Origin of the sequence: Yersinia sp. 2541 StPb PI (genome assembly GCF_052217145.1) — a bacterium.
GTDB classification, from domain to species: Bacteria; Pseudomonadota; Gammaproteobacteria; order Enterobacterales; family Enterobacteriaceae; genus Yersinia; species Yersinia enterocolitica_E.
On the sequence record NZ_JAZGQB010000001.1, the window covers coordinates 4,324,243 to 4,381,913 of the forward strand.

Genomic DNA, 57,671 nt, shown 5'->3' on the forward strand with positions numbered 1-57,671 from the left:
CCGCCAGCAAGCATTCCGCGCCGTCGGGGATGATCTCGCCTATCGTGTTGATAACAGTTCACTGACACAACTACTGAATATCGCCCAGCAGGATCAGAACGAAATCATGATTTTTGTGGGTAACCGCGGCTGCGTGCAAATTTTCACCGGTTTAATTGAGAAAGTGGCCCCGCATCAAGACTGGATTAACGTTTTCAATAAACGCTTTACGCTGCATCTGATTGAAACTGCTATTGCTGAAAGCTGGATCACCCGTAAACCAACCAAAGATGGGTTTGTCACCAGTTTGGAACTGTTTGCCGCCGATGGTACCCAACTTGCTCAACTTTATGGTCAACGCACCGAAGGGCAACCAGAACAAAATCAATGGCGTGAGCAGATTGCCCGCCTGATCAATAAGGATATCGCTGCATGAGACTAAGGCTGCTGTCACTCCCTTTCATTCTGTCACTGAGCGCCGGTATTCTGCCGCTAAATACATTCGCCGCAGAACGTATTGTCACCATTGGTGGTGATGTAACAGAAATCGCCTATGCACTCGGTGCTGGTGGCGAGATTGTGGCTCGTGACAGTACCAGTCTACAACCGCAGGCAGTGCAGAAGCTGCCTGACGTGGGGTACATGCGAATGCTCAATGCCGAAGGGATTTTGGCGATGAAGCCGACCATGCTGTTGGTCAGCGAACTGGCTCAACCCTCATTGGTACTCAAACAGGTTGCCGACAGCGGGGTTAACGTGGTTACCGTACCGGGACAAATCACGCCGGAAAGTGTAACGGCGAAGATTAGTGCGGTCGCCACAGCGCTTCATCAGCCAGAACAAGGCCAAAAACTGATTAAAGACTACCAACAACGTTTAGCTGCGGTGAGCAGTACGCCACTGCCGGTAAAAGTGCTGTTTGTTATGAGTCACGGTGGCCTGACACCGATGGCTGCCGGTCAGAATACTGCCGCAGATGCCATGATCCGTGCCGCCGGTGGTAGCAATGCCATGCAAGGCTTTAGCCGCTACCGCCCACTGTCACAAGAGGGGGTTATCGCTAGTGCACCGGACTTATTGCTGATTACCAGTGCCGGTGTGAAAGCACTGGGTGGCAATGAGGGGGTCTGGAAATTACCCGGTATAGCCCTGACACCCGCGGGTCAACATAAGCGCCTGTTAGTGGTGGATGACATGGCATTACTTGGCTTTGGCTTGGAAACGCCGCAAGTGCTGGCGCTGCTGCGCAAAGGCATGGAACAAGCGCAATGAATTGCCGTATCCATCCACGCCTGATGCTGAGCATCTTACTGATGGTTCTAATCTTATTAGCACTCGGCTCGGCCAATATGGGGGCTTTGACACTCTCGTTCCGTACCTTGTGGCATGCATCATTAGATGATGCTATGTGGCATATCTGGTTGAATATCCGCCTGCCGCGCGTGTTGTTGGCGGTGGTTGTCGGCTGCGCGCTGGCGGTTTCCGGTGCCATCATGCAAGGGTTATTCCGTAATCCGCTGGCTGATCCCGGCCTATTGGGTATCAGTAGTGGTGCCGCTTTGTGTGTCGGGCTAATTATTGTCATGCCATTCAGCCTGCCGCCACTATTAGCCCTTTATAGCCATATGGTCGGCGCGTTTATTGGCAGCCTGGCCATCTCAGCCATTATTTTTACCCTCAGCCGCTGGGGCCATGGCAACTTATCCCGCCTGCTACTGGCTGGTATCGCCATTAATGCGCTGTGCGGTGCGGCGGTCGGGGTGCTGACTTATATCAGTGATGACCAGCAATTACGCCAGTTCTCACTCTGGAGTATGGGGAGCTTAGGCCAGGCTCAATGGTCAACACTGATGGTGGCGGCTTCTCTGATCCTACCCGCCTGTGTTCTTGGATTATTACAGGCGCGTCAGTTGAATCTGTTGCAGCTAGGAGATGAAGAGGCACACTACCTCGGTGTTAATGTACGCCAAGCCAAGCTGCGTTTGCTATTACTGAGCGCCATCTTGATCGGTGCCGCGGTGGCTGTCAGTGGAGTTATCGGTTTTATCGGGCTGGTCGTGCCACATCTTATCCGCATGCGTATCGGTGCTGACCACCGCTGGTTGCTGCCCGGTGCCGCACTGGGTGGGGCTTGTCTATTATTGACCGCCGATACTCTGGCCCGTACCTTAGTCGCCCCGGCTGAAATGCCGGTCGGGTTGATAACCAGCCTACTGGGTGGCCCTTATTTTCTATGGTTGATTTTACGTCAGCGGGAGCAACTCAGTGGTTGATATAGCAGGGATTAATATAGCTGGAGTTAATCAGGCAGTAACACCGCCGGCGTTATTAGAGGCTAATCAGCTCGCCTATCATGTGCAGGGCCAGAGGCTAATCAAGAATGTTTCGCTACAAATTGCCAGCGGCGAAATGGTAGCCATTATCGGGCCGAATGGCGCGGGGAAATCAACCCTGCTGCGCTTGTTAACCGGCTACCTCACCCCTTCTGATGGCGAATGCCAATTGCTCGGCAAAGATCTGAAGAGCTGGCAGCCGCAGGAATTGGCCCGTACCCGTGCAGTCATGCGGCAATACAGCAGTCTGGCTTTTCCATTTAGTGTTAGCGAAGTGATTCAGATGGGCCGAGCCCCTTATGGCACGGCACAAAATAGGCAAGCTTTAGAAGAGGTGATGGCTCAAACGGACTGTTTGTCACTGGCACAGCGTGACTATCGCGCACTGTCTGGTGGTGAGCAACAACGGGTACAATTAGCCCGCGTATTAGCACAATTGTGGCAACCACAACCGACACCACGCTGGTTGTTCCTTGACGAACCGACCTCCGCATTAGATTTGTATCATCAACAGCATACCCTGCGCCTATTGCGCCAGCTCACCCACCAAGAACCCTTGGCGGTGTGCTGTGTGTTGCATGATTTGAATCTGGCCGCACTCTATGCCGATCGTATTTTGCTGCTAGCACAGGGCGAACTGGTGGCCTGTGGCACACCAGCGGAAGTGCTCAATGCCGAGACGCTGACTCGCTGGTATCAGGCAGATTTGGGGATTTCACGCCACCCTGAAACCGCACTACCACAGATCTATCTGCGCCAGTAAATGATACACATTGCGAGGCTCAAAGCGAGCGGCCAGTCAGACTGACGACAAATCACGATGATGCGATCTGAAGCCGTGAGAATAGGAAAAAGAGTAAAACGTCGCGCCTGGGATGGCGCAGCTCGAACCACCAAGGGCGATGTTACCATCTGCCTATTCTCTGCGCCGCCGGCACTTTGCCATTAACCTCACCCGTCTAAGGCTAGCTTTGCTTTTCTAACGCCACCTTCGGTTCTGCATCAGCCAACAATTCATAAATTGCCTTACCCACAATTTGCACTGCTCGTTCGATTTCTGCGGTCATTGGTTTGCTGTAGCTGAGCCGCAGGCAATTGCGGTATTTCCCTGAAGCTGAACTAATAAACCCTGCGGCAACCTGTACCCCCTGTGGTAATAAGCAGCGATTAAGCCGCAAGCTATCAAATCCATGAGGCAACTCGACCCAGAGCATAAAGCTGCCCTGCGGCCTGCTCAGACAGGTACTCGGTGGAAAGTATTTCATTACCCAACTGGTCATAATATCGCGGTTACGTTGATATTGGCGGCGCATCCGGCGCAAGTGCTGCATGTAATGCCCTTGCTTGATAAACTCAGCCATCGCCAGTTGTGGCAACGACGCCACCCGCCCAGCAGAAATATATTTCATGTGCAGCGCTTTCTCTAAATAGCGCCCCGGTGCAATCCAACCAATGCGTAAACCAGGTGCCACCGTTTTAGAAAAAGAACTGCACAGCAGTACCCGACCATCATCATCAAATGAGGCAATGGTCGGTGGGCGCGGGTATTGATAAGCCAACCCGCCATATACATCATCTTCAATAATCGCCACATCATAGCGCTGAGCTAAGGTCAGTAAAGCCTTCTTGCGTTCGTCCGGCATATTGTAGCCCAGAGGGTTATTGCAGGTTGGAGTAAGCTGAATCACTTTGATCGGCCATTGATCCAGTGCCATTTCCAATGCCTCCAGACTGATCCCCACCACCGGATCGGTCGGGATCTCAATCACCTTCATTCCCATCCCTTTCAGGGTTTGCATCGCACCGTGAAAACTGGGGGAATCGATAGCAACAATATCACCGGCCTGACAAACCGCCCCCAATGCGATAGCCAATGCGCCATGGCAGCCAGAAGTAATAATGATATTTTCAGCCGACTGATGATTACCGCTATCCAGCATCAGCCGGGCAATTTGCTCACGCAAAGCCGGGGTACCATAAATATTGTCGTACTCCAGCACTTCCTCGCTTTGGTGTAGGCTAATCCGGCTAAGCAATCGACTGAGTATTTTTAGTCCCGGCCCAGACAGGTCGGGCGAACCGACGCCCAAATGGATAACATTCGCTTGATCGCCCCTGGTCAAAAATGCCAGCGTATTTTCCCACTGTGATACCTCTACCGGCCGCTGGGCATGGGTGCATGTCGCCGGTAAGGAAGGCAGGTTTGAACTGCAACGCACGAAATAGCCCGATTTCGCGCGCGCTTCAATTAGCAGGCACTCTTCCAACTGCCGATAAGCCTGCTGGACGGTACTGATACTGACACCATGCTCGTCACTCAATACTCTGACAGAAGGCAGCCGCTCCCCTGCAATATACAGCCCCTCTTTAATCCGTTGACTAAGAATATCAGCCAGTTGTTGGTAACGAGTCATTGATATCACCTGATAAATTGAGTGGGACCAGTACAGATGGCGCTTATTTGTACCATTCAGTTTATATATCGCATATCTGTATGGAAATAATAGTCCCCATTTGCATCTGTAATGTTTTTCGCCAAAGTTTCATGCTAGTGGCTCACCTAATGACGGGGAGTCGATGATGAATAATATAATTGAAGATCAGATAGATGAATGTTGTTCGTCGGCTGCTCGAGCAACGAAAAGCCGCCACAATATTTTTATTCAAGTGTGGCTGAAAGCATACAGATACCTATACCAGTGCAATGAACGACGTAAAACCGCGAATACACTGTCAAGATTGAATTCAGATCAATTAAAGGATATTGGCCTAAGCCGGGATGATATCAAACGGGATTACAGCCGCCCGTTCTGGCGCTGAGTTAGGGTTCTCATGGCAGTAAATAAGCTTAAAGCTGAATAGACTGGCTTCGGTGTAATACCGTACCGAAGCCAGTATTATTAGTTAGAAATCATAACCGACGGTTGCCAGCACTGAGCGCTCAGCACCCCAGTAGCAATAAGAGGTGTTGTAACAGGCTGCGACGTATTTTTTGTCGGCGATATTATTCACATTCAATTGAACAAATGCCCCTTTCAACGACGCAGCCCAAGTGCCTAAATCAGCACGGACAGAGGCATCGCCCAGTGTATAAGAGGGTACGCGCAAAGTATTAGCATCATCAGCCCACTGCTTGCCAATATAGCGGATACCCGCACCAATATTGATGCCGTAACCTGCCTCATATTGCGCCCACAGTGATGCCATATTTGACGGTGCTAACACCGGTGTATTGCCATCATTACCATCAATAGCATCTTTGAATTTCACCCGATTATAGGTATAGCCCGCAATCACACTTAACCGGTCATTAACCTGGCTTCTGGCCTCCAATTCCAACCCCTGTGAATTAACTTTACCGGCTGGTACAAAATAGGTCGCCGGCACGGCACGGTTTGCCACATCATTTTGTGTCAGGTCATATAAAGCGGCGGAATAGAGTGAAGTGCTGCCCGGCGGCTGATATTTGATACCGACTTCATACTGCTCGCTGGTCATCGGTTTCAATAAGTTTTGTTGTGCATCTGGGAACAGACTTGGCGTGATGGCCTGACTGTAGCTGACATAGGGTGAAATGCCGCTGTCGAAGCTATACAGTAATGACGCGCGCCCACTGGCATGTTTATCGGTGCGTTCATCGGTACTATTGGCAGTCTTATTAATGTTTTCAGTTTTCATCCGGTCATAACGACCTGATAGATTCAGGTGCCAATTATCCAGCGTCATTTCATCTTGCAAATAGATGCCACTCTGTTCATAACGGCGGTTTAAATAGGAGGTGTTGATGCCCGGAGTGGTCAGCAGATAATCGCTATAAAGCGTGCTCCCCGCCGAAATACCGGTGTAAGGGTTCAGTGTGGTCGCAAAAGCGCTGTCGCTGCGCAGATTATTGCTGAACTTCTGGAAATCAAAGCCCAGCATCACTTTATGTTCAACTGCGGCGGTAGCAAAATCAGCACCCAGTTGGTTATCAATAGCAAACGCGTTGAGCGAGGAGTCCTCACCGGAATAATAGCGATTCATCAGAGTGCGATCGCTATTCCATCCTCCCTGATAAACCTGTTCTAACTGAGTATTGGAATGGGTGTAACTGGCATTCTGGCGGAATGACCAAACATCATCAAATTTATGTGAAAATTCATAGCTATAGATTTGCTGCCAACGTTTAAATACATTGTGGTTACTTTCGCCATCAAAGAAGCCACGGCTTAATTTCTGCCCATAGATGCTACCATCAGCCGGCACCGAACTGTGGTAACCACCAGAAGGGTCTTTTTGCAAATTAGCCCGCAATAACAAAGAGGTATTCTCATCCGGCTGCCACAATAATGAGGGTGCGATGGCATAGCGTTCTTCACGCTGATGGTCGTACATGGTGTCACTGTTACGGGTAATCCCGGTGAGGCGAAACGCCCAATGCTCGGATATAGCATCGGTATAATCAAAGGCAACCGCTTGTGTATTGTTATTACCGGCCGTCAGGCGGAAATGGCCTTCAGAAGTAAACTGTGGGCGTTTAGATGTCATCATCACCACACCACCGGGGATACTCTGACCATACAGTGCCGAAGAGGGGCCTTTGATGACATCAATGCGCTCCAGGAACCACGGGTCTACTTGCAACACGTTAAAGCTGCCGCCGTCACTGAGTAAGCGCAGACCATCGAGGAAGGTATTGTTCACATCACCGCCATGGAAACCCCGCAGTGCGATGGTGTCATAGCGGTTGGCTCCGCCGGAAAAACCGGTGAACACGCCAGGAGTGTAATTCAGCGCCTGATTAATCGTAGCGACATTTTGGTCATCCATCTGCTGACGCGTCACCACCGATACCGCCTGGGCGGTAAGAATTAAGGGTTGATCAGTTTTAGTCGCCCCTTTGGTGGTTATCGCGGTGTAGCCCGAGGTCGGGAGATCAGCAGCATTACCTGCTTTGGCCGTGACTTCTATCGTATCTTCAGCCAGCGAAGCGAAAGGAATACACATCGCCAATGAACATAAAATAGCAGAACGCTTTATGACAAAAACCGAAAACATAGTTATCTTCCCCAGATAATTAGGCATATAAAATAGATGGTTATAATCAGCATCCATTGCTATTTCACAGCGCAATAATATTGCCTGCGTGCCACATATCGTGGGTCCATAAGTTCAGCGCACAATCTATTAAATGAGAGTGTTAATTTCAATGATAATTATTATCTTTATCATTTGAGTGAGAGGAGTAATTATCGGAGTAAGATTATTCCGTAAGGTGCAGAATGTGCCACAATGGCCGTCAGGCTGGCTTTAACAGCACACCTATCGGATTTTTGGGTTAATTGTGGCACTCACTTTCAGGCTGATCGGTTTTATGAAAAAGATTGGGTACGTTGTTGCACGTAGAAATTATCCGCTGCTGTGGCTGCTGCTAACGCTTATTTTTGCGTCAATATCAGGTACCAGCGTTGCCGCCATAGCATCAGATGCTACGGCTGAAAACAGTGAGGTGCCAGTAAAACCGGCAGTATCAGTACAACTGATTAGCCTACAAAAACAGTTGGATAAGCTGAAACAGAGTGTCTCTGCCAGTACCTCCGATAACCAGTTGAGTGTGCTAAACGAGACCGCACTGGCACTGGCGCGTGATGCTGATATCTTGATAGCCGACCTGAAGCCCAAGCGGGAACAACTGCAAACACAGTTGGAGGTTTTAGGCCCGTTACCTGCCGCCGGAGCATTGGCAGAGACCCCAGTAGTCGCCCAGCAGCGGCGGATATTGAATACCCGTAAAATCCAGTTAGATGGCCAGAATGATCAGGCCCAAGCTATCAAAACCAACGCGGAAAACCTGGCAACACAGATCATCGCGTTACGGCGCACCGCGTTGAAATCACAAATTGCCTTAAATTCTGGCAGCATTTTGGGTGCGAACTTCTGGGCACCGATCGTCAATCCCAATGTTGACGATGACCGCCGACTGAAAGATTTTACCCAAGAGCTGGCCGATGCCTGGAGCGCCGCCTGGGAACCCGAATGGCGTTTCGGCACCACGATGTATCTGCTGCTAGCACTCTTAATCAGCATATTTGGTTTTAAATTTCTCGATGTGCTGACCGCCTGGTTTTGTACCAAATGCTTACCACCAGGCCCGCTACGCCGCAGCTTTATGGCCTCAGCCACCACGCTTTGTACGGTGTTGATCACCGTCACAGTGGCGCAATGTATCACTCAAACCTTTACTCGCACGCCGGATGTCTCACAGGTAGTGATGGATTTTGCGCTGGCATTTGTTCAGCTCATGTTCTTCTCCGCTTTAATCGCGGGCCTTGGGCGGGCATTTTTATCCAACCAACGCCCCTCATGGCGGTTACCTGCCATCGCTGATGAAGTGGCCACATCACTGAGACTATTCCCCCCTCTGCTAGCCAGTTGCATCATGATTTTTGGTGCCCTTGATCAGATGAACAATATGATCAATATCAGTGTGTCTGGGGCAATTTTTAGTAATGGTATTTCGGCGCTGCTGGTGGCGCTTACTGCGGCGATTATTCCGTTACGTGCTAATCGGGTACGGCGTAATCTGGTGGTAAATGGCGAAAAACCTGAAGCCTATTCCACGCTAGCGGGATTGATTCATTTCGCCATCGGCATTACGGCAATAGCCATATTACTGTCATTGTTAGTCGGTTATATCGCACTGGCGAAATTCTTAAGTTACAAGTTGGTGTGGAGCTGTCTGGTCATCGCCTGTTTATATTTATTAGTTCATCTGTGTGTTGATTTGGCGGAAAGCATTTTCTCGCCCACCAGCAGCGCCGGTAAAGCCATTAAGCAATCACTGAATATTGATGACCGCCATTTAGCCCAGGCCGCAACGTTACTCTCCGCCTCCAGCAAAGTACTGCTGATATTGTTGGCTATTATCGCATTACTTAATGGCACCTTTGGTTCCACTACCCCGATTTCACTACTGCAAAAAGCGGTAGAGTTATTAAGTGGCGAAGGTCTGGAAAAATTAAATATTGTTCCCACTAACTTATTTAATGCGCTGGTTTGCTTACTGGTCGGTTTATACGTGCTCAAAGCCGCACGGCGTTGGCTGAATAATGAGTTCTTGCCACAAACCCAGATGGATTCCGGTATAAAGACCTCGGCGGTAACGCTTTTCAGTAACATCGGTTACGTGCTGGTGATTCTACTGACCTTATCGGTACTGGGTATCCAATGGAATAAATTAGCCTGGATTGTCAGTGCATTGTCGGTGGGTATCGGCTTTGGCTTGCAGGAGATTGTGAAGAACTTTATTTCTGGCATTATTTTGCTGACCGAGCGGCCAGTCAAAGTGGGGGATTTGATCAGTATCAGTGGGGTTGAAGGGGACATTCGCCGCATCAATGTTCGCGCTACTGAGATCCAACTCAGTGACCGCTCAACAGTTATTGTCCCGAACTCCCAATTGATTTCGCAGAATGTGCGTAACGCCACCATGGCTAATGCTCAAGGGGTGGTGACCATTGCCCTGACCTTCCCGCTGGATTTGGATGTTGAACTGGCACAGGCACTGTTGATAGAAGCTTATGAAGAACACGAGTCGATACTTGATACCCCGGCTCCATCAGTGAAATTCAGTCAGTTAAGCCCGGACGGTATTGTCCTCAGTGTGACCGGTCTAGTCCCCAGTCCACGAATGGTCAGTAATACCAAAAGCTCTTTGTTATTCAGCATATTAAAACGGCTTAGGGCCGCAGGCGTGTCTCTTGCGGTGGCAACACCCAGCAAAAACGCAACTGAGTTGAACTAATCGGGTAGACCATGAGTATTATTAATAACAATAATGCTCATGGCCACCTAATCACTTATTTCGCCTCACTCAAACTAAACACTTTCAGATTACGCCCCGGCCACTGAGCAGATAAGGCATTAACCCCAAAGGAAAAATCAGAGCCATAGACTTACTTATCTCAGCGCTGAATCAAATAACGAATCGTAGGGCCGTCCTGCTGAATATCCAGCACGGTATAGCCGTAGTTTCGCGCATCCAATGGGATATTATTAATCGATTGCGGACAGTCGCTGATCACTTCCAGAATTTCGCCCGGCTTCAGTTGCGGCATGGCTTCTAGCGTCGCCACCGCAGGATATGGGCACGGTTCACCCACCATATCTAAGCGGTAATCAGGTACGATGACGGTCGTTGTCGATGAGGAATGACTCATAGTAGCTCCTTAGCCAGAACGGATGTGGCCGCTTTCTGTTTACGGAAGAAACGTTTTTCCCACCACAGCATGGCAGCAAAGGCAATGGCTAACATCAGGTAAGTCACCAACAATCCGCCTATTGGCCCGAAGGTCTGCAACAAGTTCACCTTGTCATAATTGGTCGCCAAAGCAGGGGCGAAATCATCCCAATAATAGGCCAAAATGGTCGCGCCGATAATGTTACCCAGCCCCACCCACCAATAATGAATCTGCCCTTCGACCGCGCGATACATCCAGCCGGTTTCACAGCCTCCGGCCAGCACGATACCAAAGCCAAACAGCAAACCGCCAATCACCGCATTCGGCCCGGCCCACAAAATCTTAGGTGCTACCCCCAGTTGGACATAACTGAAAATACCAATCGCACTGACCGCCATCCCAAGAATAATGGCCTTTGCCATGTGAGTACGCCCGGTTATCCACAAGTCACGGAACGCAGAGGTAAAACAAATTTGCGCACGTTCAATCAGCAAGCCAAAACCAATACCGCACAACATGGCGATGCCCAGTTTTGGGTGACGGAACAGCTCAATCAACGACCAGCTTAGTGCCAGAACAAACACCACCATACCAAGACGAAAACGGCGTGCGGCGCGGGCCGGATGCTGCGTCAAGGGCGATGCAGCCGTCACTTTTTGTAACTTTACCGGAATGCGAAACAGAGGTAACAGCGTAAATTTGGCACCAAAGTAGGAGCCGGCCGCCGTCGCAAGGGCAAAGAACCAGGCATGTAGTGAAAACTGTGGAATCCCGGTAAAGAAAGCCGCCAAATTGCAGCCCATCGCCAGACGCGCACCAAAACCCGCAATAATGCCGCCAACCAGCGCTTGTGCGATGCGAATACCGTGTTGAGGCTTGCGCAACTTAACGTTGTTAGCCCACAGAGCCGCCGCGATACATCCGGCAAACATGCCGATAATCATCATGCCATCAATACGATCTAACGGCGTCCCCTCCAATCCGATAACTTTAAAGTAACCCCACTCTTGCGGATGCGCGCCAAACAACTGCATGAGGTGGCCTCCCCAGCGGGTAAACTCGCCAGTCACCGCCCAGAAGGTGCCAGTTAAGCCGAAGTAATAAGTCGATAAGATACCAGCAGCAATGACCGCCGGTAGTGGCGCCCAAAAGCGCACCAGATATTGAGATTTAAATACTTGCCAGCTCACACTGACACCTCCAAATAGATACAGTCACTTGCGATATCAAGACTATTCGCGGCGACGATAAAATAGACCTAGATATAATAAGCCAATTATCCATTCAATGAAGTATGTTGCGACGTAAGTTAGATGTTAATCAAAGGTTACGTCAGTAACAGTGCCGGAGAGGCAGGAAACATCCACGATCAGCTATTTTCACCCGCTGGCAGTTGATAATCCAAGGCCAAGGCCAAGCGCAGGATAGCCGCCACCGGCTCGAAGAATTGCTCTGGTATGGTATCGCCACAGGCTACATCGCGGTGTAATGCCCGTGCCAGCGCAATATTTTCCACCACCGGGATACCCTGCTCCTCTGCTAATGCAATGATCAGCCCGGCCTGTTCGCCATGACCCTTTTCAATCACTACGGGCAAGGGTGCATCATCAGCGTGATAAAACAGGCAAACCGCAAAATGGGTGGGATTACGGACCACTGCTGTAGAGCGTCTGACGTTTTTTGCGAAACTGCCACTTTGCACTTCATGCTGTAACTGTCGGCGTTTCTGCTTGATGTGTGGGTCTCCGTTGCTGTCTTTATGTTCCCGTTTGATCTCCTCCAGAGACATTTTGAGTTGTTTCATGGTGTTATAGCGTTGAAAGGCATAGTCCATCAAAGAGAAAATCACATAACAAGCAACCAGAGCACCCAGTAGCCAGCTCATTAATGTGGCAAAGACGGGGATCGCACAGCGACTTCCGCAGTAAGCCAGATAACCAAAAGAAACCGCATAGTGCAGCAATAAATAGCCGAAAATCAGTGTGAGCACCCCTACTTTCAATAATGATTTGATTAACTCGAACACACTGCGCAGTGAGAATAATTGTTTGGCATTATTGATTGGATTGATATGTTCGCCTTTAAACTCTACCGCTTTGGTTGCTAATAACGGCCCGACTTGCGCGATACCGGCCAGAATGGTGACTAAAATCAGCGCACCGCCTAATATCCCCATAATATGAATAAGTACTGCCATGCACTCCGTACCAATGCGGGCCAGTGCCATGGTCAACGGTTGTTGTAATTGGCTGATTGAACTACGGATAAGTACGATGGCCTGATCGACCAACGTGTAGCCTGTCAGGAGAAAGTAAACCACCAGCACCACTAACTGGGCGCCGGAGGTTATCTCAACACTTTTAATCACCTGCCCTTTCTCCCGAGCTTCCTTCAGGCGTTTCGCGGTAGGTTTTTCGTTCTTTTCACTGCTCTCACCCCCCATCAGCAGCCCCATTTATCAACGGGATAAGTGTGTTTATCTTCTGTTCGGTCTGGTTAATACCCACCAGATAGTGATGTAGGGCATAAGGCAGGCTAATCAGTAACAAAAGCAGAGCCAATGCGCTTTTAATCGGCATCGCCAGAAAGAAAACATTCAGTTGTTGTGCCGAGCGATTGATTAATCCTAAAGATAAATCAGCTAATACCATCACCAGCATCGCGGGTAACGCAAAGCTCAGACAGAGTTCCTGCATCAGTAGCCACTCACTTTGTAGGAAGTGCAGCATCGCTGATGAGGGGCGAATACCACTGCCAGCAGGCAGAATCTCATAGGAGCCATAGAGTGCTGCCAATACCAGATTGAAACCGCCAGATAATAAAAACAGTACGGTTAATATTTGCGTAAACAACACACCAAAAATAGACGATTCCATGCCCATACTGGGGTTAAACAAAGTGGACATGGTGGCACCACGCAGAGTATCAATCAGGAACCCCGCCATATCGATGGCCCAGAAAGGCAGCGCCGCGACAAAGCCAATCATCACCCCAATCAATAGCTCAACACACAGCGCCCCAAACCAACCGATGAGGCTATCGTGGGTTATCAGTGGCAGGGAGAAAAACAGTGGTGTGACCGGCAAAGCGATGGCAAAAACCAGGCCGTTACGCAATAAGCTACTGCCCAGACTGCGCGCAGTAAACAGGGGTAATATCAGCAACATGCCGTAAGGGCGCATCATCGCCAACCCCAGCGCCTCGAGCCAGTACAGAGAGTCTGGCATCTCAGGACCGCATACTGGTGATTTGCAAAAAGGTCTGCTGGGTATAATTCAGCAGTGTCGACCCCATCCAATGGTAGGTAATCAATAACGTGGCTGACACCGCCAGTAATTTAATCAAAAACTGTAATGTCTGATCCTGGATTTGGGTGAGTGCCTGCAACAAACTGACAATTAACCCGACCACGGAGGCCACCACCACCACCGGCATCGAGAGCAGTAAAACTATCCATAACAGTTGGGTCGCCAGATGAACAACAATGGCATTACTCATTGATAAATCCCTCGGTCGAGAGTCATAAATACGACCCCACCAACTGACCCAGTAGCAATCCCCAGCCATCAATAAGAATAAAAATCAATAGCTTGAATGGTAGTGAAATGGTAATGGGTGACACCATCATCATGCCCATGGCCAACAGAATATTGGACACAATTAAGTCGATCGCCACAAACGGCAAATAGAGCAACAACCCAATTTTGAATGCTTCAGTCAGTTGGGTTAGCGTAAATGCGGGCATTAATATCAGCAGTGAATTGGGTTTTACACTATTACGATAGCGTTCGGGCCATTTGGTTTGGACGATATCGTTAAAAAAAGTGACTTGTTCTGTATCGGTATTACGTTGTAAAAAATCGCGGTATGGCGCCAGAGCATGCTCATCAATTTGCTGTAGCAAAGCGCCAATGTCGTTGGGGAGCGGCTCATCTTGCAGTCGGGCATGCACATCTAAGCCAACCGGTGCCATGATGAAAATGGTTAACACCAAGGCCAGTCCATAAATAGCGATATTAGGGGGCACCTGCTGAACACCCAGCGCATTACGTAACAAAGAAAAAACTATCGATAGTTTGAGGAATGAGGTGCCCATCACCATCAGCAGTGGCAGCACCGACAGCAAAAAAAGTAGGACCATCAATTGAGAGGACGAATTCAGTAGCTCCATAATCGGTTCCGCAAAAGGCTGGCCTGTTGAGTAAAAACAATACCCACAGTATTTGCCCAGCCCGCCTTAGCCGGAATCAGGTCATGACCTGAATAACCTCAGTACCTCAGCCCAACAGCGCTGCATTATCAAGGGCTAGAGGTGAGAAACCATTGCTCAATCCGCACAATCAACTGCTCATCACAACACAACAGGCTGCCACTGCCCACCGATTGCCCATGCAAACGAATATTCACTTCACCGTAGAAGGCGGTTTTACAGTCCAGTGTTTGCCCGACGGCTAACTGCTTGATATCACTCAGCGGCAGTGTCAACCGCCCTATTTCCATGACGAGTGTCTGCGGTAATTGCTCTAGCGCCACCGCCGGTGGCTCTTGGGTCACCGTGGCAATATCCAGCGCCAGCAACCGGTCAATATCGTCATTAACCTGTTGAATTGTCACTTTGTTTCCATCCTCTAATTTGATATAAATCTGCGCGGATGCCATCGGCCATAACCAACAATTCCGCTGTTCCAGTTCAGCGGCCGCCAGTATCCGAACCCCATCTCCAGGCCTGATTTGTTGCAACTGGTGTAAGGATAAATGACTCCAACCAACCACTAAGCCAGCTTGCCAGACAGCATCTTGTTGAGCGGGTAGCGCCTCACTCTGCCAGTGAGATAACCTTGCTATTAATGCCACCGGCGGCCAGTTACACAGCACGACACTGAGTTGCTGCCCTTCCAGTTCGAAAGTCAGCCCCACCGCCCACTGCGTTAGCAGTGTCATCGCCTGAGGAGTAATGTCATGAAGGACCAACTCGGGTAGCGACGCAAGCAGTGGACTGACGGCCCAATGCGCCATTGCATTCACCAATTCTGCCGCCAAAAGAGGGGCATCATCCGTTGCCAGCGCATAGGCCAGCCAGTGCTGCCAACATGACTGCGATAACCACAAACCACATTCCTGCCCGTTAAATTGCAGTGGCAGATAAACCCCCTCTCCCCCAGCTTTGATGAAGGTTGCAGACACCCCAGCCGAATGCCGTCCATGACCAATAACGGCGCTGAGTTGGCGTAATTCAGCCGTCAGACTCTCGAACATGGATGACCTCCAACCAGCAGGGGAAGCCTAACAAGTACAGTTGCCGTTGCCAGCGCGACTGTATACGTTGCAAACGTTCAACCAATTCACCATTGGTGTGACTGAGCACAATATTTAACCCCTGAACGGCCAGGCTGACACTGACCCTTGTCCCACGCAACGGCCCACTGGCAATGCAGTAATCAGTGGATATCAAGCCACGGTCTCTCACCGTGGTAATTGCATCGGCCATCTCCGCCATGGGAAGAACGCGCGGAGAGAGATAACGGGCAAATTGCTGTTTTTGTCTCTCATTACCGACTAGCCGCTGCGAATAACCGTCCAAATAATGCTCACTGAGCAGAGGTAATGCACCTTCAATATCGATTCGACTCATCTTTTATTAACATCCGTAATTTTTCCTGTTCACGCTGATTACTCCGTATCAGCGCCTGTTGTGCTGCTATAGCGCTCCGTTGTTGCAGCCCCAGAGCATGCAACGCGCTAATTTGCTTTTGCTGCTGCCGCTCCGCCTGATACACCTGATGTTGTAAAACTCTCTGCTGATCCGCTTGCGCGGGGAGCAACCTACCGCGCCATTGCACAAGTTGTTGTAACTGCTGACATAACTGGTAGCGTTCGCGACGGCACTGTATCAATTGCAGTTCCTGCTGCTGTTGTTCTTGCTGCCAACGGAACAGTTGTTGGCGTAACCGGCGCTCCTTGCGTTGCCGTAAACAGAGCAAGCGCTGCAAAATATCCAGCGCGGGGTGGTTCAATTGATTATTTGGCCGAGTTGTTCCAAGGTGTGGTTGAGGCTGACGGCGTCGGAATGGCACGATAAGGCGTTCTCCTGTTGCAAAAAGGCGCAGACCTTCGGGTAACGTTGCAGTGCGTCATCAGCCTGCGGGTCTTGCCCCGCCTGATATTCACCCACGCGAACCAACAGTTCGATCTCTTGATAGCAGGCTTGTATTTGGCGCAATTTCTGTGCCAGCGCCAGATGTTCTACCGTGACGATTTGCGGCATGATACGGCTAACACTGGCGGCGATATCGATAGCCGGATAGTGCCCGGCACCGGCCAGTCGGCGGGATAGCACAATGTGCCCATCCAACAGCGAACGCACCTCATCAGCCACCGGCTCATTCATATCGTCCCCTTCCACCAGTACGGTGTAAAAAGCGGTGATACTGCCGCATTCACTGTTACCGGCCCGTTCCAATAAGCGGGGTAATGCCGCAAAGACGCTGGGAGGGAAGCTGCCCGCCGCAGGCAGTTCACCGGCCGCCAGCCCTATTTCTCGAGCCGCTCTGGCATAGCGGGTTAGCGAATCCACCATTAACAACACTTTCAACCCGCGCTCACGGAAGTATTCGGCCACGGTAGTAGCAGTATAAATACCCTTCAGCCGCTCCAGAGCCGGACGATCAGAGGTTGCGACTACCACTACGGTGCGAGCACGGGTTTCAGGAGTGAGCACCTGGTCAAGAAACTCCCGCACTTCACGACCACGTTCACCAATGAGTGCTAACACCATGACATCCGCATTGCTGCCTGCACAGAGCATACTCAGCAAGCTACTTTTCCCGACCCCTGCCGCCGCAAAAATACCGACTCGCTGCCCCTCACCGCAGCTCAATACGCCATCAATGGCCCGGATCCCGGTAGTCAGTATTTGCCGAATCGGCTGACGGGTTAGTGGCTCCGGGGGTTGGCAATCCAACTCACGCCAATGCCCGATAACCGGAGGGCCGCCATCCATGGCGACCCCCAAACCATCCAAAACCCGCCCAACCAGTGATGGCCCCACCTTGACACGGTGGGTATGCCCAAGTGGTGACACCCACTGACCGCTGCGCAAACCGGCTGAAGAGGCGAATGGCGATAGCAACGCGGTCTGTTGTTCAATAGCTACCACTTCGGCCAGCATGTCCGGTGACGCAATACGGCATAACTCCCCCAGCGCCACACCGGGCAGATTGGCGCGTAATAGGGTTGGGCCAACATCCAGTATTGGCCCGCGATAGGCCATACCATCCGGCGGCAGAGACGATAAGCGCAATTGCTGATGCAACTGAGCACTTAGTGTTGGACTATCAGGCAGCTTCATCAAGTTCATCACCAATCAACTCAATAGTGCCTGCCACCTTGATATTCATCTCATCACCCAATTCCTGCCAGGAAAGTACCGGCAGCGTGAAAATATCCCGCTCAACTATTTTGCGCAGAAAACGCCGTACATCGATGGCGGTCAGCAGGACAACATCACTGTTTTGTGCAACAGCGGCTTTTATCTTGTCGAGGATCAAGCGTGAGTGTTTATCGGCTAACGCCGAGTAAGCACCCGCAGAGGTTTGGCGAATAGATTCACGAATCAAGTTCTCAGCCCCCTCTCCCAGCCGCAATACCGGTAACCAGACGCTGTTTTTACTGAACCGGCGACACACATGGCGGCGTAAGGCGATGCGCACGTACTCGGTTAACATGACACTGTCTTTCTCTTTCGGTGCCCAAACCACCAGCGCGCCGAAAATGGTGCGCAAATCCCGGATCGATACATCTTCCTCCACTAGCCGTTGCAGTATCTCTGCAACTTTGCCCAGCGGCATCTGGCGCTGTAGCTCTTTCACTAATTCTCCGTAGCGCCCTTCCATCGCATCCATCAGATAACGGGTTTCCTGCACACCAATAAATTCAGCCGTATGTCGCTCAAATACCCGTGTCAGGCAAGAGATAATACGTTTATGCCCTTGTACATATGGGATGCCCAAGATGCTGGCATGGCTGCCCTGATCTGCAGCTAACCACTCAAAAGTGCCCATTCTGCTGCCTAACCTTTGGCTGCGCGTCTCTAGCTGGGCACTGGGCTGAGTCAGTAGCAAATCATCTGATGGTAGTGTCAGTTCCAGCACTTGCTCCTGATAGACCCGGATCGATAGGCTGTTCTCAATCAAGGTAGGATCACTGCGGATCTCCACCTCCGGCAATGGCACGCCAAGATGCTCAAACCAGCGCCAACGCAAGCTATCAATATCTCGGGCCAACTCGGGATAATCCAGGTTGGTCGCACAATGCAACATCAAAGGTATCGCACCTGGTGTCATTGCATGGTCCGCAGATAAGCCACTGTCACCAGCCCCCGTTACCGTACCTCTGTGCCGTATTGACTGATTCTTGCGATAGAGTAAAAAGGCAGGCGCGGCCACCAGCGCCGCCAGTATGATAAAGATCAGGAATGGAAAACCGGGTAACAAAGCAAAAACAGTCAGGATGGCGGCGGCTAACCATAAAGCATCTGGCTGACGTCCCACTTGTACCGCCAGATCTTTAGCCAAACTCTGCTTATCGCCGCCAGGAACGCGGGTCACGATAATCCCAGCAGTAATGGAGATAAGTAACGATGGGATTTGGGCACATAGCCCATCGCCAACCGAGAGCACCGCATAGGTGATCATCGCCTGTTCCGCCGACATATTATGTTGCAGCACACCGATGGTGATGCCGCCAATAATATTCACCAGAATGACAATAATCCCGGCAATAGCATCGCCTTTAACGAACTTCATCGCGCCGTCCATCGCCCCAAACAACCGGCTCTCTCTTTGCACCCTCTCCCTTAGCCGCCCAGCCTCGGCCGCATCAATCACGCCCGCCCGCATATCACCATCAATACTCATTTGCTTACCGGGCATGCCATCAAGCGAGAAACGGGCGCTGACCTCTGCCACTCGCTCTGAGCCTTTGGTAATCACGATAAACTGGACCACGGTGATAATAGTAAAAATGATCAACCCCACAGCCAGATTACCGCCAACCACAAACTGACCGAATGCCTCGACAATTTCACCGGCATCATGCTGGAGCAGCACTAAGCGCGTAGTACTGATAGTCAGCGCCAAGCGATAGAGCGTGGTAATCAGCAATAACGACGGGAAAACCGAAAATTCGAGCGGATCGCGCAGGTAAATCGAGATCATTAGCAGGATGACTGAGAAAGCCAGATTGATCGCAATCAGCAGATCTACCAACACGGTTGGCAGCGGCAGGATCATCATAAAGATTGCTACCAACAGCATGATCGCCAGAAAAATATCCTGCCGCGCAGTTATCATCAGCAAGCCACGTATCAACGCCGATTGCCTCATGGGCATGCTCCCGACAGGCGGCACAGCAAGGCACACTGCTGCCGGTAGAGCTGATACCAAAACTCAGCATCGGACAATGCTGGCGGGGAGCAACTGACCATAATACCCATTTTCAGTAAGTAGATACGCTGTGGCACGCCATTAAATCGCTCAAGCCGCCAGCATTGCTGAAGCCGCAGCAGATCGTCATGGTTGTAGTGCCGTTGTTGTAAACCGCAAGTGAGCAGTAACCTTGATGCTCGCCACTCAAGGAAAATAATCCGTTTTTCTATCTGCCACTGCATGCGAGAGGTGATTGCCGAGCAGGGCAATTCCGCCATGCGGATAAACAATTGAAGGTTACGGGTAACAACTAAATCCATCTCCATAACCAATGTCCTTTTGATGCAACTTTTCGCTATACATAATAGATTTCAAAATTCAGGCCGGCGGCAAGCAAGAGACAAATCGGTTGTGGCCGGGTCGGGTCGTGAGCGCAGCCAGCACACCTGCAAGTTGAAAAATGACGAGAGTAAACAATGAAAAGAATAAGCAGCTAATGCCTTATCAACCATCGGGGGTTCGCCTGAAACGAAAAGTCATATCTCCAGCAAGGTGGCTAAAATTTGTGCTTGTTGTTCCTGATCATTGAAACAATCCACTGGCATCAATTTAAACAACTCATAAAACCGACGAATGAATCCTCGCTGTGCTTTGGCATCCGAACCGGTAATCGCTTCAATTCGTGGCTGCAACCAGCTACTGAATAACCAGGGTTGCCCCACCACTGCCAGTACCTCGTTCAGAATCATATCTCCTGCCACGCCACAGACATTCCCCACCTGGCTGCAATGGTCTTCCAACCCGAGAAACATCAGCAAACGGCGCAACTGGTGGAGTGTCGCGGACAAACGCTCACCGTATTGAGCGAACGGCCGACAGGACAAATCAAACGCGACGGCACGCATGAGTACCCGAACACGTTGCTGGCGCTGTGGCCAACGACTCACCTGGGTAAACCACTCCGCCAGCGACAATTCACTTTGATGAATACTTTGCTGAAACAACTGTTTGACGGCTCCCAGCGAGCGGCTACCCTCTGCGCCTAGCTCCAACAGACCAAATAGCTCAACCTCCCAGCCTTCACGCTCAAGTAGTGGGCCAAGTAGTTGCGATAAGCTGCGGCGGCGTAATGGATTATTTTTGCTGTGTGCCAGCATGGCGGCCAACAGTAACACTTGCTGCCCTGCCGATAGCTCACCCTGTCGAAGCTTATTGGCAAGCGAAACAATATCCACATCAAGCGGAATGTTCTGTGAAAACAGCATGTCGTTGCTACCGGAGAGCTGGGTTATCAACTTCACCAATAGCTGTTGGCGGCGCAGATTACGCTCCTCAGCCTCAATGGATTTTTGATCTTTCAAACGGGAGCCGAGACTCAGCCCGATCTCTTCCATCGTCTCTTCCAGCGCGGTTTGTCTCACTTCAGATAATTCAATGCTGGCCAATTCCATGACTGAGTGTGCGGGGGTTACTTCGCCATGAGCCTTCCCCACATGTTGCTCAGAGCCGTGAACTGCCAAGGTCTCTGACACATTATTGGCACTAATCATGAGCTGGCTCCTGTAGCCAAAGGATAAGTTGCGCCAAATGGCTACGCAGAGAAAGGCTGACTTGCAGCATTGGCGAACCTAAGCGGGCGGTATCTTCAGGCATGCTCTCATCCCCCACACACTGCACCCGTTCACCCAGAGCAGAGACCACGGCAGGCAGATGCTGCGGGTGAACCTGTAAGAGCAACTTTTCATCGTGCGCCATTTTCTCCACTTGCGCCCCCAGCCGATGAATCAAAATCTGTTCCACAGATTGCTGACCGGCCCAGGCAGTTACCACCGACGCAATCGCTGCCAGAATCTGCTGACGGGCTTGTGTAATCAAGGATGCCTCCAATTGCTCCGCCGCCACTAGCCAGCCAACATGTTGCGCCACCACCTCAGCTTCTATTTGACTCCGCACTTGAACCATCAGCATGTCTGCTTGTTGCTGTGCTTGCGCCAACAACACGCGGCTCTCATCCTGCGCTGCTTGCACAATCTCGGCTGCCTGCACCCGAGCAGCAGACAAAATATCGCGACTCTGCGCCATTTCCTGTAACTGAACCGCCGCAATGACTCGCCCCGCTGGCAGCGAATAATCAAACTTCTCTATCCTGAGATGAAAAGGGTTCACAGCAAACGCTCCAGTCGGGTTAACCAACCGTCAACCGCAAAAGAGAAGGCCTGGGACAAAAATAACGCACGGGGCTGAGGAGGTAATGAGATAGAGATTGCACGCCAAACCACATCATCGTGGCGTACCTGATGTGCCAGGCTATGCCCCAGACGTAAGGCAACCGTGGGCAGATGCTGTGGGCTTAAGCTGGCAGGCAGGTGACCCTGATATCCCATACCAATGAGTTGTTGAATATCAGCTTCATCCAACAGCGGCGAAAGCCTCTCGCGATAACGCCGTAGGCGCAAATAATCACCACATTGTAAATGAACCAACCCCAGCGCCAGACAGTGGGCAGATAAGCGCGGATAGCTTGCCATTCGCTCTTGCTGCGGCTTGCTCAGCACCGCAGGCAGGGCTTGCTGTGGGAATTTTCGTTGCTGAATTAGCGCATTATTCAACACTCTGTCCAGCACGTTACTGCGGCCATAACAGTAGTTCTCTGTTTTAATTCCCATCGCTGCCAACCATAGAGGATGGGCAAACTGTGCGGGTCGCCAGGCTAACTGATGCAAATGCCGGATATCAGCGGTTAACGGTAATATCATCCCTTTTCCCCTTCCATTAGCGATTTATCGGCGCAAATAGCGTAATAAACACACCGTTGACAACCCAGCCAGCAGCACTAACACCAGCCCTAACGCTATCTGTATCGCACCGGCGTGGCGTAATAGCCATTGCAAGCTCAGTTGTGCCTCAGCGTGCTGGTGTGGCTCAGCGGCGATAAACCGATAATTGGCAGGCTGCATCACCACACTAATCTGTGAGTAATCGATACCGGGGATACCATCGCGGATCAGATTTTTAATTTGTGGCTGATAGCTTTGTAAATTGACCTCGGGGGAATACTTGATAAACACTGAGGCGGCGTGGGGAACACTGCTTTTCCCGTCGGTCGGCGCTGGCATGGCAATGGTCACATCGGCATGAATCACCCCATCCATATGGCTCAACATGCTTTCCAACTGCTGTTCTTTCAAATAGACCATCTTGGCCTGCTCTTGGCCAGGTGATGTCACGAGCTGGTTCGACGGAAACAACGTATCCACGGTCGTAAATTTCTGGCGCGGAAAACCATTTTGTCGTAGCAGTTCCACTGCATTAATAAACTGACTTTTATCGACACTCAGCCCTACCGTCCCGCCTTTCTCGGACTGCTTTTCGGCTTTAATCTGGTGCAACATCAGCAACGCCAGCATCTGGTTGGCCTCCCCCTCAGAAAGCCCGCTATATAGCTCCATACCACAGCCTGAAAGGGAGATAACCACCAGCAAGAGCGCTATCGCACGCCGCAGGTGCTTCATTGCATATTGACCAGTTTATTGATGTTCTGCCCGAGAACACCGGCCACTTTAGCCGTTAAATCTACTGCTAATGTGGCGTACATCCATTGCGACTGAACGCCCAATAATTGGGATGGCGACATCATTGCCGTGCCAGGTTCCGCCTGTTGCATTAACTGCGTAAATTTGGCGATTTGTTGCGGCTCACCGGCCGCTGGCTGAAGGGGGGTATTCAACATTGAAGCAGCCTGAATGGCATCAATTTCCATCTGATGATCTCCTTGTTGATAAGCAATTTTATACCGTTGCGGTGTTATGCCTTTAGTACCAGAGGCTGCCGCGTTGTTATCGGCAACGCCAATGACGTTGAGTCAGCAGCAGAGATCCCTTGTTGTAGCAACGCCAACATGGCCTGCGCATCTTCGGATTTGGATGTTGCCAGTAACGCCAGTGCTGCCACTCGGTCATTAAGTCCGAATAACAGCATTGCCTCACAGACCAAGCGAACTTGTGGATCCGGTATCAGTTGGGGTAACACATTAAGGATATTTTGGGCTTCAGCCTGTAGGCTGTGATTCACCCCGGCCAAGGCAGCTTCAACCACCAACTGGCGACATTGTGCTGAAAGTAAGATCATATTTTGGCAATAATCCCACTGGTCATATCTTTAATATTCTTCATCAGCGCACTGCTAAAGTTGATGTAAGACGAATACTGCTGCATGGCAAATTGCATCTTGAGCATATGTTCAGGATCAGAGGGATTACCGGCCGCCATCTGGTTTTGAAAGTCCTGACTTATCTTATTAATGCTATTCGTCATTTCGTTCATTAATGCGTTTATATCCATCAAACCTCCCTATTCCATAAGTGACCGCATATGCGATGGGCACTGCTGAAAACGGCGACGGAAGCTATCAGAAAAATGTGCGTGATTGCTAAAACCGCATTCCATGGCGATATCTGCCACGCGTAGCTGTGTAGATAACAGCAATTCACAGCCTTTTTTCAAACGCTGATCCAGTAACCACTGCTTTGCAGACATACCGAATTTTTCGTAAAACAGAAAATTCAATTTACGGGTGGAAATACCTAATTCATCGGCATAGCGCGATACCGTCCAGGGATTGAGGCGATTTTGTTCAAAAAACTCCAGTAACTCATTATTGGTACCCACAATTGATTCCAACAATCTGGAGAAATAAACTGAATCCAGACCTAAACAATACAGGTAAAGAAAGCGTAATGATGCTGAGCGCTCAATATCAATTAACTGTTCAGTTGCGTGAATAACATCTTTATTTGCTGGCAATATTTTGTAGTGATCAGATATTTTATGGGGTAAGCGAAATTTATTCGACTGCACCATTTTACTGGCTAAGTTTTGATATATAGGTAAAAGATCTATCGAATGACACAATATTGAAATAAAAGTGCTCTGTGAGAAAGAAGATACCGTAGCCAACTCGTGGGTAACAACCAAATTCCCCGCAGGTACGGTATAACATTCTCCGTTGCTACGTAATGTTCCCTCTTGCCGAAATAAAATAAACTGTATTGATTTCATCATATCCCTTAGAGAGTAATTAACCTTATACAAGGTTAACAAATAACACTAAAGAGACTATCCGGCATTCACCCTAAGCGAAATTTGTTTGTACATTATCCTTGATTATACCGATTTTTCGATATGCAGCCCCCTCAGCATGAGTTGTTATTAGTATTTCATTTGCTTCCAGCTCATTACTCCTTAAAATACCCTCTATTTCTTTTTTCTGATCATGATCATTACTTATCCACACACCTAGCGCACCGGCAGTAATAATACTGGTTATAGAGGCCACTATTGGATTATAGTTTTTAGCAAGTAAACATAAACTGTTGGTAACGACCGGGTGCGTTAGTAGCCCTATACCTGCTAAAGAGGCCACGATACCAACACGAATAAAGAACGATGTGTAGCGCGCGATTTTTTTGCAATTATCGGATGAAACACCACAGGATTTAGCGAGCATAAAGGCAGCTTGCTGAATTGCATCACTGCCCATGGTTAGCCCCTCTTTATTTTTACTGGCACAATTCCAGTTATGGTAGGCGCATGCCAGGTTAGACAGTGATAACATTAAGTTCACCCCAGTAATTATGGCAACCGGGGTCGCCGCCCCGCCACTGCAAATACTCATGCCAACACTGACAACAAATGAAGCCAGAGAAACCGTCAACTCAATCACATTGATGAAAAACTGTTTTTTGGCTAACTTAACGCTGATTTCATGCTCTTTAATAACAATATCTTTTTGAGTCACAAAAATTTCAATTATTTTGTCCTTAGCATTCGGAACAGTGTTGTTCAGAAAGTCATTTGCTAATGCTTCAGGGGGGCTAATAGAGGGTCTCCCCTCGATATTCGGTTTAACTACCGCATTAGGCTCAGATAAATCATTAACACAATTAATATTGTCTATGCCATCCATCGCTATCCCCTTTTAAATATTGGCCATAACATTCGTATTATTTCATTTATATTTCATTCAATAATCGATTGGCTTTCGTTGCTGTAGACGCATACTCAGGGTTCAGATAACTCATTTCAATGGCGGTTTGTAATGCTTCTCTGGCATCAGCCCCTTTATCCAGCGCGCGTAAACAAACCGCCATTTGATATACCGGTTCAGGATCATTTGCATCCAGTAATAGCGCGGCGGCATAAGCACTCAGCGCCAGAGCATATTCTTGCTGCATTTGCAGAGCTGCGGCCAAAGCCAGATGAAACCGTGACACTAAGGGGCAACAGAGTGTAAGCCAAGAAAAATCGCTAATCGCAGCAGTATAGTCATCTGCCAGCCAGGCCTGATAACCCCGTGTATAGCGCGTTTCTACTTCCTGCGGATCAGGTTGCTGCTTAAAATCACTCATTGGGTACTGAATAATATTCTGTTCTTTCAATACACTATTTATCTTTACACACAGGGACTGGAAATCATCGGCAGAAAAATCGTCCATTGGGCCTCCTTAATTCTATTTCCCCGTACTGACATCAAATAGTAGCCAATCATTACCATCGATATTTTTACTGAATGCTCCTTTAACTATTAATATTCGAATAAGTCTACTGCGGATCAACCGCAACGGCTGATTAGCGACATTATTAATAATCAGCATCCTGACTATCGATATATCAGTAATTTCCTCACCTAAATGGAGCAGGAAATTAAATAATGCCAAAAAATTCCCCGTCGTATTTTTTTCAGTGGAAATCTCCAAAGAACAAATAATTAATTCATGCTGTTCAATACGGTAGATTACCCGATATGCATCAAATAAAAACTCACGCCCTAATTTTATAGGGCTATTTTCGAAAAAGGCTGCTTGAGTCACACAGCCTTTACTGAGTAAGTATTGCTCAATGCACTGAGAGTTAAATTTCATATATCATAATTTCACCGCCATGGAAATATGGTTTATTAGGTTAGTCAAGGTATTGCCAAATTCCTTGAATGCTTGCCTTAGCTCTACTATTTTATCCTGTATTTCATTGGAATTTTTTGAATAACTATCAGAGCTAGAGCTTTGCAGAATACTCGCCATGCGCAAGGTTTCCGCAGCACGGGCTTTATCACCCTCGGCCAGTTTCCCAATACCGATAATAGATTGCCCAGTAGCATTACTAATATGCCCACCAATACCGCCCCACCGGTCGCCTGCTCCAGCACCGACGCCGCTAAATATACCGGATAGCATGGAGCAAACTCCGCTGGCGATGGCCGCTGATGCTGTTTTATCGATAGCTTCGCGTTGATTTTTCATAGCAGTAGCTTTGATATTAAATAGAAGTTCGAATTGTTTCCCACCATAGGCACTCAGTAAATCACGCATTTTTTTAAATAATGCATACATTTGGGAAATAATATCGGAGATATCACTAATGATATTGCCAATATTATTATCTAATTTCCCATCATCATCGACAGCCTGTAGGGCTTTGTCGTTTATTTTTATGTCCTGGCTGATAGGTGTATTCATTATAACCTCATTATATTAATGAACCTGCCACTCTCGTTTGTAGCATGCCGCTTTGATGGATGTTATCGCTTAATTTCTCCAATGTGTCTTGTGCGCTCTGAGAGATATCTTTGAGTTGTTTACTTTGCTGCTGTTTATTCCGCTCAACCCATTGATCCATAAACTGCGTGAAGTCTTGATCAAGCATCAATTTTTCAATTTCTTTTTGCAGCCCTCCATTTTGAATCGCCAACTGGCCACTATTAACCTGCACTAACCCTTGAGTAACTTTTTGCATTATATTTAATGGTGAGAGGCTGATATCTTTTATTATTTTCTTAACCATCTCCTTCATAATTTTCTTGGTACATTGGCGAGTAAATTGTTCCGCAGTGAGCGTAGTGCCTTTCTTAATCGCGGTTTTAACCAGATCTTTCGTCACATCGCCCACCAGTTTTTCAACGCCAGCGTGGGTAAAAGAGTTGCTGATATTGTGCATCAAGGCCATTTCCGTTTCAGTTATCTGCTTACAGGCATTCTTGGCGAACTGTTCAGTTAACTGTTGCACTTTTTGTTGACTTAGATTCTTCATCGCTTCGGTCAACGCATCAGCTCCGCCCGCTTTTAGCACATCACCCGCCCCTTTGGTCACCGCTCGAGCGGCATTAATCGCGCGGGCGGCTTGAAACAGGTCGATTGCCATAGCAAAGCATTCACAACCGAGTTGAACTTTACCTGCAACATCAATAACTTCCTGACATTTCTCTTTTGAGGCTCCAGCCAGCATCGCCGTTTCGGCGGCGGCTTTAACCAAACCGGCGGTCCCCGCCGCCAAATATGCGACCCCGGAAGCCATTGCCACCGGATCCCCGGTTAATACCCCGGCAGAGACCTTAATCGCACCGTAAACTATCTCGGCTAAGCCGATGGCCCAATCAAGCACCATGTTGAAAATACCAGCCTTGTGAGCTTTATCCGCTTGCTGAACTGCTTTATCAATCTGTTGCTGATACTCATTAACTCGTTTATCGCGTAAAAAAGTCTGCACATCCGTCGCCCGCTCCATCTGCTGGCGGATTGACTTACAGGAATCAGAAAAAAAAACCAGGCTCAGGTTGCCAGCCATCGAGAGGATAAGCTGCATATCTGTACTGCCCAATTGATCAAGGGAAAGCCGGCCACTGTCCCCTGCTTTGGCGCCGGAACGGGGTAAGGCGACCAGCAGGCGATCCAAGGCGGCCTGGGCTTTTTGCTGCGTCACCTTGGGTGACGTCATATTCATATCCGCCGAGGGTGACAACCCGGAAATTGCCCACCAATCTGGCATTTTCGCCGGTGCCAAAGGTGTGCTTTTACCTGCGGCAGCCAGTGCCCAATCAGTCTGTGTGTCGGCTTTAAATGCAATACTATTAGGCATGTCTCACCTCCAGTAATAATGCCGCCAGTCCCCGTTCAGCTTGCTGGCGGACTTGAGCCTGCTCAGGGTGAGCATGGCACCAGTTCAATGCGGCACGGAATGCTTTTTCAGCATAAATAGTATTGCCGCAAGCGGAATAACATTCCCCAGCGAAACAAGATGGACGAGGGTCATCGACCTGAATTTGCCCCGCGCGGCTGAAGCAATAAATCGCCTGATGGCAATCCCCGGTTTGTTGATAACACGAACCTAATGTTAACCAATAAGCAAAATTCCAATGGTCGAAACGAATCAATATATTTAACAGTTTTTTTGCGCTGTCATATTCTCCGCCGTGACAAAGTTGTACGCTATATTCATATATTAACGTCAAGTCTTGCTCTGACATATTTGCCAACATACGCAGAGAACCGCCACGTCGCATAAAATTAATAAGTTGATCAGTAGGTTCAATATTCATATCGAATCATCCTTACGGCCATAACTTGGTTAACAAAGATTGCGGGCAATCGTCGTTAATATATCTTTTAAACCTGTCTGCAATGTACTGATGTTATTAACATTAACGTTATAACTTTGCATAAACTTCTGTAACTGTAATTGTTCTTGAGTCATGGTATCTGACGCGCGGGTCTTTTCATTATCTAATGCCGCTTTTACTGCCTGTAATTGTCCTTTATCCAGTTCTGGCCCATTCTTCTTTAAATACTCATCAATACTCATCTTATCAACTTTGATGCCATGCTCCCGCATAAACTCGATAACTGAATCCGGTAGCGGCTTGGTTGTTTTATCGTCACCTTTAGCCGCTTCGGCAATTACGGAATCAACCTGATTAGCGTTATCCTGTATATCATTGGCATATTTTGATCGGGTGTGCATAGCGTCATAGGCACTTCTGGCAAGTGATTCAAGTACGTCCAGGTACTCATAAAAGGCACTCAATCCCATACTGAAAATATCAGCATGCTCACTTAGATTATTACTCAGATTACTGCCAACATTATTAATATTGTTGTGAATACTATTAAATTTATTTTCCAAAACGGAAAAATTAAATTCATTATTGGAAGATTGGTTAACATACGAGGAAGTGTTGTCTGATTTATTTACACCAGTGTTCGCGACCATAGAAATACTCCTTAACTCAAGATAATAATGATATTTCAGGAAGAGATTAACTACATTGCCTCACCTGAACTTATATTTCTGAGCTGCGTCTCCAGTTGTTTAAACTGTACTTTTATGTTTGCAATAGATACCACCATTTGTGCTTTTTCTTGATTTAAACCATTCGGAAAGGCTTCATTCAAGCGAATTAACCTCTCTCTTGCTTTACTGTCATTTTTGGCTTTTTCTTTCAGTAATTCGATTTGTTGCTGGAATCCTTTCAACTTCCCTAGATCAGACAGTAATTTACTATACCGACTGTGTAGGTCCCCTAACATGCTCTGAATAGAATCATTATCATTCATATTGAATTTCCTGATGCACTGATAAATATATAATATTATTTTGTCTCACTAAAAAGCATCTGTCTTTTATATTTATTCCATTTTTTCCATAAAATGGCATGATGATTGTTTTTTAATTTCCATAGCGAGTTGACAGTGTTGCTATTATTTTCCCCGCACTACTTAGGGCCAGCATCATATTGTTAAGAGTTTTATAATTATCAGGTGTTTGCTGTAGAGACAATTGTTGTGAAATTAATAACCTCCCATTTTCCAACAACGCATTCTTCTGTTGTGTTTTTTTCTCGTCATATTTAATAGCATCTTCCAGTTCAGTAATATGCGACACTCGTTGATCTCCTAATCCTTAAAAATTCATGGGTATATGGATTAAATTGTTAGATTTTAGTAATGATATGCCTTGCTCTCCAATAAAAATAACTTTATAGCCATTCGCCAGTACCGTCCCTTGCTGTAAGCGTAATCCATTAGCTAATTGCACGAATCCTGAAAATTTATTTCCGCCATAGCTGACAATTGCAGCGGGAAGAAGCTGAGCAGTTTGATCTGACGTGGGAATATTCTGATACCTCACCGCCAGAAAGTCCGGTTGTTGCCGGGCCAATGCTGTCAACATTTCCATCAGTTGTTGTTGTTGGCTGAGCGACAATATACCGCTGATAATGATTTCCTTATTACTTTGCGCCATACTGAGATAGCCTAATAACCCCAGTTCCCTCAAGCGCTCAACTAATTGCGCAATTTGCCCATCATGGCTATTAATAACCGCCCAGCCCTTTAACCCAGCCACTGTCGCCAGTGTTTCCTGAACTTTTAACCATTGCCCCCCCATTTCAATAGCACCATGGATCGTGATATGCCCTGGATGTTTCCCCGTGTCGACCTCTATATCCTGATAGCCATACTGGTGTAATACATCCTTGACGCTACTGAGCAGATGGTCATCACAGACTAATTGATTACGAAAAACAATACGGTTAAGAACCAGGAAATTCTGCAACTTAATCACTGCGGGTGATGAGCTACAGTGACCACTCAAAACAACACTGCCATCTAATAACCAGTTTTCTTTTATCCCCTGTAAAGCGGGTTGCTTTAACTGCTCTGAGAGTTGTGTTGGAATATCAGGAGGAAGATAAGCCAGTAGCGCTTTTGGCTGCTGTATAAACCAGAATATAACTACCGATAGCAGTAACAATAGGATAAATGCCAGTACAGATAAGCAGAGTAATAAGCGTGGCCGAGCGCGAGGGATATAATGAATATCACTTAAATTATCGCCCGCCTCACCAACAACCAAGATTAATCCCCCGGTTTCAATCGCCTGTCCGAGTGGGAGTTTCTGTTGTAAATCATACCGCTCCCCCTTAACCCAGACATCCCCAGATGTCTGCAAAGTTATGTGCTCATCACTTATTCTCAAGGTCAATATTTGCCCCTGAAGTAAGGGTAATAATACGTCGCACTGCTGACCCCCTAGCGTAAACTCCCCCTCAGGTAACATCAGCTCACGCCCATTAAGTTCACCATTTAACAGGCGGAGTTTAAACCGTACTGCCATGCTATTCCCCTGTATTAACCGGTACAGCTTTGATCAGAAATAACCTGACAACACTGTGAGATTGCTTATCAGTGCTGCGAAATAACCCACCTAATAATGGAATATCGCCCAGTAGCGGTATTTTGTTTTGCGACTCAATTTGTTTATCCTGGATGAAGCCACCCAATAACAGACTTTGCCCAACACGCAACGTGGCTTGCGTTGAGATATCTGAATTTTGTATTTCCGGCAACGGTTCACTACTGCTTATTGGCGCCTGCTGTTGCCCATCCTGAATGTTAAGATTAAGCAAAACTTCTTTTACACCATCGGCATCAATCATTCTCGGTGTCACTCGCAATAATGACCCAGAGGTGATCGATTCAAGTTTTGCCACTTTATCGCCTTGCAACTTAGTATAAAACGTTACGTTTTTATCCAGTACCGCCTGAATATTATTTAGGGTGACCACCGAAGGGCGTGATAAGACTCTGGCACGTGAATTCTTTTGTAACGCATTCAAGCGAACCATAAAGTTCCCAGTATCACCAATTACAGTGGAGAAACCATCAGCACTATTTTTCCCCGAATTACTATTAAACGAGATACCCGCGCCACCAATGGAAGTAGATGCGGACCAATCGATACCAAGCTGGCTAATATCTCCGGCATCAACATCAATAATGGTCACTGATATTTCTATTTGAACTGGCCGCTGATCCAACTGGGCGATCAAACTACGATAGACCGGCATATTGACCTGACGATCACGGATAATAACTGCGTTTTGCCGAGGATCAGCCGAGAAAAGAGGCATGCTGGTATGCGCCTCATCTTGTTCTTTTCCTGCAACTAAAGGCAGACTATTGCCCTGACTCATCTCGCGCAATACGCTGACTAAGCCCGGTAATTTAACTTGCTGATCACGATACTGATAATTAGAGTCAGCCGCAGAGGCATATTTTAGCAGGAAGACTTTCACTGTTTCTTTATTTTGGTTTTGCTTACGGGCTTGAGACGAAAGCATTTTGCTCAATGTCGTCACCCGTTCAATACAGATAGGAACACCTGTAACCTCAATAGCATCCAGACGAGAAATAGCCTTTATCGCACAGTTTTTTCCTGCGGCTACTCCGCTATGTTGTAGATATTTGATTAAAGTTGTCGTTGATAATCCATCTGGCGATATAAATTCCCTTCGGATGGCTTGAGCTTTGTAAAAATAGAGTATTTCACCATCATAGTACCAGGTAAGATTGTATAGACCGGCTAATTTAGACAGGATTGCTTCTGGTGTTTTGTCGCGAATTTTCCCACTAAAGTGTTCGTTTATTTCCGGGCTAATGACTACCGGGATGCCATAATTCATCCCTAAATCTTTTAATAGGTTAGATACACTCATACCCCGGCTATAAATAAAGAAAGGCTCTCCTTGCCAGGGAATAGCTTGTCCATGGGCCAGTGACACTGAAAACAGTAATATTAAACTGGCAAGTTCTTTCATGAGATAGCCTTGCTGACATGCTTCTTCGGTTTGGTTAAGACGTTTGTTTGGGAAGTACTCAATGTGGCTACCAAGCCACTTAAATGCTGAATAACGGCATGAATTTGTTCTAATTTCATCGAGAGATCTTGATTCTCACCGGCGATCCTCTCGCTATTATCAAGTGTATATCGCCCCCATAACCACCAATTGCCATCGTTAAACTGTAAAGCAAAATCCTGCGTATTCTCCAGCGCCACCAGCATAAGTGCAATATATCGAATAACAGTATTGGATATCATTTTTCTCTCAATAAAAAAAACACCAATACAAATAGAATGATGGTAATCCATCGCTTTGGCAGGAATTCCCTTCAACGTGAATTGAACAATATTAATATCTGATAAATCAATGTCGTTAACTAAGGGTTGTCTCTTCAACATTTCAAGCATCGGCGGTAACTCCTGCATCAGTACGATTTAATTATCCTCCGTAATTAAATATTCGTTATAAGGTAAAACCCTGATTTACTCTTTTTACAGAACTAAATGAATCTATAACGAGCAGTAATGAAATCAGTGTATTTCTTGATATCAAATTTTGGCTGTGGCGTACTAAAAAAAACAGTCAGGTGACTTTATGGAAAATTCATCATCACTCGTCACTCGATTGACACTATTACTGGGCATGACCTTAATGGCCATATGGCTTATTTCAATTGCGGCCATGGCATTCTTCTCATATGAGGATACACGCCAACGTTTGGTGAATGAATTAACCCACATGGCATCATTACGCGCAGATTTAAGTAATTACCAATTTGAAGGCGCAGAACGGGACGCAACCGCATTGATAAGTCGCCAGACAAGTTACCAAGCCACCTGGCGATTGCCTATTAGACATACAGATGATGATCCGAGCGACAATATTCCTTTTAGTTCAGGAATGTGTAATGCCATCCAATCCAGACATGACCTTCGCATCGCTCAGGCATATGGAACTTCTGGTCAAACTTATTATCTCGACAGTTTCACAATTAAAAACAAAGAAGGTATTACCATATTCAGACCACAGGCGGTATCAAATAACTATTTGAACCAGCGACGTAAAGAATTACTTTTACTGCCAATATTTCCTACCCATGACAATATTTTTTGGGGGATGCCGACTTATAGCCCACAACGAGGCTGGCATGTTTCTGTTGCCGCATGTGACCACGCCGGTTCATTAGCTGGATTCTCATTAAAACTGAATGAGTTGGTGACGGATAATCAGCCAGTTGAGCAGAGAGATATTAATTTATGGTTGGATAAGAGTGGCGAGTTGTTACCGATATCTCAGCAAAATATACCTTCGCATCAGTTACATGAGATTCTTCGCCAGCTAAAAGACCGAAATTTACATGATGGTTGGCAACAAACACCTGATTATTTGGTATTAAGAACCCAGTTAAAAGGCCCCGGTTGGCAACAGTTAGTTATTTATCCCCGCGTCGGTTTTGCCTGGGAAGCGGCCAAACCCGCATTACATCAACTCCCCTTTGCACTGGCTATTTTGCTGCTGCTCACGTTAGTGCTCTCTTTATTACTGCGATATTACCTCGCTATTCCCCTATGGAACTTCATCAATATTATTGGTGCCACCGGCCCACAAGCGATGGAGCCGCGTTTACCAGTGAAACGCATGGATGAGTTAGGGCAGATTGCTCGTGCTTATAACAACTTGCTAGACACCTTGAATGAGCAGTACGACACCCTTGAAATGAAAGTAAAGGAACGCACGCTGGCACTGGCAAAATCAAAACAGCTGGCCGAACAGGCTAATCGCCGTAAGAGTGTCCATCTAACCACTATCAGTCATGAAATTCGTACCCCTTTAAATGGCACGCTAGGTGCGGTTGAGTTATTACAAAATACCCCACTGACCTGCGAGCAATATCGGTTGGCCGAGACCGCTCGCCAGTGCTCACATTCTTTACTGATGATAGTTAACAACCTGTTGGATTTTTCACGTATTGAGTCGGGGCAAATGGCCTTGTCTCAAGAGAAAACCGCCTTATTGCCCTTATTGGATCAGGCCATGTTAACTATTCATAGCCAGGCCTTGAGTAAAGCCATCACCCTCTCTACTTACGTCAGTTCGGATGTGCCGCTGGAACTGGAGTTGGACAAACAACGCTTAAAGCAGATTCTGGTTAACTTATTGGGCAATGCCGTTAAATTCACGCAATGTGGCCATATTAGGCTCAATGTAGTCCGTAAGGGCCAGCAGCTCTGCTTCACTGTTGAAGATACCGGCTGTGGTATTGATTTGCAGCTTCAACAAGAGATATTCCACCCTTTTGTCCAGACCCATGAGCACGGGCAGGGAACGGGGTTGGGACTAACTATTGCAGATAATCTGGCAAGAATGATGGGGGGGAATATTACACTTTTTAGCCTACCAGACCACGGTAGTCGCTTCTCATTAAGTCTGCCATTTTGTGGGATAATAGTGCTCAAACCGTTTAAAGGTGAAATATGTGCACCACAGCCATTACATGCTCAATTATCTTCGTGGGGGATAACCTGCCCGCCAGAAGGTAATCAATCAGTACACCTGCCGCAGACCCCCTTTAACGATAAAGAGCTGTGCTACCTACCCGGTCGCTTATATAGCAACGTTAAAAAGCATCTTAACGGAGAGAAGCAGCCCGCCTCATCTCAGCAAGAGATACCACATGCTCTCCCACTACAACCTTGGCATATGACCATATTGTTAGTCGATGATGCTGAAACCAATCGAGATATCACCGGCATGATGCTGCGCCAATTGGGGCATCAAGTGACTCTGGCAGAGAGTGGCGAAATCGCACTACGCCTCGGCCAAACGCAGCGTTTTGATCTGGTGCTGATGGATATTCGTATGCCAAGTATGGATGGGCTGGCAACAACCCGCTATTGGCGTGATGATGCGACCAACCAGGATAATCGCTGCATGATTACGGCATTAAGTGCCAATACCAATCCTGAGGAAAAGATAAGGGCCAGTCAGGCGGGGATGAATCATTATCTCTCTAAACCAGTAACTTTCAGCCAACTGGCAGAAGTACTGGATCTGACCGCACAATTCCAGCTCGAACGCGGGGTCACTCTCTCTCCCCAGTTATCAACACCGAGGCCACTATTGAATCTGGCTGACAGCTCATTGCGCCTTAAACTATTACAATCATTGCAACTATTAGTGCAGCAAGTGAGAGAGTCTCTCACCCATACCCCCACGTTATCGCACCAGCTTCACACCTTAAAAGGCTGTGCCGGGCAAGCGGGCCTTATTGAGTTACAAGACGCTGTGATTCAGCTGGAAATAGTAGTCGAAAATCATGAACTCATTACACAGCAAGATATCGATCACCTCGACGAGATAATCCATTTTCTGTTTCAACCGCGGGAGCCCCGCGACACCATTTCAATCATCAGGTAAAGGGAATAACTTTATGAATACGAAATTACTGATTGTCGACGATCATGAACTAATCATTAATGGTATTAAAAATATGTTGGCAGCTTATCCACGTTATCAAATTGTTGGCCAAGCTGATAATGGGCTGGATGTATACAATTTATGCCGCCAGACAGAACCAGACATTGCGATTATAGATCTCGGATTGCCTGGCATGGATGGCCTTGATGTCATTATTCAACTGCTTCGCCGCTGGCCGACGATGAGGATTCTGGCATTAACAGCCCGTCATGAGGAACATCACGCCAGCAAAACGTTAAGCAGTGGCGCGCTAGGTTATGTTCTGAAAAAAAGCCCACAGCAAATTCTGCTGGCCGCCATTCAAACGGTGGCGGTGGGTAAACGCTATATTGATCCCGCACTCAATAGTTCTCTGGTTAATAAACTGGCACAAGGTAGCGATGCCAGCCAACCAGTACTAACACCACGAGAACGACAGATCCTAAAACTGATTACCGAGGGTGCTTGTAATCGTATTATCGCGGTTCACCTTTCTATCAGCCAAAAAACCGTAGAAACCCACCGCCTTAATATGATGAAAAAACTGGATGTGCACAAAGTCGCTGAGCTTATCCATTGGTCATACCGCTTAGGACTAAATGAATAATGTCACTGGTGTTTTATTGATGATAGACACAAATAAAAACCCCCTATCTGTCGCTCATCGATAGGGGGCCTACAAATATCAATGCCCAACTCCAAGCAGCGAATAAATCAGCCCGAATGATCTTATATGAGTAAATGATTCGGGCCAATACGAGCGACTAACATCACCGGAACATCAAGGGTAAAGAGTATTAGCTTTGGTTAACCGGCGTCTGTTTTGGTGCAAATAACGCCTTCTCGTATGCCTTGGCTTTTTTATGGTCAAACTGATGTTCCCACTTGGCAATAACCAGCACCGCTAACGCATTCCCCACCACGTTCAGTGCGGTACGTGCCATATCCAGAATACGGTCCACACCAGCGATAAAGGCCAAACCTTCCAGTGGAATACCTACACTGCCTAGCGTTGCTAACAAGACAACAAACGAAACTCCCGGAACACCAGCAATCCCTTTAGAAGTCACCATTAAGGTTAGGACTAGAATGATCTCTTGCCCAATGGACAGCTCGATACCATATAACTGGGCAATAAATATGGCGGCAATACTCTGATAAAGGGTAGAACCATCTAAGTTGAAGGAATAGCCCGTCGGAACCACAAAGCTGGTAATCGATTTTGGCGCGCCATAGGCTTCCATTTTCTCGATGATTCGTGGCAATACAGTTTCTGAACTGGCGGTAGAGTAAGCTAAAATCAGCTCATCTTTCAAAATTCGAATCAATGTCCAGATACGTAATTTACATAATCTGGCAACGGTGCCCAGCACGACCAGTGCAAAAAATAGAATCGCGGCGTAAACCAAAATAACCAGCTTGGCCAATGGAATAAGCGAGGCAAAACCAAAATTGGCAACCGTCACCGAGATCAAACCAAACACCCCGATAGGCGCATAGCGCATAATCATATGAGTGACTTTGAACATGCTTTCAGAAATTGCTTTAAACACATTCAACAGTGGCTCTTTGGTTTCTTTTGGCAATGAAGACAGCCCTAAACCAAACAACACTGAGAAGAAGATAATTGGCAACATATCGCCTTTCGCCATGGAAGCGAAGACGTTGGCAGGAATGAGCGACAAGATAGTGCTCACCAGGCTGTGGCTACCACTTTGTACTTGCTCAGTGGTCTTTTCATACTGGGAGATATCGACCACCGTCAATGCCGACATATCAATGCCGTGCCCCGGTTGAAACACATTCGCCAAGGTGATCCCAACAATAATGGCGATGGTAGTGATAACTTCGAAATAGATAATGGTTTTCAGGCCAATTCGCCCAAGCTTCTTCGCATCACCAACACCAGCAATACCCACGATCAAGGTCGAAATAACTATCGGTACAACAATCATTTTAATTAAGCGGATGAAGATATCACCTGCTGGACTTAAAATATTACTAACTAACCACTCTCTGGATTCAATTTGATTATGCAGAACCGCACCAACCAAAATACCTAATACCAGCGCAATGAGTATTTGCCAGGCCAGACCTATTTTTACACTTTTCATACCCTAAAAATTCCTCAAAGCATCCTATAAAATGCAAGTTACCAAGCATTTCAAATAGAATACTTAATCATTAAATACGGGGCTATAGTTGATAAAACGTATGGTTCAGCCTCCCGCCAGCCGACCACGTTATAAATCAGTATCATTTCTGGACACTCTTCTGCAAGCCTTGTTTACACTAAGCCCACATGATGCTGAGGCATAACTTCAGCCCCAAAAATCTTTAGACCACAGTAAATATTTGTTATTAAAATAATAAAATCCATCAGAGACAAATAACATCGCAACTGTCTGTATAAAAAACAAGCTAAATTAAATTACATGATAAACTCTCATTGTGTTTTATTTTTTCACTTATTTTGTTTTTATTTTGTTAAATTCAGCCATTTTAATTCTCCGCTTATTCTGGAGGTTTCGCAACCAAAGTCGATTTTTTTTCAGCGAAATAAGAGAAATTTATTCAAATAGAGAAAATAGTAAATTGCATATTTATTCCATTGGGCTTTGTATTTATATATTCATATTCTCAGTTGATATATATATGTAATTCTAATTACAGTAAAATATAAAAATATAAACTTTCCGATGATTGTAAATTAATTTTTAATTTTTTGGTTAACAACTACTATTAAATTGCATTAGTCACGCTACGTTAGTACTTTTAGTGACATTCCCCCTTCAATATTCTTATTTCACGCTAGAAATGAGCTGATCTGCACATTTCCTTTCCTTTATTGCATGATCACAAGGCGCGTCTCCTATCATTAAGATATCGATTCACCACGCAGCACATTAAGTAAGTCTCTAAATCAACATCTTTTATGCGTGATCTGCCGCCCAAAAAAGAAACAAAACGGCCCTCCACACTATAATTAACTTTTGATTGACATATTATTAACAATCTCAAGGAGAACTATTATGAGCCAGATACATAAACACCCTATTCCAACTGCAATTGCAGAGCATGCCCTGATAAACCCTGAACAATATCAGCAATATTATCAACAATCTGTGCAGAACCCAGATGAATTTTGGGGCGAACATGGCAAGATTATTGATTGGATTAAACCGTATAAAACGGTTAAAAACACCTCCTTTGACCCCGGTCATATCAGCATCCGCTGGTTCGAAGATGGCACACTGAATCTTGCAGCTAACTGCCTTGACCGTCACCTGGCAGAGCGTGGCGATCAAACCGCAATTATTTGGGAAGGTGATGATCCTAACCAATCAAAAACCGTCACCTATAAACAGCTTCACCACGATGTATGCCAGTTTGCTAATGTGCTGAAAAAACTGGGCATCAAGAAAGGTGATGTGGTTGCAATCTATATGCCGATGGTGCCAGAAGCCGCTGTTGCTATGCTGGCCTGCGCGCGTATTGGCGCCGTGCACTCTGTTATTTTTGGTGGATTCTCACCTGATGCCGTTGCTGGCCGAATTATCGACTCTAACTCAAAACTGGTGATTACTGCCGATGAAGGCATTCGTGCTGGTCGCGCAATTCCACTGAAAAAAAATGTCGATGAAGCCCTAAAAAATCCAGCTATCACCAGTATCAAAAATGTGGTCGTCTTCCAACGTACTGGCAATGCCAGCTATTGGAAAGACGGGAGAGACTTGTGGTGGCATGACCTGATAAAAGAAGCCTCCGCCGACTGCCCGCCAGAAGAGATGAATGCCGAAGACCCACTGTTCATCCTTTATACCTCGGGTTCTACTGGCAAACCAAAAGGGGTTTTACATACCACCGGCGGTTATCTGGTTTATGCCGCGTTGACCTTTAAATACGTTTTTGATTATCACCCCGGCGATATCTACTGGTGTACCGCGGACGTTGGTTGGGTCACCGGCCACAGCTATTTGCTGTATGGCCCACTGGCTTGCGGTGCTATTACTCTGATGTTTGAAGGTGTTCCTAACTATCCAGGCGTCAATCGCTTGGGTCAGGTTATCGATAAACATCAGGTTAATATTCTGTATACCGCTCCTACCGCCATTCGTGCCTTAATGGCCGAAGGTGACAAAGCCATCGAAGGGACAAAACGCGACTCCCTACGCATTATGGGTTCAGTTGGTGAACCTATTAACCCGGAAGCATGGGAATGGTATTACAACAAGATTGGTAACAGTAAATGCCCGATTGTTGATACCTGGTGGCAAACTGAAACGGGCGGTTTCATGATAACGCCACTGCCAGGAGCCACAGAGTTAAAAGCCGGTTCAGCTACTCGCCCCTTCTTTGGGGTACAGCCAGCGTTGGTCGACAACTTAGGTAACCTGCAAGAAGGTGCAGCCGAAGGCAATCTGGTGATAACCGACTCTTGGCCGGGTCAGGCCAGAACCTTATTCGGCGATCATGACCGTTTTGAGCAGACCTACTTCTCAACCTTTAAAGGCATGTATTTCAGTGGTGATGGCGCTCGCCGTGACGAAGATGGCTACTACTGGATAACCGGCCGCGTCGATGACGTACTTAACGTTTCAGGTCACCGCCTAGGGACCGCTGAAATTGAATCCGCATTGGTTTCACACCCGAAAATTGCCGAAGCTGCCGTCGTCGGTGTCCCACACAGTATTAAAGGGCAAGCTATCTATGCCTACATCACGCTGAATCACGGTGAGGAACCAACACCAGAGCTGTATACCGAGGTGCGTAATTGGGTGCGTAAAGAGATTGGCCCAATTGCGACCCCAGATATTTTGCACTGGACTGATTCACTACCAAAAACCCGTTCAGGCAAGATCATGCGCCGTATTCTGCGCAAAATTGCGGCTGGCGATACCAGCAACTTAGGGGATACCTCAACACTGGCCGATCCGGGCGTAGTGGACAAATTACTGGAAGAAAAACAATCAATGCAAACACCGTCGTAAATTGTGCCGCCTACCGGCGGCAAACTTAATTAATGCCTCAAAGGAGAGACTCTGATGAATGACAGCATTTATCAAGAGATTGAAAATAACCCGCGTTTCAAAGAGTTGGTGCAAAAGCGTGGCCGCTTTGCCTGGATACTGTCGCTCATTACCCTAGCGCTGTATGTCGGTTTCATTTTCCTTATTGCTTTCGAACCACAATGGCTCGGTACCCCGCTATATGCAGGCTCCAGCATTACTCGCGGCATACCCGTTGGTGTGGGGTTGATCGTTATTTCTTTTGTTCTTACAGGTATTTACGTTATTCGTGCTAATGGCGAGTTTGACCGTCTGACGGCAGAAATTCTTCGTGAGGTGAAGCAATGAAGACTCGCCATTGGTCCGTACTTTCCTTACTGACTCTGCCTGCGCTGTCACAGGCAGAAGCAATTACCGGCGAAGTTCATCGCCAGCCGCTCAATATCCAAGCGATCATTATGTTCGTACTGTTTGTTGGCGCGACATTATATATTACCTACTGGGCATCAAAGCGCACCCGTTCCCGGGGTGATTATTATACCGCTGGCGGGCGCATAACCGGTTTCCAAAATGGTTTGGCCATTGCTGGGGACTTTATGTCTGCGGCATCATTTCTGGGTATTTCCGCGCTGGTTTATACCTCTGGCTATGATGGCTTGATTTACTCCATCGGCTTTCTAATCGGCTGGCCAATCATTCTGTTTTTAATTGCCGAGCGGCTGCGTAATCTGGGTCGCTATACTTTTGCTGATGTGGCTTCTTATCGCTTGAAACAAAGGCCGATAAGAACATTATCTGCCTGTGGTTCGTTAGTGGTGGTCGCTTTATATCTGATAGCTCAAATGGTCGGTGCCGGTAAGCTGATAGAGTTGTTGTTTGGCTTGAACTACCATGTAGCTGTCGTGTTGGTGGGCATCCTGATGGTACTGTACGTCTTGTTTGGCGGCATGTTAGCCACAACGTGGGTACAGATTATCAAAGCGGTGTTACTGCTGGCGGGTGCTTCGTTTATGGCCATTATGGTTATGAAGTCGGTTAACTTTAACTTCAATACCTTATTCAGTGAGGCCATTAAAGTTCACCCTAAAGGCTTGGCGATCATGAGCCCTGGAGGGCTAGTCTCTGACCCAATATCAGCATTGTCGCTCGGCTTGGCATTAATGTTTGGTACCGCAGGCTTACCACACATTCTAATGCGTTTCTTTACGGTAAGTGATGCCAAAGAAGCCCGCAAGAGCGTGTTCTATGCCACTGGCTTTATCGGTTACTTCTACATATTGACCTTTATTATTGGTTTTGGCGCAATCCTGTTGGTCGGCCCGAATCCAGCCTTTAAGGATGCGGCGGGGGCACTGCTTGGCGGTAATAATATGGCAGCAGTGCATCTGGCTGATGCCGTGGGGGGTAGCTTCTTCTTAGGCTTTATCTCGGCAGTTGCTTTCGCAACTATTTTGGCGGTGGTTGCCGGTCTGACATTAGCGGGGGCATCTGCTGTTTCTCATGACCTTTACGCAAGTGTCATCAAGAAGGGTAAAGCAAATGAACGCGATGAACTGAGAGTTTCTAAAATCACAGTCGTTATTTTAGGGTTTGTGGCAATCGGCTTGGGGATTTTGTTTGAGAAGCAAAACATTGCTTTCATGGTAGGTTTGGCATTCTCCATTGCCGCCAGTTGTAACTTCCCAATCATCTTCATTTCAATGTATTGGGATAAACTGACCACGCGTGGTGCAATGATTGGTGGCTGGTTGGGGTTACTGACTGCGGTGCTCCTGATGATTTTAGGCCCAACTATCTGGGTAACCATTCTAGGGCACGCAAAACCAATTTATCCATATGAATACCCAGCATTATTCTCAATGATAGTGGCATTTGTCGGGATATGGTTCTTCTCCGTCACCGATAATTCAGAAGAAGGTAAGCAAGAACGTCTGCGCTTCAAAGCACAGTTTGTCCGTTCACAAACGGGGTTGGGTGCCTCTCAAAGTAGCTCTCACTGATCGTATTCGGCGGATAAAAGGCCCCTCGGGGCCTTTTTTATGGCTTCAACCAGCGGTCTAACCAAGGGAAAACCACATCTTGTTGCTCTTGGTAAAATACGTGCCCCAACGCAGGCCAGCTACGAGTGACCAAGCGTGATTCCGCATTTTGTGACCGCCAGATTGCATGCACTTTACTGTAAGCCTGCTCGACCGCATCCGATGGGAACAATTTATCTTTCCCGCCGTTAAAAAGAAGCATCGGTTTTGGTGCTGCTAAGCTGGCAATATCAGGGAAATCCAACTTATTGGCAATACCAGGGTGGAGCATGTAAAAAGCGGATTGCCCACGAAGTACATTATTACCTGGGGTCATCAAACCTTGATAGTTACCAAACCAAGAGATAGCCGCAGTGGCCGCGACCTTATCCGATAATGCAGCTAACTGCCAGGCACGATACGCTCCCATAGAAAATCCAAGAGCACCAATACGTTGGCGGTCAACTGATGGAAGTGTCGCCAGAAAATCAACCGTTCGTATATCTTCATAAGCCATCGTGCCCGCTAATGAACGGCCAAGATTAAAGAAGTTACTAGCTAAAGCCTGCTGTTGCTCATAGCTGATAGGGCCTCTATCACCCCAGCCAATAGCATCAATAGAAAGCACGACATAACCGCGTTTTGCCAACTCATCGCCGATGAATTTACCGCTAAAGAATTTATCCGACCAAGCCTGCGCTGAGGCAAGCTGCGCGCTATCGCCCCAAGGCCGGATCATTTTCTCTTTGCCAATATCAAATTTAGACCCATGGTCATGCAAAAGAACAATCGCCGGATGAGGGCCTTTGCTTTTCGGTGTTAATAGCAAGCCCTGGACACGGCTTTCATCTGTGATGTTTAATGCTATTTTTTCAGCAATATAGCGGCCACGGTCCTGCTGATCTATTTTCTCTGCTGAAAATGCAATTGTTGAGTCAGGGGTGAGCAATGCTTGTCGGAAGATCTTTCTGGTGTCACTCTTCCACTGTGCAAAGTCAGTGTATCTCCCTGCCAGCCATGAACTTTGATAAGTCATCTGTTTTTTTAGCTGAGGATAAAATACTGGCAGATTATTTTCAGTAATAGCTTCTTTTTGATACGTCACAGGACTGGCCTGTGCTGTTGCGGCAGTAAGTATCGCTGACAGGGCGAGCGAGCAGACAAATAGACCGGTATTCATTCAAACCTCACAATCAAAACATCGTTTCAATTTTTGATTGAATGATTTTAAGGTAAAAAAGGTTATTTTCTGTGGCGGGGGTTATAAAAATGACAGAAAGCAAAAAGAAAAGGTTATTCAATGTTCAAACTGCATATCATGCTCGAATCGAACCTGCACAACAGACAAACAAAAAAGGCCACCCGTTAGGGTAGCCTCTTTTGCTTATTTGATGCCTGGCAGTGTCCTACTCTCGCATGGGGAGACCCCACACTACCATCGGCGCTACGGCGTTTCACTTCTGAGTTCGGCATGGGATCAGGTGGGACCACCGCGCTAAGGCCGCCAGGCAAATTCTGTCTAAACTAAACCCGCTATATGTCTCCACACAGCCAGCCAGCCCAATCTCGGAACTTCGCTGAAAATTTCTATCTCTCAAATCTAAAACACCTTTGGTGTTGTAAGGTTAAGCCTCACGGATCATTAGTACTGGTTAGCTCAATGCATCGCTGCACTTACACACCCAGCCTATCAACGTCATAGTCTTTAACGTTCCTTCAGGGGGCTTAAAGCCCCAGGGAAGACTCATCTCGAGGCAAGTTTCCCGCTTAGATGCTTTCAGCGGTTATCTCTTCCGAATTTAGCTACCGGGCAATGCCATTGGCATGACAACCCGAACACCAGTGATTCGTCCACTCCGGTCCTCTCGTACTAGGAGCAGCCCCTCTCAATCTTCCAACGCCCACGGCAGATAGGGACCGAACTGTCTCACGACGTTCTAAACCCAGCTCGCGTACCACTTTAAATGGCGAACAGCCATACCCTTGGGACCTACTTCAGCCCCAGGATGTGATGAGCCGACATCGAGGTGCCAAACACCGCCGTCGATATGAACTCTTGGGCGGTATCAGCCTGTTATCCCCGGAGTACCTTTTATCCGTTGAGCGATGGCCCTTCCATTCAGAACCACCGGATCACTAAGACCTACTTTCGTACCTGCTCGAGCCGTCACTCTCGCAGTCAAGCTAGCTTATGCCTTTGCACTAACCTCACGATGTCCGACCGTGATTAGCTAACCTTCGTGCTCCTCCGTTACTCTTTGGGAGGAGACCGCCCCAGTCAAACTACCCACCAGACACTGTCCTCACCCCGGATCACGGGGCCGAGTTAGAACATCAAACATTAAAGGGTGGTATTTCAAGGTTGGCTCCATGCAGACTGGCGTCCACACTTCGATGCCTCCCACCTATCCTACACATCAAGGCTCAATGTTCAGTGTCAAGCTATAGTAAAGGTTCACGGGGTCTTTCCGTCTTGCCGCGGGTACACTGCATCTTCACAGCGAGTTCAATTTCACTGAGTCTCGGGTGGAGACAGCCTGGCCATCATTACGCCATTCGTGCAGGTCGGAACTTACCCGACAAGGAATTTCGCTACCTTAGGACCGTTATAGTTACGGCCGCCGTTTACTGGGGCTTCGATCAAGAGCTTCGCCTTGCGGCTGACCCCATCAATTAACCTTCCAGCACCGGGCAGGCGTCACACCGTATACGTCCACTTTCGTGTTTGCACAGTGCTGTGTTTTTATTAAACAGTTGCAGCCAGCTGGTATCTGCGACTGGCTTCGGCGCCGGGAGCAAGTCTCTTTACCTAATGCCAGCGTGCCTTCTCCCGAAGTTACGGCACCATTTTGCCTAGTTCCTTCACCCGAGTTCTCTCAAGCGCCTGAGTATTCTCTACCTGACCACCTGTGTCGGTTTGGGGTACGATTTAATGTTACCTGATGCTTAGAGGCTTTTCCTGGAAGCTTGGCATCAACTACTTCACCACCGTAGTGGCTCGTCATCACACCTCAGCGTTGATAAGCAACCGGATTTACCAAGTCACTCCGCCTACATGCTTAAACCGGGACAACCGTCGCCCGGCTAGCCTAGCCTTCTCCGTCCCCCCTTCGCAGTAACACCAAGTACAGGAATATTAACCTGTTTCCCATCGACTACGCTTTTCAGCCTCGCCTTAGGGGTCGACTCACCCTGCCCCGATTAACGTTGGACAGGAACCCTTGGTCTTCCGGCGTGCGGGTTTTTCACCCGCATTATCGTTACTTATGTCAGCATTCGCACTTCTGATACCTCCAGCAACCCTCACAAGTCACCTTCAACGGCTTACAGAACGCTCCCCTACCCAACAACGCCTAAGCGTCGCTGCCGCAGCTTCGGTGCATGGTTTAGCCCCGTTACATCTTCCGCGCAGGCCGACTCGACCAGTGAGCTATTACGCTTTCTTTAAATGATGGCTGCTTCTAAGCCAACATCCTGGCTGTCTATGCCTTCCCACATCGTTTCCCACTTAACCATGACTTTGGGACCTTAGCTGGCGGTCTGGGTTGTTTCCCTCTTCACGACGGACGTTAGCACCCGCCGTGTGTCTCCCGTGATAACATTCTTCGGTATTCGGAGTTTGCATCGGTTTGGTAAGTCGGGATGACCCCCTAGCCGAAACAGTGCTCTACCCCCGAAGATGAGTTCACGAGGCGCTACCTAAATAGCTTTCGGGGAGAACCAGCTATCTCCCGGTTTGATTGGCCTTTCACCCCCAGCCACAAGTCATCCGCTAATTTTTCAACATTAGTCGGTTCGGTCCTCCAGTTAGTGTTACCCAACCTTCAACCTGCCCATGGCTAGATCACCGGGTTTCGGGTCTATACCTTGCAACTAGACGCCCAGTTAAGACTCGGTTTCCCTACGGCTCCCCTATTCGGTTAACCTTGCTACAAAATATAAGTCGCTGACCCATTATACAAAAGGTACGCAGTCACCCAACAAAGTAGGCTCCCACTGCTTGTACGTACACGGTTTCAGGTTCTATTTCACTCCCCTCGCCGGGGTTCTTTTCGCCTTTCCCTCACGGTACTGGTTCACTATCGGTCAGTCAGGAGTATTTAGCCTTGGAGGATGGTCCCCCCATATTCAGACAGGATGTCACGTGTCCCGCCCTACTCATCGAGTTCACAGCAAGTGTGTTTTGGTGTACGGGACTATCACCCTGTACCGTGCGACTTTCCAGACGCTTCCACTAACACACAAACTGATTCAGACTCTGGGCTCTTCCCCGTTCGCTCGCCGCTACTGGGGGAATCTCGGTTGATTTCTTTTCCTCGGGGTACTTAGATGTTTCAGTTCCCCCGGTTCGCCTTGCATGGCTATGTATTCACCATGCAATAGTGCAACGAATTGCACTGGGTTTCCCCATTCGGGTATCGTCGGTTATAACGCTTCATATCAGCTTACCGACGCTTTTCGCAGATTAGCACGCCCTTCATCGCCTCTGACTGCCTAGGCATCCACCGTGTACGCTTAGTCGCTTAACCTCACAACCCAAAGGTGTTTTTCGTTATTGGTGTGGCTGTGAACACACTCTGCTATGTTGTGCAGTGCGCGCAATCCTCATGAACGTTAAGTTCACTTCGGTTGCTGTGCGCTGTACGCCTTGCTGAGTGTCTTCTCGCTCACACTGCAACAATGATTACCCATTGGCATTGCGATTATTTGAGAGACTCTAATACAGGTTAATCCTTATCTCAGTCATTCTACGGAGAGATAAGTTTCAGCTGTATTGTTTCAATTTTCAGCTTGTTCCAGATTGTTAAAGAGCAATATCTTAAACACGACTCGTTAAAGTCATCTTTAAGATATTCAGTTGATAATGTCTTTCACACATTATCGGCGTGGCGTCCCCAAGGGGATTCGAACCCCTGTTACAGCCGTGAAAGGGCAGTGTCCTAGGCCTCTAGACGATGGGGACACAAAAATTTCTACTGAATCACTGATTCAGTATTTTTGTGTAAAGGTGAGAATGTGGTGACACATTCGAACGACTGATGCAGTAAAAACTCGATACCGAGGTCTTATTACACAATCATCACCCTCATCAACAGGTGCTCTTGCTCATTTACATTCATCAGACAATCTGTGTGGACACTGCGCAATGCGTATCGTTAGGTAAGGAGGTGATCCAACCGCAGGTTCCCCTACGGTTACCTTGTTACGACTTCACCCCAGTCATGAATCACAAAGTGGTAAGCGCCCTCCCGAAGGTTAAGCTACCTACTTCTTTTGCAACCCACTCCCATGGTGTGACGGGCGGTGTGTACAAGGCCCGGGAACGTATTCACCGTAGCATTCTGATCTACGATTACTAGCGATTCCGACTTCATGGAGTCGAGTTGCAGACTCCAATCCGGACTACGACAGACTTTATGTGGTCCGCTTGCTCTCGCGAGTTCGCTTCACTTTGTATCTGCCATTGTAGCACGTGTGTAGCCCTACTCGTAAGGGCCATGATGACTTGACGTCATCCCCACCTTCCTCCGGTTTATCACCGGCAGTCTCCCTTGAGTTCCCACCATTACGTGCTGGCAACAAAGGATAAGGGTTGCGCTCGTTGCGGGACTTAACCCAACATTTCACAACACGAGCTGACGACAGCCATGCAGCACCTGTCTCACAGTTCCCGAAGGCACCGAAGCATCTCTGCTAAGTTCTGTGGATGTCAAGAGTAGGTAAGGTTCTTCGCGTTGCATCGAATTAAACCACATGCTCCACCGCTTGTGCGGGCCCCCGTCAATTCATTTGAGTTTTAACCTTGCGGCCGTACTCCCCAGGCGGTCGACTTAACGCGTTAGCTCCGGAAGCCACGCCTCAAGGGCACAACCTCCAAGTCGACATCGTTTACAGCGTGGACTACCAGGGTATCTAATCCTGTTTGCTCCCCACGCTTTCGCACCTGAGCGTCAGTCTTTGTCCAGGGGGCCGCCTTCGCCACCGGTATTCCTCCAGATCTCTACGCATTTCACCGCTACACCTGGAATTCTACCCCCCTCTACAAGACTCTAGCTTGCCAGTTTCAAATGCAGTTCCCACGTTAAGCGCGGGGATTTCACATCTGACTTAACAAACCGCCTGCGTGCGCTTTACGCCCAGTAATTCCGATTAACGCTTGCACCCTCCGTATTACCGCGGCTGCTGGCACGGAGTTAGCCGGTGCTTCTTCTGCGAGTAACGTCAATCAACCGTGCTATTAACACGATTGCCTTCCTCCTCGCTGAAAGTGCTTTACAACCCGAAGGCCTTCTTCACACACGCGGCATGGCTGCATCAGGCTTGCGCCCATTGTGCAATATTCCCCACTGCTGCCTCCCGTAGGAGTCTGGACCGTGTCTCAGTTCCAGTGTGGCTGGTCATCCTCTCAGACCAGCTAGGGATCGTCGCCTAGGTGAGCCATTACCCCACCTACTAGCTAATCCCATCTGGGCACATCCGATGGCGTGAGGCCCTAAGGTCCCCCACTTTGCTCTTGCGAGGTCATGCGGTATTAGCTACCGTTTCCAGTAGTTATCCCCCTCCATCAGGCAGTTTCCCAGACATTACTCACCCGTCCGCCGCTCGCCGGCAAAGTAGTAAACTACTTCCCGCTGCCGCTCGACTTGCATGTGTTAGGCCTGCCGCCAGCGTTCAATCTGAGCCATGATCAAACTCTTCAATTTAAGATTTGTTTGATTTGCTGCTAATAAAAGCAGCGATGCTCAAAGATTACTTTCTGCAAATATGCATTCGAACCGAAGTTCAAATGTGTACTGCTTTGGTCACTCTTCAAGACTTTGATATTTCTTCTGCCTGTCGAAACAGGCTTCGATATCGTCTTGCGAGTGCCCACACAGATTGTCTGATAAATTGTTAAAGAGCAGTGCGTTAGCAACCGGTGGTTGGTAACGCGAGGTGCGCATATTACGCTTTCCTCATTCAGAGTCAACTACTAATTTCGTTGAATTTCTCTGTTCTCTTTGCCGGTCACTTAACTACTTGATTCGTTGTGTGCCGTCTCGATGGATGCGCATTATAGGGAGTTCCGCGCCGCCCGCAACCGCTAATTTCAATAAAAATGACTGTTTGCTGCATTCCACAGCAAAACCCCGCTTTATACCCAGTTGTGCACAAACTTATCCACAGATTGAATCTGCACTCAAAATTGACGAGCATCACGCAATCGTTTTCGCTACAATTCCCCGCGGCGAAAAAGAGTGACCTTGTCGGCAAAATATCGATGACATGATGTGATTTTTTATAAAACTGGGGAATACCACTCAGGATAAAGCGTATTTTATTGTGGTAGAGGATGAATCGCCCTGCTGAAAGCAGCAAAGAGTGGCATTGCTCCCTATTTGGGACGTTATCTGAGTTTGTTCCTCTCTATATAGTTATCTATATAAGAAGGTAGGATTCAGATAACGCTCTATTGAATGATTGCGAAGAATAACTGCGACTCCAAAGCCAAGGGATAAAACCATGCAACAACGCCGCCCAATCCGCCGTGCTCTACTCAGTGTGTCTGACAAAGCCGGTATCATCGAATTCGCCGCCGCACTTTCTCAGCGTGGCATCGAGTTACTTTCCACCGGTGGAACTGCCCGCCTGCTGGCCGATGCGGGTCTGCCCGTCACTGAGGTTTCTGACTATACCGGTTTCCCGGAAATGATGGACGGACGCGTTAAAACGTTGCATCCAAAAGTGCATGGCGGCATCTTGGGGCGCCGTGGTCAGGATGATGGCATCATGGCTCAACATGGCATTCAGCCGATTGATATTGTTGTCGTGAATCTATATCCGTTCGCTCAGACAGTTGCTCGCCCGGATTGCTCACTGGAAGATGCAGTTGAGAATATCGATATCGGTGGTCCTACCATGGTGCGCTCCGCTGCCAAGAACCATAAAGATGTCGCTATCGTGGTCAAGAGTAGTGACTACCCCGCCATTATTACTGAGCTAGATAATAATGAGGGTTCGTTGACGTATCCAACCCGCTTTGATCTGGCTATCAAGGCGTTTGAACATACCGCCGCCTACGACAGCATGATCGCCAACTACTTCGGCGCGCTGGTGCCAGCTTATCATGGTGACACAGAGCAACCATCAGGCCGCTTCCCACGCACCCTGAATCTTAACTATATAAAGAAACAAGATATGCGCTACGGTGAAAACAGCCACCAGCAAGCGGCTTTCTATATAGAAGAAGAGGTTAAAGAGGCATCTGTGGCTACCGCACAGCAATTACAGGGTAAAGCGCTCTCCTATAACAACATCGCAGATACCGATGCGGCGTTAGAATGTGTGAAAGAGTTCAGTGAGCCTGCCTGTGTGATCGTCAAACATGCCAACCCATGCGGCGTGGCGATTGCTGATTCTCTGCTCGCCGCTTATGAAAAAGCCTATAAAACTGACCCAACCTCTGCTTTCGGCGGCATTATTGCCTTTAACCGTGAATTGGATGCCGAAACCGCCAGCGCCATTATCAGCCGCCAGTTTGTTGAAGTCATTATTGCACCCGCGGTCAGCGCTGAAGCACTGGCATTGCTCGCCGCCAAACAAAATGTCCGTGTTCTGACCTGTGGCCAGTGGCAGGAGCGTGCTACCGGTCTGGACTTCAAACGCGTCAATGGTGGTTTGCTGGTCCAAGACCGCGATTTAGGTATGGTGACTGCAGCCGATCTGCGCGTGGTGTCCAAGCGCCAGCCGACGGAGCAAGAACTGCGTGATGCACTGTTCTGCTGGAAAGTAGCCAAGTTCGTAAAATCCAATGCCATTGTCTATGCGCGCGACAATATGACTATCGGTATAGGCGCAGGCCAAATGAGCCGTGTCTATTCTGCCAAAATCGCTGGTATCAAAGCAGCGGATGAAGGATTAGAAGTGGCCGGTTCTGCCATGGCCTCCGATGCTTTCTTCCCGTTCCGTGACGGTATCGATGCTGCTGCATCTGTCGGGATCAGTTGTGTTATCCAACCGGGCGGTTCAATCCGTGACGATGAAGTCATTGCTGCGGCTGATGAGCATGGCATCGCTATGATCTTTACCGACATACGCCATTTCCGCCATTAATTAACCCGCTTAACGGAGTCATCTGATGAATATTTTGATTATTGGTAATGGCGGGCGTGAACATGCGCTGGGCTGGAAAGCAGCACAGTCGCCTTTAGCGGGCAAAATTTATGTCGCACCGGGCAATGCCGGCACCGCGCTAGAATCTGGTTTAGAAAATGTCGATATCGCGGCAACGGATATTGCGGGTCTGTTGGCCTTTGCCCAGAACCATGATATTGGCCTGACCATTGTCGGCCCGGAAGCACCGTTAGTTATTGGTGTGGTTGATGCTTTCCGCGCAGCCGGTTTGACCATTTTTGGGCCAACGCAAGCCGCGGCTCAGTTGGAAGGATCTAAAGCTTTCACGAAAGACTTCCTGGCGCGCCACAATATCCCAACTGCGTTTTACCAGAACTTCACCGAGGTGGAGCCTGCTTTAGCCTATGTTCGTGAAATCGGTGCACCGATCGTGATTAAGGCAGATGGGCTGGCCGCCGGTAAAGGCGTGATTGTTGCGATGACGTTGGAAGAAGCAGAAACCGCCGTTCATGACATGCTGGCAGGCAATGCCTTTGGTGATGCAGGCCACCGTATCGTGGTGGAAGAGTTTCTCGACGGCGAAGAAGCCAGCTTTATCGTGATGGTTGATGGTGAAAATGTATTACCAATGGCCACCAGCCAGGACCATAAGCGGGTTGGCGATGGTGATACCGGCCCGAATACCGGTGGTATGGGGGCATATTCCCCGGCACCGGTAGTCACTGATGAAGTTCATCAGCGAGTGATGGAAAGTGTTATCTGGCCGACAGTGCGCGGTATGGCGGCAGAAGGTAATGTCTATACCGGCTTCCTCTATGCCGGTCTGATGATTTCCGCTGACGGGCAACCAAAAGTGATTGAGTTCAACTGTCGCTTTGGTGACCCGGAAACTCAACCCATCATGCTACGCATGCGTTCAGACTTGGTTGAATTGTGCTTAGCCGGTGCTCAAGGCAAATTGAATGAGAAGACCTCTGACTGGGATGAGCGCCCATCGCTGGGTGTGGTGTTGGCCGCTGGCGGTTATCCGGCAGATTATCGCCAGGGTGATGTCATTCATGGATTACCACAGCAGGAGGTAGCTGACGGCAAAGTGTTCCACGCCGGAACCAAACTGAATGGCAATAATGAAGTCGTCACTAGCGGCGGTCGCGTATTGTGTGTAACTGCGCTGGGTGCCACCGTCGCCCAGGCACAGCAAAACGCGTATCGGTTAGCTGAAAATATTCAGTGGGAAGGGGCTTTCTACCGTAAAGACATTGGTTATCGGGCGATTGCTCGCGGTAAATAAATCTACCCTTGTATTCTACGGGCGCAGCTTGCTGTGCCCTGCTTCTTATCAGGTCTCACAAACTACCGGCTGTCGGCTCCCAGCGGCAGAAGTCCTGATTGGCAACCAACAGCAATTGCTGACCCTCCGACGAATCCAACCACGCGACGCCCAGAGGTTGCGCACTGCCCTCTCCCCGTTTGCTCAGCCATGCCTGTGAGTTATCGTCAACTTTCAATCGCAACGTCTTCTTATCACAGGTGGTAACCACACCATCTCGCCACTGTCCCTGAATTAACCTGACATTTCCGGCGCGCAGTGCACTGCTCTGTTCGAGAATTCGTTTCGCTTCCAACTGATAGACCGCGATATTATCCGCAGAGAGCTGCTCACGCCGTTCGGCCAACTGGCGCTGCATAAAACTCACCTGTCCTTGTTCATCAAAACGCAGCTCGACGCTCTGCGGGTTATGACCCAAATCGTTGCGCCGAATTTCCCGCAAAATGCCATTTTGATATTCGTAGAAGGTTACGCGAGTGTTGTCCCCGGAATAGGGGCTGTAGACGCTCATCAGCACTTGTGGCTGCTGCTGCGCATTATCCTGACGCCATAAACGAACGACACCGCTATCGGCGATATATCCGCTGGCACTAAATTGAGGGGAACCTGACTGACTGCTACAGGCGCTGAGACCAAAGGCTAAACCGAGGGTCATCAGCACCCGCTGCATAAACAAAAGGGGCTTTGCCACCCCCCTGCTTATTATTTTCACTGACACACTATTAAGATTTAACAGAATCTTTCAGTGCTTTACCAGAAACAAACGCTGGCACATTAGCTGCAGCAATTTTGATTTCTTTACCAGTCTGTGGGTTGCGGCCAGTGCGCTCATTACGATGGTTTACCTTGAAAGTACCAAAACCAACCAATTGTACTGGATCACCGTCTTTCAGAGATTCGGTAATTGCAGCCAGTGTGGATTCCAAAGCAGCTTTAGCTTGTGCTTTAGAAAGGTCCGCTTTGTCCGCGATTACGTCAATCAGTTGAGTCTTATTCATAAGTTATCCTTACAGTGTGTTTATCGTTTGCAAAGCATCGAGTGCGACGGATATGCCGATGGACAGCACTCTCCTGCATACACGCACCGATAGCCACTTTTTTTCGCCCCCCAAATGTAGAACAGACAGGGGGCAGATGTGAAGCCTTAAGACGTGACAAATCAGGCGTTAAATCACGTTTTCTTGCCTTATTGCGTTAAATTTATGCCAATGTTGCTAACAGCCGCTTCCCGCAGGTCAGATCGTAGCCCTTTTATCAGATCTAAGTCGCGCTCTTCACAGTCAGCTAACAGACGGAAAATCTCCCATTGGATATCCCATTCTTCTTCAATCGCAGGCAAAATTTTCAGTTCTTCATCGGTCATTTCTTTACCGGCCAACGTCATTTCCAACATTGCAACGGTACGAATTGATGCTTCGCTGATAGCGACAGCATGTTCCAGTGTTTCACCACTCAAACGCGAATGGATGGCCTCGCCCAATGCAATACAGGCATCGATGGCAGGATAAACACCGTAGATAGCATAGTCATCGGCTGAAGGAATTGCCTCTTCCAGCTTCTCTAACTGGCTATCAAAGTTAACTTTTGCGTCTTTTACGACCAAAGTTTCCCAGATCAGGTCCAGAATGCGCCGGTAAACAGCCGGGTCGCCAAATTCAGTTTCCAGACAAAATTGCTGATAGTTGGGATACATCCGCTCGCATAAGCAAGCCATGAAAGTCAGGTGTTGCCAACTTTCCAGCTTCTCGAGACGTAGATGAATCGGATTACGTATCATTATAAGTTCTCATTATTCATTATCTGCGCGGCAGTGTACCCGAAATTAAATCATATCCCTATGGTTGCCAAGTAAATCAGGATTTTTCCGCACCCAACGCTGAAATTGCGGGCGGTTTGAGGCGATAGCATCAGCCCAACGGGTTGGCTCAGGCAAACGGTAGCCCGCCATGCAAGCCTGTACCCACGCCAAAGCACTGCTAACACTGACCCGATGACCGGGCGAGATAAACAGTGGATTGCAACGGACTTTGCTACGCCACACCCAGCCAAGTTGCTCATCACCATCAATGAGTGGTTGTAATGCGCCGTTATCGCTCTCTAGCGGCAGAGAGTGCCCACACAGGCGACTTTTGGCGACACCAATGGTCGGGACATCAACCAACAGCCCAAAATGGCTGGCAACGCCTAAACGACGCGGATGTGCGATACCTTGCCCATCAACAAACACCAGTTGAGGCCGTTGCTGCAACTGCCCCCAGGCGGCTAATAATGCAGGATATTCACGGAAAGAGAGTAAACCGGGGATATACGGCAGTGAAGTTGCCACGCGGGCAACCTGATATTCCACCAGTTCTAGCGAGGGATAACGCAAAATCGCGATAGCAGCACGGGTAATCTCCCCCTGCTGCTCAAAACCAACATCCGCACCGGCAATAAAGTGCACTGACCCACTATCAAAATCATCGTGAAGAATAATTTCAGATGCTCGTTGTAACTGTTCTGCCCGTAACGCTTTGGTATCTATCATCGGCCAACCTCCCTCGAGCTTGAAGCTACAGTACGGTTACCTGCCGCCCCAATGACTTTGGGTATAAGCGATTAGTTTTGATGATAAGGCTTTGATAATGTATGCACTGCATCAACAAAAGCCCCTGCATGTTCTGGCGGGACATCCTGATGAATGCCGTGCCCCAGATTAAACACATGCCCTTCACCCTGGCCAAAACTTGCGAGAATAGTACTCACTTCCTGCTCAATACGGGCAGGTGGTGCGTATAGCACAGAGGGGTCCATATTGCCTTGCAGAGCGACCTTATCACCCACCCGACGGCGCGCATCGCCGATATCCGTGGTCCAATCCAACCCTAATGCATCACAACCGGTAGCAGCCATTGCTTCCAGCCATTGCCCGCCACCTTTGGTGAACAAGGTCACCGGCACCCGACGCCCGTCGTTTTCGCGGATCAGGCCATCGACGATTTTATGCATGTAGTTCAAGGAGAATTCAAGATAATCACGCCCTGTCAGTACCCCGCCCCAAGTATCAAACACCATCACAGATTGAGCGCCAGCTTTGATTTGCGCATTGAGATACAAGATGACGCTATCGGCCAGTTTATCCAGTAGCAGATGCAGGGTTTGCGGCTCGGCATACATCATTTTCTTCAGTTTGGTAAACGCTTTGCTACTACCACCTTCAACCATATAGGTTGCCAGCGTCCATGGGCTGCCGGAAAAACCAATTAATGGCACCGCACCTTTCAGCTCACGGCGAATGGTTCTTACCGCGTTCATCACATAACCCAATTCCTGTTCTGGGTCGGGGATGGGTAACTT

The 57,671-nt window shown here is 48.2% G+C and carries 55 protein-coding genes, 1 tRNA gene and 3 rRNA genes (2 of these 59 only partly in view); 13 read left to right on the top strand and 46 right to left on the bottom strand.

Going from position 1 to position 57,671, the window contains the following annotated elements; genetic code table 11:
• The 4 genes in view from V1953_RS19370 to V1953_RS19385 are tightly spaced (at most 16 nt apart) and all read left to right on the top strand, a layout consistent with a single transcriptional unit that may run on beyond the window.
• Nucleotides 1–415, top strand: partial view of a hemin-degrading factor gene (locus V1953_RS19370; protein WP_372568555.1) — the final stretch only. 623 nt of this gene lie to the left of the window's left edge; 415 of the gene's 1,038 nt are visible here — the last part of the coding sequence; its start codon lies beyond the left edge, outside the window; its stop codon occupies nucleotides 413–415.
• Nucleotides 412–1,251, top strand: a complete 840-nt coding sequence (locus V1953_RS19375) for a heme/hemin ABC transporter substrate-binding protein (protein ID WP_372568554.1) — start codon at nucleotides 412–414, stop codon at nucleotides 1,249–1,251. Before V1953_RS19370 ends, V1953_RS19375 begins: the two co-directional genes overlap by 4 nt.
• Nucleotides 1,248–2,252 carry a FecCD family ABC transporter permease gene (locus V1953_RS19380; RefSeq protein WP_083161071.1) on the top strand — a complete coding sequence of 335 codons (1,005 nt, stop codon included), beginning with the start codon at nucleotides 1,248–1,250 and terminating at the stop codon, nucleotides 2,250–2,252. Before V1953_RS19375 ends, V1953_RS19380 begins: the two co-directional genes overlap by 4 nt.
• Nucleotides 2,253–2,268: 16 nt before the next feature.
• A complete protein-coding gene (locus V1953_RS19385) occupies nucleotides 2,269–3,075 on the top strand; it encodes a heme ABC transporter ATP-binding protein (protein WP_442851344.1) in 807 nt (268 codons plus the stop codon).
• A 202-nt stretch (nucleotides 3,076–3,277) separates the two neighbouring features.
• Here the strand turns inward: V1953_RS19385 and V1953_RS19390 are convergent, their stop codons facing one another.
• Entirely contained in the window at nucleotides 3,278–4,726 is a 1,449-nt protein-coding gene (locus V1953_RS19390; RefSeq protein ID WP_372568551.1) for an aminotransferase-like domain-containing protein, read from the bottom strand.
• 166 nt (nucleotides 4,727–4,892) lie between these two features.
• On the opposite strand from V1953_RS19390, the gene V1953_RS19395 reads away from it, so the two are divergent.
• Nucleotides 4,893–5,132 (top strand): DUF1127 domain-containing protein, encoded by a 240-nt coding sequence (locus tag V1953_RS19395; protein WP_083163927.1) that lies wholly within the window; start codon nucleotides 4,893–4,895, stop codon nucleotides 5,130–5,132.
• 84 nt (nucleotides 5,133–5,216) lie between these two features.
• Here V1953_RS19395 and V1953_RS19400 read toward each other — a convergent pair whose 3' ends face one another.
• Nucleotides 5,217–7,349, bottom strand: a complete 2,133-nt coding sequence (locus tag V1953_RS19400) for a TonB-dependent siderophore receptor (RefSeq protein WP_442851217.1) — start codon at nucleotides 7,347–7,349, stop codon at nucleotides 5,217–5,219.
• Nucleotides 7,350–7,635: 286 nt separating this feature from the next.
• Here V1953_RS19400 and V1953_RS19405 point away from each other — a divergent pair, with 286 nt between their 5' ends.
• The gene (locus V1953_RS19405; protein ID WP_442851218.1) at nucleotides 7,636–10,095 is read left to right on the top strand and encodes a DUF3772 domain-containing protein; all 2,460 of its coding nucleotides are present in this window, start codon (nucleotides 7,636–7,638) and stop codon (nucleotides 10,093–10,095) included.
• A 160-nt stretch (nucleotides 10,096–10,255) separates the two neighbouring features.
• Here the strand turns inward: V1953_RS19405 and yedF are convergent, their stop codons facing one another.
• The 32 genes from yedF to V1953_RS19565 all read right to left on the bottom strand — a co-directional run bounded on the left by yedF (nucleotide 10,256) and on the right by V1953_RS19565 (nucleotide 33,815).
• Nucleotides 10,256–10,510, bottom strand: coding sequence for a sulfurtransferase-like selenium metabolism protein YedF (yedF, locus tag V1953_RS19410; protein ID WP_083161077.1), 255 nt, complete (start codon nucleotides 10,508–10,510; stop codon nucleotides 10,256–10,258).
• Nucleotides 10,507–11,721 carry a selenium metabolism membrane protein YedE/FdhT gene (yedE, locus tag V1953_RS19415; protein ID WP_372568548.1) on the bottom strand — a complete coding sequence of 405 codons (1,215 nt, stop codon included), beginning with the start codon at nucleotides 11,719–11,721 and terminating at the stop codon, nucleotides 10,507–10,509. The genes yedF and yedE overlap by 4 nt, the downstream gene beginning before the upstream one ends.
• Before the next feature lie 179 nt (nucleotides 11,722–11,900).
• Nucleotides 11,901–12,974, bottom strand: a complete 1,074-nt coding sequence (locus tag V1953_RS19420) for an EscU/YscU/HrcU family type III secretion system export apparatus switch protein (protein WP_442851219.1) — start codon at nucleotides 12,972–12,974, stop codon at nucleotides 11,901–11,903.
• Complete coding sequence (gene sctT / locus V1953_RS19425) at nucleotides 12,964–13,758, bottom strand: type III secretion system export apparatus subunit SctT (protein ID WP_442851220.1); 795 nt, start codon at nucleotides 13,756–13,758, stop codon at nucleotides 12,964–12,966. Before sctT ends, V1953_RS19420 begins: the two co-directional genes overlap by 11 nt.
• A 1-nt stretch (nucleotide 13,759) precedes the next feature.
• A complete protein-coding gene (locus V1953_RS19430; protein WP_050085721.1) occupies nucleotides 13,760–14,029 on the bottom strand; it encodes an EscS/YscS/HrcS family type III secretion system export apparatus protein in 270 nt (89 codons plus the stop codon).
• A 22-nt stretch (nucleotides 14,030–14,051) separates the two neighbouring features.
• Entirely contained in the window at nucleotides 14,052–14,702 is a 651-nt protein-coding gene (sctR, locus tag V1953_RS19435; RefSeq protein WP_372568546.1) for a type III secretion system export apparatus subunit SctR, read from the bottom strand.
• Between the two features lie 128 nt (nucleotides 14,703–14,830).
• On the bottom strand, nucleotides 14,831–15,787 hold the full coding sequence (locus V1953_RS19440) for a YscQ/HrcQ family type III secretion apparatus protein (protein WP_442851221.1): 957 nt from the start codon (nucleotides 15,785–15,787) through the stop codon (nucleotides 14,831–14,833).
• On the bottom strand, nucleotides 15,765–16,163 hold the full coding sequence (locus tag V1953_RS19445; RefSeq protein WP_420072897.1) for a hypothetical protein: 399 nt from the start codon (nucleotides 16,161–16,163) through the stop codon (nucleotides 15,765–15,767). Before V1953_RS19445 ends, V1953_RS19440 begins: the two co-directional genes overlap by 23 nt.
• Nucleotides 16,144–16,545: a type III secretion protein gene (locus V1953_RS19450; protein WP_372569843.1), complete on the bottom strand. Its 402-nt coding sequence runs from the start codon at nucleotides 16,543–16,545 to the stop codon at nucleotides 16,144–16,146. Before V1953_RS19450 ends, V1953_RS19445 begins: the two co-directional genes overlap by 20 nt.
• Nucleotides 16,542–17,879: an EscN/YscN/HrcN family type III secretion system ATPase gene (locus V1953_RS19455; RefSeq protein WP_442851222.1), complete on the bottom strand. Its 1,338-nt coding sequence runs from the start codon at nucleotides 17,877–17,879 to the stop codon at nucleotides 16,542–16,544. The genes V1953_RS19450 and V1953_RS19455 overlap by 4 nt, the downstream gene beginning before the upstream one ends.
• Entirely contained in the window at nucleotides 17,866–19,914 is a 2,049-nt protein-coding gene (locus V1953_RS19460; RefSeq protein ID WP_442851223.1) for an EscV/YscV/HrcV family type III secretion system export apparatus protein, read from the bottom strand. The genes V1953_RS19455 and V1953_RS19460 overlap by 14 nt, the downstream gene beginning before the upstream one ends.
• Nucleotides 19,911–20,282 (bottom strand): type III secretion system protein, encoded by a 372-nt coding sequence (locus V1953_RS19465; RefSeq protein ID WP_442851224.1) that lies wholly within the window; start codon nucleotides 20,280–20,282, stop codon nucleotides 19,911–19,913. Before V1953_RS19465 ends, V1953_RS19460 begins: the two co-directional genes overlap by 4 nt.
• Nucleotides 20,283–20,492: 210 nt before the next feature.
• Entirely contained in the window at nucleotides 20,493–21,506 is a 1,014-nt protein-coding gene (locus V1953_RS19470; RefSeq protein WP_442851225.1) for a TyeA family type III secretion system gatekeeper subunit, read from the bottom strand.
• Nucleotides 21,499–22,122, bottom strand: a complete 624-nt coding sequence (sctL, locus tag V1953_RS19475; protein WP_442851226.1) for a type III secretion system stator protein SctL — start codon at nucleotides 22,120–22,122, stop codon at nucleotides 21,499–21,501. Before sctL ends, V1953_RS19470 begins: the two co-directional genes overlap by 8 nt.
• Nucleotides 22,119–22,712, bottom strand: coding sequence for a type III secretion system domain-containing protein (locus V1953_RS19480; RefSeq protein ID WP_372568541.1), 594 nt, complete (start codon nucleotides 22,710–22,712; stop codon nucleotides 22,119–22,121). The genes sctL and V1953_RS19480 overlap by 4 nt, the downstream gene beginning before the upstream one ends.
• 24 nt (nucleotides 22,713–22,736) lie before the next feature.
• The gene (gene ssaJ, locus V1953_RS19485) at nucleotides 22,737–23,468 is read right to left on the bottom strand and encodes an EscJ/YscJ/HrcJ family type III secretion inner membrane ring protein SsaJ (protein WP_083161101.1); all 732 of its coding nucleotides are present in this window, start codon (nucleotides 23,466–23,468) and stop codon (nucleotides 22,737–22,739) included.
• Entirely contained in the window at nucleotides 23,465–23,716 is a 252-nt protein-coding gene (sctI, locus tag V1953_RS19490) for a type III secretion system inner rod subunit SctI (RefSeq protein ID WP_372568540.1), read from the bottom strand. Before sctI ends, ssaJ begins: the two co-directional genes overlap by 4 nt.
• A 44-nt stretch (nucleotides 23,717–23,760) precedes the next feature.
• Entirely contained in the window at nucleotides 23,761–24,084 is a 324-nt protein-coding gene (locus tag V1953_RS19495) for an EscG/YscG/SsaH family type III secretion system needle protein co-chaperone (protein WP_420072892.1), read from the bottom strand.
• Nucleotides 24,081–24,296 (bottom strand): type III secretion system needle filament subunit SctF, encoded by a 216-nt coding sequence (sctF, locus tag V1953_RS19500; RefSeq protein WP_083161107.1) that lies wholly within the window; start codon nucleotides 24,294–24,296, stop codon nucleotides 24,081–24,083. Before sctF ends, V1953_RS19495 begins: the two co-directional genes overlap by 4 nt.
• 9 nt (nucleotides 24,297–24,305) lie before the next feature.
• Nucleotides 24,306–25,013: a helix-turn-helix domain-containing protein gene (locus V1953_RS19505; protein WP_083161109.1), complete on the bottom strand. Its 708-nt coding sequence runs from the start codon at nucleotides 25,011–25,013 to the stop codon at nucleotides 24,306–24,308.
• A 73-nt stretch (nucleotides 25,014–25,086) separates the two neighbouring features.
• Nucleotides 25,087–25,920, bottom strand: coding sequence for a hypothetical protein (locus tag V1953_RS19510; protein ID WP_083161111.1), 834 nt, complete (start codon nucleotides 25,918–25,920; stop codon nucleotides 25,087–25,089).
• Between the two features lie 46 nt (nucleotides 25,921–25,966).
• Nucleotides 25,967–26,449 carry a SycD/LcrH family type III secretion system chaperone gene (locus V1953_RS19515; RefSeq protein ID WP_083161113.1) on the bottom strand — a complete coding sequence of 161 codons (483 nt, stop codon included), beginning with the start codon at nucleotides 26,447–26,449 and terminating at the stop codon, nucleotides 25,967–25,969.
• 15 nt (nucleotides 26,450–26,464) lie between these two features.
• Nucleotides 26,465–26,875 (bottom strand): pathogenicity island 2 effector protein SseE, encoded by a 411-nt coding sequence (locus tag V1953_RS19520; RefSeq protein WP_083161115.1) that lies wholly within the window; start codon nucleotides 26,873–26,875, stop codon nucleotides 26,465–26,467.
• Nucleotides 26,876–26,878: 3 nt separating this feature from the next.
• A complete protein-coding gene (locus V1953_RS19525; protein WP_372568537.1) occupies nucleotides 26,879–27,469 on the bottom strand; it encodes a chemotaxis protein in 591 nt (196 codons plus the stop codon).
• 10 nt (nucleotides 27,470–27,479) lie between these two features.
• Complete coding sequence (gene sctE / locus V1953_RS19530) at nucleotides 27,480–28,865, bottom strand: type III secretion system translocon subunit SctE (RefSeq protein ID WP_083161117.1); 1,386 nt, start codon at nucleotides 28,863–28,865, stop codon at nucleotides 27,480–27,482.
• Nucleotides 28,858–29,325, bottom strand: a complete 468-nt coding sequence (locus V1953_RS19535) for a SycD/LcrH family type III secretion system chaperone (protein WP_083161119.1) — start codon at nucleotides 29,323–29,325, stop codon at nucleotides 28,858–28,860. The genes sctE and V1953_RS19535 overlap by 8 nt, the downstream gene beginning before the upstream one ends.
• A 29-nt stretch (nucleotides 29,326–29,354) precedes the next feature.
• On the bottom strand, nucleotides 29,355–29,996 hold the full coding sequence (locus V1953_RS19540; RefSeq protein WP_442851227.1) for a chemotaxis protein: 642 nt from the start codon (nucleotides 29,994–29,996) through the stop codon (nucleotides 29,355–29,357).
• A 50-nt stretch (nucleotides 29,997–30,046) separates the two neighbouring features.
• Nucleotides 30,047–30,340, bottom strand: a complete 294-nt coding sequence (locus tag V1953_RS19545) for a chromosome partitioning protein ParA (protein ID WP_420072890.1) — start codon at nucleotides 30,338–30,340, stop codon at nucleotides 30,047–30,049.
• A gap of 112 nt (nucleotides 30,341–30,452) precedes the next feature.
• Nucleotides 30,453–30,668 (bottom strand): EscE/YscE/SsaE family type III secretion system needle protein co-chaperone, encoded by a 216-nt coding sequence (locus V1953_RS19550; RefSeq protein WP_083161125.1) that lies wholly within the window; start codon nucleotides 30,666–30,668, stop codon nucleotides 30,453–30,455.
• 18 nt (nucleotides 30,669–30,686) lie between these two features.
• Complete coding sequence (gene sctD, locus V1953_RS19555; protein ID WP_083161127.1) at nucleotides 30,687–31,901, bottom strand: type III secretion system inner membrane ring subunit SctD; 1,215 nt, start codon at nucleotides 31,899–31,901, stop codon at nucleotides 30,687–30,689.
• Between the two features lies 1 nt (nucleotide 31,902).
• The gene (locus tag V1953_RS19560; protein WP_083161129.1) at nucleotides 31,903–33,384 is read right to left on the bottom strand and encodes an EscC/YscC/HrcC family type III secretion system outer membrane ring protein; all 1,482 of its coding nucleotides are present in this window, start codon (nucleotides 33,382–33,384) and stop codon (nucleotides 31,903–31,905) included.
• The gene (locus V1953_RS19565; protein WP_083161131.1) at nucleotides 33,381–33,815 is read right to left on the bottom strand and encodes a hypothetical protein; all 435 of its coding nucleotides are present in this window, start codon (nucleotides 33,813–33,815) and stop codon (nucleotides 33,381–33,383) included. The genes V1953_RS19560 and V1953_RS19565 overlap by 4 nt, the downstream gene beginning before the upstream one ends.
• Nucleotides 33,816–34,002: 187 nt before the next feature.
• On the opposite strand from V1953_RS19565, the gene V1953_RS19570 reads away from it, so the two are divergent.
• Both V1953_RS19570 and V1953_RS19575 read left to right on the top strand, forming a co-directional pair.
• A complete protein-coding gene (locus V1953_RS19570) occupies nucleotides 34,003–36,825 on the top strand; it encodes a two component system sensor kinase (RefSeq protein WP_442851228.1) in 2,823 nt (940 codons plus the stop codon).
• 13 nt (nucleotides 36,826–36,838) lie between these two features.
• Nucleotides 36,839–37,471, top strand: a complete 633-nt coding sequence (locus V1953_RS19575; protein ID WP_083161133.1) for a two component system response regulator — start codon at nucleotides 36,839–36,841, stop codon at nucleotides 37,469–37,471.
• 190 nt (nucleotides 37,472–37,661) lie between these two features.
• On the opposite strand, the gene gltP is transcribed toward V1953_RS19575, so the two are convergent.
• The gene (gene gltP, locus V1953_RS19580; RefSeq protein WP_083161135.1) at nucleotides 37,662–38,978 is read right to left on the bottom strand and encodes a glutamate/aspartate:proton symporter GltP; all 1,317 of its coding nucleotides are present in this window, start codon (nucleotides 38,976–38,978) and stop codon (nucleotides 37,662–37,664) included.
• A gap of 918 nt (nucleotides 38,979–39,896) precedes the next feature.
• Between gltP and acs the strand changes: the two genes are divergently transcribed.
• The 3 genes from acs to actP are packed head-to-tail and all read left to right on the top strand — an operon-like array spanning nucleotide 39,897 to nucleotide 43,873.
• On the top strand, nucleotides 39,897–41,855 hold the full coding sequence (gene acs / locus V1953_RS19585; RefSeq protein ID WP_083161137.1) for an acetate--CoA ligase: 1,959 nt from the start codon (nucleotides 39,897–39,899) through the stop codon (nucleotides 41,853–41,855).
• Between the two features lie 54 nt (nucleotides 41,856–41,909).
• On the top strand, nucleotides 41,910–42,221 hold the full coding sequence (locus tag V1953_RS19590) for a DUF485 domain-containing protein (protein WP_083161139.1): 312 nt from the start codon (nucleotides 41,910–41,912) through the stop codon (nucleotides 42,219–42,221).
• The gene (gene actP, locus V1953_RS19595) at nucleotides 42,218–43,873 is read left to right on the top strand and encodes a cation/acetate symporter ActP (protein ID WP_083161141.1); all 1,656 of its coding nucleotides are present in this window, start codon (nucleotides 42,218–42,220) and stop codon (nucleotides 43,871–43,873) included. Before V1953_RS19590 ends, actP begins: the two co-directional genes overlap by 4 nt.
• A gap of 37 nt (nucleotides 43,874–43,910) precedes the next feature.
• Here the strand turns inward: actP and V1953_RS19600 are convergent, their stop codons facing one another.
• From V1953_RS19600 to V1953_RS19625, 6 genes are all read right to left on the bottom strand, one after another.
• Nucleotides 43,911–45,071 carry a dienelactone hydrolase family protein gene (locus V1953_RS19600; protein WP_420073850.1) on the bottom strand — a complete coding sequence of 387 codons (1,161 nt, stop codon included), beginning with the start codon at nucleotides 45,069–45,071 and terminating at the stop codon, nucleotides 43,911–43,913.
• 213 nt (nucleotides 45,072–45,284) lie between these two features.
• A 5S ribosomal RNA gene (gene rrf, locus V1953_RS19605) occupies nucleotides 45,285–45,400 on the bottom strand.
• A 112-nt stretch (nucleotides 45,401–45,512) separates the two neighbouring features.
• A 23S ribosomal RNA gene (locus V1953_RS19610) occupies nucleotides 45,513–48,420 on the bottom strand.
• Between the two features lie 358 nt (nucleotides 48,421–48,778).
• A tRNA-Glu gene (locus V1953_RS19615) sits at nucleotides 48,779–48,854 on the bottom strand.
• Between the two features lie 198 nt (nucleotides 48,855–49,052).
• Nucleotides 49,053–50,595 (bottom strand): 16S ribosomal RNA (locus V1953_RS19620).
• The 16S, 23S and 5S rRNA genes sit together here with 1 tRNA gene alongside, the layout of an rRNA operon.
• A gap of 99 nt (nucleotides 50,596–50,694) precedes the next feature.
• Entirely contained in the window at nucleotides 50,695–50,835 is a 141-nt protein-coding gene (locus V1953_RS19625) for a hypothetical protein (protein ID WP_193784765.1), read from the bottom strand.
• A gap of 559 nt (nucleotides 50,836–51,394) precedes the next feature.
• Here V1953_RS19625 and purH point away from each other — a divergent pair.
• Both purH and purD read left to right on the top strand, forming a co-directional pair.
• Complete coding sequence (purH, locus tag V1953_RS19630; protein ID WP_442851229.1) at nucleotides 51,395–52,984, top strand: bifunctional phosphoribosylaminoimidazolecarboxamide formyltransferase/IMP cyclohydrolase; 1,590 nt, start codon at nucleotides 51,395–51,397, stop codon at nucleotides 52,982–52,984.
• A gap of 25 nt (nucleotides 52,985–53,009) precedes the next feature.
• Nucleotides 53,010–54,296, top strand: a complete 1,287-nt coding sequence (purD, locus tag V1953_RS19635; protein WP_442851230.1) for a phosphoribosylamine--glycine ligase — start codon at nucleotides 53,010–53,012, stop codon at nucleotides 54,294–54,296.
• Nucleotides 54,297–54,351: 55 nt separating this feature from the next.
• Here the strand turns inward: purD and V1953_RS19640 are convergent, their stop codons facing one another.
• From V1953_RS19640 to hemE, 5 genes are all read right to left on the bottom strand, one after another.
• Nucleotides 54,352–55,005, bottom strand: a complete 654-nt coding sequence (locus V1953_RS19640) for a DUF1481 domain-containing protein (RefSeq protein WP_102970519.1) — start codon at nucleotides 55,003–55,005, stop codon at nucleotides 54,352–54,354.
• 52 nt (nucleotides 55,006–55,057) lie between these two features.
• Nucleotides 55,058–55,333 carry a nucleoid-associated protein HU-alpha gene (gene hupA, locus V1953_RS19645; protein ID WP_004876782.1) on the bottom strand — a complete coding sequence of 92 codons (276 nt, stop codon included), beginning with the start codon at nucleotides 55,331–55,333 and terminating at the stop codon, nucleotides 55,058–55,060.
• A 188-nt stretch (nucleotides 55,334–55,521) separates the two neighbouring features.
• Nucleotides 55,522–56,112 carry a YjaG family protein gene (locus tag V1953_RS19650; protein WP_005192306.1) on the bottom strand — a complete coding sequence of 197 codons (591 nt, stop codon included), beginning with the start codon at nucleotides 56,110–56,112 and terminating at the stop codon, nucleotides 55,522–55,524.
• Nucleotides 56,113–56,157: 45 nt separating this feature from the next.
• Nucleotides 56,158–56,862: a deoxyribonuclease V gene (nfi, locus tag V1953_RS19655; RefSeq protein ID WP_372569730.1), complete on the bottom strand. Its 705-nt coding sequence runs from the start codon at nucleotides 56,860–56,862 to the stop codon at nucleotides 56,158–56,160.
• Between the two features lie 71 nt (nucleotides 56,863–56,933).
• Nucleotides 56,934–57,671: the 3' portion of a uroporphyrinogen decarboxylase gene (gene hemE, locus V1953_RS19660; protein WP_083162069.1), read on the bottom strand. 330 nt of this gene lie beyond the right edge of the window; 738 of the gene's 1,068 nt are visible here — the last part of the coding sequence; its start codon lies off the right edge, out of view; it ends in the stop codon at nucleotides 56,934–56,936.

Excerpts from the sequence above, each read along its gene's own strand:
- actP (WP_083161141.1), top strand. The coding sequence starts at position 42,218 with ATGAAGACTCGCCATTGGTCCGTACTTTCCTTACTGACTCTGCCTGCG.
- V1953_RS19470 (WP_442851225.1), bottom strand. The coding sequence starts at position 21,506 with ATGATTAGTGCCAATAATGTGTCAGAGACCTTGGCAGTTCACGGCTCT.
- V1953_RS19390 (WP_372568551.1), bottom strand. The coding sequence starts at position 4,726 with ATGACTCGTTACCAACAACTGGCTGATATTCTTAGTCAACGGATTAAA.
- V1953_RS19560 (WP_083161129.1), bottom strand. The coding sequence starts at position 33,384 with ATGAAAGAACTTGCCAGTTTAATATTACTGTTTTCAGTGTCACTGGCC.
- V1953_RS19575 (WP_083161133.1), top strand. The coding sequence starts at position 36,839 with ATGAATACGAAATTACTGATTGTCGACGATCATGAACTAATCATTAAT.
- acs (WP_083161137.1), top strand. The coding sequence starts at position 39,897 with ATGAGCCAGATACATAAACACCCTATTCCAACTGCAATTGCAGAGCAT.
- V1953_RS19480 (WP_372568541.1), bottom strand. The coding sequence starts at position 22,712 with ATGATATTACCGTTAACCGCTGATATCCGGCATTTGCATCAGTTAGCC.
- hupA (WP_004876782.1), bottom strand. The coding sequence starts at position 55,333 with ATGAATAAGACTCAACTGATTGACGTAATCGCGGACAAAGCGGACCTT.
- V1953_RS19545 (WP_420072890.1), bottom strand. The coding sequence starts at position 30,340 with ATGAATGATAATGATTCTATTCAGAGCATGTTAGGGGACCTACACAGT.
- V1953_RS19625 (WP_193784765.1), bottom strand. The coding sequence starts at position 50,835 with ATGCGCACCTCGCGTTACCAACCACCGGTTGCTAACGCACTGCTCTTT.
- ssaJ (WP_083161101.1), bottom strand. The coding sequence starts at position 23,468 with ATGAAGCACCTGCGGCGTGCGATAGCGCTCTTGCTGGTGGTTATCTCC.
- V1953_RS19510 (WP_083161111.1), bottom strand. The coding sequence starts at position 25,920 with ATGGATGGCATAGACAATATTAATTGTGTTAATGATTTATCTGAGCCT.
- V1953_RS19525 (WP_372568537.1), bottom strand. The coding sequence starts at position 27,469 with ATGAATACACCTATCAGCCAGGACATAAAAATAAACGACAAAGCCCTA.
- V1953_RS19535 (WP_083161119.1), bottom strand. The coding sequence starts at position 29,325 with ATGAATATTGAACCTACTGATCAACTTATTAATTTTATGCGACGTGGC.
- V1953_RS19375 (WP_372568554.1), top strand. The coding sequence starts at position 412 with ATGAGACTAAGGCTGCTGTCACTCCCTTTCATTCTGTCACTGAGCGCC.
- V1953_RS19395 (WP_083163927.1), top strand. The coding sequence starts at position 4,893 with ATGAATAATATAATTGAAGATCAGATAGATGAATGTTGTTCGTCGGCT.
- V1953_RS19455 (WP_442851222.1), bottom strand. The coding sequence starts at position 17,879 with ATGAAGCTGCCTGATAGTCCAACACTAAGTGCTCAGTTGCATCAGCAA.
- V1953_RS19540 (WP_442851227.1), bottom strand. The coding sequence starts at position 29,996 with ATGGTCGCGAACACTGGTGTAAATAAATCAGACAACACTTCCTCGTAT.
- sctI (WP_372568540.1), bottom strand. The coding sequence starts at position 23,716 with ATGGAAATTGATGCCATTCAGGCTGCTTCAATGTTGAATACCCCCCTT.
- V1953_RS19520 (WP_083161115.1), bottom strand. The coding sequence starts at position 26,875 with ATGAAATTTAACTCTCAGTGCATTGAGCAATACTTACTCAGTAAAGGC.
- V1953_RS19600 (WP_420073850.1), bottom strand. The coding sequence starts at position 45,071 with ATGAATACCGGTCTATTTGTCTGCTCGCTCGCCCTGTCAGCGATACTT.
- gltP (WP_083161135.1), bottom strand. The coding sequence starts at position 38,978 with ATGAAAAGTGTAAAAATAGGTCTGGCCTGGCAAATACTCATTGCGCTG.
- V1953_RS19590 (WP_083161139.1), top strand. The coding sequence starts at position 41,910 with ATGAATGACAGCATTTATCAAGAGATTGAAAATAACCCGCGTTTCAAA.
- sctT (WP_442851220.1), bottom strand. The coding sequence starts at position 13,758 with ATGCCAGACTCTCTGTACTGGCTCGAGGCGCTGGGGTTGGCGATGATG.
- V1953_RS19380 (WP_083161071.1), top strand. The coding sequence starts at position 1,248 with ATGAATTGCCGTATCCATCCACGCCTGATGCTGAGCATCTTACTGATG.
- V1953_RS19465 (WP_442851224.1), bottom strand. The coding sequence starts at position 20,282 with ATGGAGATGGATTTAGTTGTTACCCGTAACCTTCAATTGTTTATCCGC.
- V1953_RS19515 (WP_083161113.1), bottom strand. The coding sequence starts at position 26,449 with ATGGACGATTTTTCTGCCGATGATTTCCAGTCCCTGTGTGTAAAGATA.
- V1953_RS19505 (WP_083161109.1), bottom strand. The coding sequence starts at position 25,013 with ATGAAATCAATACAGTTTATTTTATTTCGGCAAGAGGGAACATTACGT.
- V1953_RS19565 (WP_083161131.1), bottom strand. The coding sequence starts at position 33,815 with ATGCTTGAAATGTTGAAGAGACAACCCTTAGTTAACGACATTGATTTA.
- V1953_RS19460 (WP_442851223.1), bottom strand. The coding sequence starts at position 19,914 with ATGAGGCAATCGGCGTTGATACGTGGCTTGCTGATGATAACTGCGCGG.
- V1953_RS19650 (WP_005192306.1), bottom strand. The coding sequence starts at position 56,112 with ATGATACGTAATCCGATTCATCTACGTCTCGAGAAGCTGGAAAGTTGG.
- V1953_RS19420 (WP_442851219.1), bottom strand. The coding sequence starts at position 12,974 with ATGGGGGGTGAGAGCAGTGAAAAGAACGAAAAACCTACCGCGAAACGC.
- sctF (WP_083161107.1), bottom strand. The coding sequence starts at position 24,296 with ATGGATATAAACGCATTAATGAACGAAATGACGAATAGCATTAATAAG.
- nfi (WP_372569730.1), bottom strand. The coding sequence starts at position 56,862 with ATGATAGATACCAAAGCGTTACGGGCAGAACAGTTACAACGAGCATCT.
- sctD (WP_083161127.1), bottom strand. The coding sequence starts at position 31,901 with ATGGCAGTACGGTTTAAACTCCGCCTGTTAAATGGTGAACTTAATGGG.
- V1953_RS19570 (WP_442851228.1), top strand. The coding sequence starts at position 34,003 with ATGGAAAATTCATCATCACTCGTCACTCGATTGACACTATTACTGGGC.
- purD (WP_442851230.1), top strand. The coding sequence starts at position 53,010 with ATGAATATTTTGATTATTGGTAATGGCGGGCGTGAACATGCGCTGGGC.
- V1953_RS19440 (WP_442851221.1), bottom strand. The coding sequence starts at position 15,787 with ATGTTCGAGAGTCTGACGGCTGAATTACGCCAACTCAGCGCCGTTATT.
- sctR (WP_372568546.1), bottom strand. The coding sequence starts at position 14,702 with ATGGAGCTACTGAATTCGTCCTCTCAATTGATGGTCCTACTTTTTTTG.
- V1953_RS19430 (WP_050085721.1), bottom strand. The coding sequence starts at position 14,029 with ATGAGTAATGCCATTGTTGTTCATCTGGCGACCCAACTGTTATGGATA.
- V1953_RS19400 (WP_442851217.1), bottom strand. The coding sequence starts at position 7,349 with ATGTTTTCGGTTTTTGTCATAAAGCGTTCTGCTATTTTATGTTCATTG.
- V1953_RS19445 (WP_420072897.1), bottom strand. The coding sequence starts at position 16,163 with ATGAGTCGAATCGATATTGAAGGTGCATTACCTCTGCTCAGTGAGCAT.
- yedF (WP_083161077.1), bottom strand. The coding sequence starts at position 10,510 with ATGAGTCATTCCTCATCGACAACGACCGTCATCGTACCTGATTACCGC.
- V1953_RS19495 (WP_420072892.1), bottom strand. The coding sequence starts at position 24,084 with ATGATCTTACTTTCAGCACAATGTCGCCAGTTGGTGGTTGAAGCTGCC.
- sctE (WP_083161117.1), bottom strand. The coding sequence starts at position 28,865 with ATGCCTAATAGTATTGCATTTAAAGCCGACACACAGACTGATTGGGCA.
- V1953_RS19640 (WP_102970519.1), bottom strand. The coding sequence starts at position 55,005 with ATGCAGCGGGTGCTGATGACCCTCGGTTTAGCCTTTGGTCTCAGCGCC.
- purH (WP_442851229.1), top strand. The coding sequence starts at position 51,395 with ATGCAACAACGCCGCCCAATCCGCCGTGCTCTACTCAGTGTGTCTGAC.